This is a genomic window from Megasphaera sp. SW808, assembly GCF_012027795.1.
GTDB lineage: Bacteria > Bacillota > Negativicutes > Veillonellales > Megasphaeraceae > Megasphaera > Megasphaera stantonii.
The window spans coordinates 1-57,671 of record NZ_SJOT01000002.1; the positions used below are offsets into that span (position 1 = coordinate 1).

General features: G+C 52.0%; 55 protein-coding genes and 2 riboswitches (1 of these 57 running past the window's edge). Of the genes, 36 read left to right on the forward strand and 19 right to left on the reverse strand.

Annotation, left to right across the window (positions count from 1 at the left end; translation table 11 throughout):
* Positions 1-58: 58 nt before the first annotated feature.
* Positions 59-1,234, reverse strand: coding sequence for an MFS transporter (locus tag E0L13_RS00825; protein ID WP_168059611.1), 1,176 nt, complete (start codon positions 1,232-1,234; stop codon positions 59-61).
* Positions 1,235-1,366: 132 nt separating this feature from the next.
* On the opposite strand from E0L13_RS00825, the gene E0L13_RS00830 reads away from it, so the two are divergent.
* From E0L13_RS00830 to htpX, 4 genes are all read left to right on the forward strand, one after another.
* Positions 1,367-2,023, forward strand: coding sequence for an SIMPL domain-containing protein (locus tag E0L13_RS00830; RefSeq protein WP_168059612.1), 657 nt, complete (start codon positions 1,367-1,369; stop codon positions 2,021-2,023).
* 176 nt (positions 2,024-2,199) lie between these two features.
* Positions 2,200-2,826 carry a site-2 protease family protein gene (locus E0L13_RS00835; RefSeq protein ID WP_168059613.1) on the forward strand — a complete coding sequence of 209 codons (627 nt, stop codon included), beginning with the start codon at positions 2,200-2,202 and terminating at the stop codon, positions 2,824-2,826.
* Between the two features lie 22 nt (positions 2,827-2,848).
* Entirely contained in the window at positions 2,849-3,400 is a 552-nt protein-coding gene (locus E0L13_RS00840) for a hypothetical protein (RefSeq protein ID WP_206081447.1), read from the forward strand.
* 111 nt (positions 3,401-3,511) lie between these two features.
* Entirely contained in the window at positions 3,512-4,369 is an 858-nt protein-coding gene (htpX, locus tag E0L13_RS00845; protein ID WP_087478834.1) for a zinc metalloprotease HtpX, read from the forward strand.
* A gap of 128 nt (positions 4,370-4,497) precedes the next feature.
* On the opposite strand, the gene E0L13_RS00850 is transcribed toward htpX, so the two are convergent.
* Positions 4,498-5,400 carry a fumarylacetoacetate hydrolase family protein gene (locus E0L13_RS00850; RefSeq protein ID WP_168059614.1) on the reverse strand — a complete coding sequence of 301 codons (903 nt, stop codon included), beginning with the start codon at positions 5,398-5,400 and terminating at the stop codon, positions 4,498-4,500.
* A 256-nt stretch (positions 5,401-5,656) separates the two neighbouring features.
* Here E0L13_RS00850 and E0L13_RS00855 point away from each other — a divergent pair, with 256 nt between their 5' ends.
* The 12 genes from E0L13_RS00855 to thiC all read left to right on the forward strand — a co-directional run bounded on the left by E0L13_RS00855 (position 5,657) and on the right by thiC (position 17,224).
* Positions 5,657-6,022 (forward strand): type II toxin-antitoxin system RelE/ParE family toxin, encoded by a 366-nt coding sequence (locus E0L13_RS00855; protein ID WP_168059615.1) that lies wholly within the window; start codon positions 5,657-5,659, stop codon positions 6,020-6,022.
* Complete coding sequence (locus E0L13_RS00860; RefSeq protein WP_168059616.1) at positions 6,019-6,327, forward strand: helix-turn-helix transcriptional regulator; 309 nt, start codon at positions 6,019-6,021, stop codon at positions 6,325-6,327. The genes E0L13_RS00855 and E0L13_RS00860 overlap by 4 nt, the downstream gene beginning before the upstream one ends.
* Positions 6,328-6,542: 215 nt before the next feature.
* Positions 6,543-8,231, forward strand: a complete 1,689-nt coding sequence (locus tag E0L13_RS00865) for a glutamine--tRNA ligase/YqeY domain fusion protein (protein ID WP_168059618.1) — start codon at positions 6,543-6,545, stop codon at positions 8,229-8,231.
* Between the two features lie 174 nt (positions 8,232-8,405).
* Complete coding sequence (locus tag E0L13_RS00870) at positions 8,406-8,678, forward strand: DUF4321 domain-containing protein (RefSeq protein WP_168059620.1); 273 nt, start codon at positions 8,406-8,408, stop codon at positions 8,676-8,678.
* 14 nt (positions 8,679-8,692) lie between these two features.
* Positions 8,693-9,253, forward strand: a complete 561-nt coding sequence (locus E0L13_RS00875) for a Maf family protein (protein ID WP_087478829.1) — start codon at positions 8,693-8,695, stop codon at positions 9,251-9,253.
* Positions 9,250-9,939: a DNA repair protein RadC gene (gene radC / locus E0L13_RS00880; protein ID WP_206081453.1), complete on the forward strand. Its 690-nt coding sequence runs from the start codon at positions 9,250-9,252 to the stop codon at positions 9,937-9,939. Before E0L13_RS00875 ends, radC begins: the two co-directional genes overlap by 4 nt.
* Before the next feature lie 527 nt (positions 9,940-10,466).
* Positions 10,467-10,913, forward strand: coding sequence for a hypothetical protein (locus E0L13_RS00885; protein ID WP_168059624.1), 447 nt, complete (start codon positions 10,467-10,469; stop codon positions 10,911-10,913).
* Between the two features lie 42 nt (positions 10,914-10,955).
* Entirely contained in the window at positions 10,956-11,327 is a 372-nt protein-coding gene (locus E0L13_RS00890) for a hypothetical protein (RefSeq protein ID WP_168059626.1), read from the forward strand.
* A 901-nt stretch (positions 11,328-12,228) separates the two neighbouring features.
* Entirely contained in the window at positions 12,229-13,308 is a 1,080-nt protein-coding gene (locus E0L13_RS00895) for an autotransporter outer membrane beta-barrel domain-containing protein (RefSeq protein ID WP_168059628.1), read from the forward strand.
* Positions 13,309-13,423: 115 nt separating this feature from the next.
* Complete coding sequence (locus E0L13_RS00900; protein WP_168059630.1) at positions 13,424-14,047, forward strand: sigma-70 family RNA polymerase sigma factor; 624 nt, start codon at positions 13,424-13,426, stop codon at positions 14,045-14,047.
* A 166-nt stretch (positions 14,048-14,213) separates the two neighbouring features.
* Positions 14,214-15,593: an ISLre2 family transposase gene (locus E0L13_RS00905; RefSeq protein ID WP_168059632.1), complete on the forward strand. Its 1,380-nt coding sequence runs from the start codon at positions 14,214-14,216 to the stop codon at positions 15,591-15,593.
* Positions 15,594-15,722: 129 nt separating this feature from the next.
* Positions 15,723-15,830, forward strand: a riboswitch (TPP riboswitch).
* A gap of 92 nt (positions 15,831-15,922) precedes the next feature.
* Positions 15,923-17,224, forward strand: coding sequence for a phosphomethylpyrimidine synthase ThiC (thiC, locus tag E0L13_RS00910; protein ID WP_087477442.1), 1,302 nt, complete (start codon positions 15,923-15,925; stop codon positions 17,222-17,224).
* A gap of 106 nt (positions 17,225-17,330) precedes the next feature.
* Here thiC and ppx read toward each other — a convergent pair whose 3' ends face one another.
* Positions 17,331-18,863 carry an exopolyphosphatase gene (gene ppx, locus E0L13_RS00915; RefSeq protein ID WP_095628879.1) on the reverse strand — a complete coding sequence of 511 codons (1,533 nt, stop codon included), beginning with the start codon at positions 18,861-18,863 and terminating at the stop codon, positions 17,331-17,333.
* Positions 18,864-19,164: 301 nt separating this feature from the next.
* Between ppx and E0L13_RS00920 the strand changes: the two genes are divergently transcribed.
* The 16 genes from E0L13_RS00920 (at position 19,165) to E0L13_RS00995 (ending at position 37,064) form a co-directional block, all read left to right on the forward strand.
* Positions 19,165-20,709: a hypothetical protein gene (locus E0L13_RS00920; RefSeq protein WP_087477440.1), complete on the forward strand. Its 1,545-nt coding sequence runs from the start codon at positions 19,165-19,167 to the stop codon at positions 20,707-20,709.
* Positions 20,710-20,715: 6 nt separating this feature from the next.
* A complete protein-coding gene (gene ppk1, locus E0L13_RS00925; protein WP_168059798.1) occupies positions 20,716-22,815 on the forward strand; it encodes a polyphosphate kinase 1 in 2,100 nt (699 codons plus the stop codon).
* A gap of 372 nt (positions 22,816-23,187) precedes the next feature.
* Positions 23,188-24,165: a G5 domain-containing protein gene (locus tag E0L13_RS00930; RefSeq protein ID WP_168059634.1), complete on the forward strand. Its 978-nt coding sequence runs from the start codon at positions 23,188-23,190 to the stop codon at positions 24,163-24,165.
* 204 nt (positions 24,166-24,369) lie between these two features.
* Positions 24,370-25,119 carry a 30S ribosomal protein S2 gene (gene rpsB / locus E0L13_RS00935; protein WP_087477438.1) on the forward strand — a complete coding sequence of 250 codons (750 nt, stop codon included), beginning with the start codon at positions 24,370-24,372 and terminating at the stop codon, positions 25,117-25,119.
* Between the two features lie 106 nt (positions 25,120-25,225).
* On the forward strand, positions 25,226-25,873 hold the full coding sequence (gene tsf, locus E0L13_RS00940) for a translation elongation factor Ts (protein WP_168059636.1): 648 nt from the start codon (positions 25,226-25,228) through the stop codon (positions 25,871-25,873).
* Positions 25,874-25,965: 92 nt separating this feature from the next.
* On the forward strand, positions 25,966-26,691 hold the full coding sequence (gene pyrH / locus E0L13_RS00945; protein WP_087477436.1) for a UMP kinase: 726 nt from the start codon (positions 25,966-25,968) through the stop codon (positions 26,689-26,691).
* A 52-nt stretch (positions 26,692-26,743) separates the two neighbouring features.
* On the forward strand, positions 26,744-27,304 hold the full coding sequence (frr, locus tag E0L13_RS00950; RefSeq protein ID WP_168059638.1) for a ribosome recycling factor: 561 nt from the start codon (positions 26,744-26,746) through the stop codon (positions 27,302-27,304).
* Positions 27,305-27,369: 65 nt separating this feature from the next.
* Positions 27,370-27,549 (forward strand): hypothetical protein, encoded by a 180-nt coding sequence (locus E0L13_RS00955; protein WP_240924619.1) that lies wholly within the window; start codon positions 27,370-27,372, stop codon positions 27,547-27,549.
* A complete protein-coding gene (locus tag E0L13_RS00960) occupies positions 27,546-28,313 on the forward strand; it encodes an isoprenyl transferase (protein WP_168059642.1) in 768 nt (255 codons plus the stop codon). The genes E0L13_RS00955 and E0L13_RS00960 overlap by 4 nt, the downstream gene beginning before the upstream one ends.
* Positions 28,314-28,331: 18 nt before the next feature.
* Complete coding sequence (locus E0L13_RS00965) at positions 28,332-29,159, forward strand: phosphatidate cytidylyltransferase (RefSeq protein WP_168059644.1); 828 nt, start codon at positions 28,332-28,334, stop codon at positions 29,157-29,159.
* 14 nt (positions 29,160-29,173) lie between these two features.
* On the forward strand, positions 29,174-30,319 hold the full coding sequence (locus E0L13_RS00970; protein ID WP_087477431.1) for a 1-deoxy-D-xylulose-5-phosphate reductoisomerase: 1,146 nt from the start codon (positions 29,174-29,176) through the stop codon (positions 30,317-30,319).
* Positions 30,320-30,334: 15 nt separating this feature from the next.
* Positions 30,335-31,357: an RIP metalloprotease RseP gene (rseP, locus tag E0L13_RS00975; protein ID WP_087477430.1), complete on the forward strand. Its 1,023-nt coding sequence runs from the start codon at positions 30,335-30,337 to the stop codon at positions 31,355-31,357.
* Positions 31,358-31,372: 15 nt separating this feature from the next.
* Positions 31,373-32,440, forward strand: coding sequence for a flavodoxin-dependent (E)-4-hydroxy-3-methylbut-2-enyl-diphosphate synthase (ispG, locus tag E0L13_RS00980; RefSeq protein WP_168059646.1), 1,068 nt, complete (start codon positions 31,373-31,375; stop codon positions 32,438-32,440).
* 4 nt (positions 32,441-32,444) lie between these two features.
* Complete coding sequence (locus E0L13_RS00985) at positions 32,445-34,175, forward strand: proline--tRNA ligase (protein ID WP_087477428.1); 1,731 nt, start codon at positions 32,445-32,447, stop codon at positions 34,173-34,175.
* A 192-nt stretch (positions 34,176-34,367) separates the two neighbouring features.
* Positions 34,368-35,639, forward strand: coding sequence for a hypothetical protein (locus E0L13_RS00990; protein WP_087477427.1), 1,272 nt, complete (start codon positions 34,368-34,370; stop codon positions 35,637-35,639).
* 114 nt (positions 35,640-35,753) lie between these two features.
* The gene (locus E0L13_RS00995) at positions 35,754-37,064 is read left to right on the forward strand and encodes an MFS transporter (RefSeq protein WP_239386295.1); all 1,311 of its coding nucleotides are present in this window, start codon (positions 35,754-35,756) and stop codon (positions 37,062-37,064) included.
* A gap of 116 nt (positions 37,065-37,180) precedes the next feature.
* Here the strand turns inward: E0L13_RS00995 and lexA are convergent, their stop codons facing one another.
* Positions 37,181-37,801: a transcriptional repressor LexA gene (gene lexA, locus E0L13_RS01000; RefSeq protein WP_087477425.1), complete on the reverse strand. Its 621-nt coding sequence runs from the start codon at positions 37,799-37,801 to the stop codon at positions 37,181-37,183.
* A 198-nt stretch (positions 37,802-37,999) separates the two neighbouring features.
* On the opposite strand from lexA, the gene E0L13_RS01005 reads away from it, so the two are divergent.
* Positions 38,000-38,293: a LysM peptidoglycan-binding domain-containing protein gene (locus tag E0L13_RS01005; protein ID WP_087477424.1), complete on the forward strand. Its 294-nt coding sequence runs from the start codon at positions 38,000-38,002 to the stop codon at positions 38,291-38,293.
* A gap of 56 nt (positions 38,294-38,349) precedes the next feature.
* Here the strand turns inward: E0L13_RS01005 and E0L13_RS01010 are convergent, their stop codons facing one another.
* Positions 38,350-39,336 carry a site-specific integrase gene (locus tag E0L13_RS01010; protein ID WP_232818740.1) on the reverse strand — a complete coding sequence of 329 codons (987 nt, stop codon included), beginning with the start codon at positions 39,334-39,336 and terminating at the stop codon, positions 38,350-38,352.
* Positions 39,337-39,637: 301 nt separating this feature from the next.
* Here E0L13_RS01010 and E0L13_RS01015 point away from each other — a divergent pair, with 301 nt between their 5' ends.
* Both E0L13_RS01015 and E0L13_RS01020 read left to right on the forward strand, forming a co-directional pair.
* The gene (locus tag E0L13_RS01015; RefSeq protein ID WP_168059648.1) at positions 39,638-40,876 is read left to right on the forward strand and encodes a [Fe-Fe] hydrogenase large subunit C-terminal domain-containing protein; all 1,239 of its coding nucleotides are present in this window, start codon (positions 39,638-39,640) and stop codon (positions 40,874-40,876) included.
* A gap of 571 nt (positions 40,877-41,447) precedes the next feature.
* Positions 41,448-42,806 carry an S-layer homology domain-containing protein gene (locus tag E0L13_RS01020; protein WP_346766149.1) on the forward strand — a complete coding sequence of 453 codons (1,359 nt, stop codon included), beginning with the start codon at positions 41,448-41,450 and terminating at the stop codon, positions 42,804-42,806.
* An 877-nt stretch (positions 42,807-43,683) separates the two neighbouring features.
* On the opposite strand, the gene E0L13_RS01025 is transcribed toward E0L13_RS01020, so the two are convergent.
* The 8 genes from E0L13_RS01025 to hslO form a co-directional block, all read right to left on the reverse strand.
* A complete protein-coding gene (locus E0L13_RS01025; protein WP_168059650.1) occupies positions 43,684-43,935 on the reverse strand; it encodes a hypothetical protein in 252 nt (83 codons plus the stop codon).
* 424 nt (positions 43,936-44,359) lie between these two features.
* Entirely contained in the window at positions 44,360-45,493 is a 1,134-nt protein-coding gene (locus tag E0L13_RS01030; RefSeq protein ID WP_168059652.1) for a YibE/F family protein, read from the reverse strand.
* Positions 45,494-45,499: 6 nt separating this feature from the next.
* Positions 45,500-46,999 carry a metallophosphoesterase family protein gene (locus tag E0L13_RS01035; RefSeq protein WP_206081449.1) on the reverse strand — a complete coding sequence of 500 codons (1,500 nt, stop codon included), beginning with the start codon at positions 46,997-46,999 and terminating at the stop codon, positions 45,500-45,502.
* A 262-nt stretch (positions 47,000-47,261) separates the two neighbouring features.
* On the reverse strand, positions 47,262-48,545 hold the full coding sequence (locus E0L13_RS01040) for an amidohydrolase (RefSeq protein ID WP_168059656.1): 1,284 nt from the start codon (positions 48,543-48,545) through the stop codon (positions 47,262-47,264).
* A 20-nt stretch (positions 48,546-48,565) separates the two neighbouring features.
* On the reverse strand, positions 48,566-49,807 hold the full coding sequence (locus tag E0L13_RS01045) for an adenosylhomocysteinase (protein WP_087477417.1): 1,242 nt from the start codon (positions 49,805-49,807) through the stop codon (positions 48,566-48,568).
* Between the two features lie 17 nt (positions 49,808-49,824).
* On the reverse strand, positions 49,825-50,880 hold the full coding sequence (mtnA, locus tag E0L13_RS01050; protein ID WP_168059658.1) for an S-methyl-5-thioribose-1-phosphate isomerase: 1,056 nt from the start codon (positions 50,878-50,880) through the stop codon (positions 49,825-49,827).
* 1 nt (position 50,881) lies between these two features.
* Positions 50,882-51,676, reverse strand: coding sequence for an S-methyl-5'-thioadenosine phosphorylase (gene mtnP, locus E0L13_RS01055; RefSeq protein WP_087477415.1), 795 nt, complete (start codon positions 51,674-51,676; stop codon positions 50,882-50,884).
* Positions 51,677-51,680: 4 nt separating this feature from the next.
* Complete coding sequence (gene hslO, locus E0L13_RS01060) at positions 51,681-52,565, reverse strand: Hsp33 family molecular chaperone HslO (protein WP_087477414.1); 885 nt, start codon at positions 52,563-52,565, stop codon at positions 51,681-51,683.
* Positions 52,566-52,754: 189 nt separating this feature from the next.
* Here hslO and E0L13_RS01065 point away from each other — a divergent pair, with 189 nt between their 5' ends.
* Complete coding sequence (locus tag E0L13_RS01065) at positions 52,755-53,189, forward strand: DUF6173 family protein (RefSeq protein ID WP_087477413.1); 435 nt, start codon at positions 52,755-52,757, stop codon at positions 53,187-53,189.
* 67 nt (positions 53,190-53,256) lie between these two features.
* Here E0L13_RS01065 and ribE read toward each other — a convergent pair whose 3' ends face one another.
* From ribE to pknB, 6 genes are all read right to left on the reverse strand, one after another.
* Positions 53,257-53,721 (reverse strand): 6,7-dimethyl-8-ribityllumazine synthase, encoded by a 465-nt coding sequence (gene ribE, locus E0L13_RS01070; RefSeq protein WP_087477412.1) that lies wholly within the window; start codon positions 53,719-53,721, stop codon positions 53,257-53,259.
* Positions 53,722-53,753: 32 nt separating this feature from the next.
* Complete coding sequence (locus E0L13_RS01075) at positions 53,754-54,395, reverse strand: riboflavin synthase (protein ID WP_087477411.1); 642 nt, start codon at positions 54,393-54,395, stop codon at positions 53,754-53,756.
* Complete coding sequence (gene ribD / locus E0L13_RS01080) at positions 54,376-55,512, reverse strand: bifunctional diaminohydroxyphosphoribosylaminopyrimidine deaminase/5-amino-6-(5-phosphoribosylamino)uracil reductase RibD (RefSeq protein WP_168059660.1); 1,137 nt, start codon at positions 55,510-55,512, stop codon at positions 54,376-54,378. The genes E0L13_RS01075 and ribD overlap by 20 nt, the downstream gene beginning before the upstream one ends.
* Before the next feature lie 99 nt (positions 55,513-55,611).
* Positions 55,612-55,748, reverse strand: a riboswitch (FMN riboswitch).
* Between the two features lie 57 nt (positions 55,749-55,805).
* Positions 55,806-56,450 carry a ribulose-phosphate 3-epimerase gene (gene rpe, locus E0L13_RS01085; RefSeq protein ID WP_087477410.1) on the reverse strand — a complete coding sequence of 215 codons (645 nt, stop codon included), beginning with the start codon at positions 56,448-56,450 and terminating at the stop codon, positions 55,806-55,808.
* A 2-nt stretch (positions 56,451-56,452) separates the two neighbouring features.
* Entirely contained in the window at positions 56,453-57,310 is an 858-nt protein-coding gene (gene rsgA / locus E0L13_RS01090) for a ribosome small subunit-dependent GTPase A (protein ID WP_087477409.1), read from the reverse strand.
* A gap of 13 nt (positions 57,311-57,323) precedes the next feature.
* Positions 57,324-57,671, reverse strand: partial view of a Stk1 family PASTA domain-containing Ser/Thr kinase gene (pknB, locus tag E0L13_RS01095; RefSeq protein WP_095628860.1) — the 3' end only. 1,578 nt of this gene lie beyond the right edge of the window; only the last 348 of its 1,926 coding nucleotides appear in the window; the start codon falls outside the window, past its right edge; its stop codon occupies positions 57,324-57,326.

Here is a 57,671-nt window from a genome sequence, read left to right on the forward strand (position 1 = left end):
TGCAGCGACAAGATCTGTCGCCCTATGATGCTATCCTATACATAGAAGGCGGTATTTTTTAGGAGCGGAAGCGCCGGCGGGTATACTCGACGTAATACAGAGCTGCCGTGACCAGTACGACGGCCGGGCAGAGGACGCCGTAGAGCAGGCTGTAGCCGAACCATTGGGCGACGAGACCTAAGGTCATGGCGGCCAGGCCGACGAAGATATCCAGGAACCAAAAGTACGTGGCCGTAGCGGCGCCGGCCCGGCTGGCAGGAACGCTTTGAACGGCCAGCGTCTGGAACACGGGACTGAGAGCGCCGAAGCCGAGACCGAGGATAGCCGCCGACAGGAGAAACCACAGCTTCGTACTGACAAAACCGAAGAGAATAAAGCCGATGATAAATAAGGCGAAGCCGGGATATACGACGTGGCTGGGGCCGACGCGGTCCAGTACGTTTCCCACGACGGGGCGGCTGGCGACGATGACGACGGCAAAGACGGCAAAAAATAATCCTGTGCTTTCGGCCATGTGCAGGGACGCGGCGTACAGGGGAATAAAGGTCAGGATGCCGCCGTAGGCGAAGAATACCAGTCCGCCTAAGAACGACGCCAGAAGAGAGCGCTTTTCGATGAAATGTTCAAAAAAGGGCGTTTTGGAGGCAGATGGTGAAGGCTGCACCGCTTTTGGCGGCAGGGAAATGGCCGAGGCCGCGGCGAGAATCAGAGCGGCCAGGACTGCGAGGGCCAGGAACAAGCCAGATATGCGGAGCGTCTGGTATAACAGCAGCCCGGCCAGCGGCCCGACGACCATCGCCATATTGGTCGTGACGGAAAAATATCCAATGCCTTCGCCGCGCCGCGACGGCGGAATGACTAACACGGCGATAGAAGCAGCCGTCGTCGTAGCCAAAGCGAAGACGATGCCGTGGACGAGGCGCAGGCCGTACAGCGCTTCGACGCAGTCGGCGGCGTTGAAGGCGGCCATGACCAGGAAAAATAAAACCAGGGAGCCTAAGAGGAGGCGTCTCTTCTGCTTTTCGTCTACCAAATATCCGGCGACAGGCCGGAAGACGCTGGTGCCGATCTGAAAAAACGTCATGGCCAGGCCGGCTTCGAGCTCGCTGCCATGAAATTCGTCGATGATACAGAGGGGCAGCGTCGTAATCAGGATATATTGGGTAAACAGCTGGAAAAAATTGACGCCGCCCGTCAGCAAGAACGGTTTAGTCCACAAAGCTTCTTTTGTCATGTCGTCACGTCCCTTTTAGTTATGTTGTTACTTGTAGTGATGACTTTCATTATAACCGGCAGCGGCTTGTTGTCAATTTTTTTCTAAATGAAGTGATATGGAATACTGTATTTAGCATAGGAGGAATGTAACATGACGAGAACTATTACCGTGCGGGGCGTAGGAAAAGCGACGGCGAAAGCCGACTTCGTTACCATCAATATGTCTATGAAGACGAGCGACATGGAATACGATACGGCGATGGATAGGGCGGCGGAAAAGATCGACGGCCTCAGCCGGGCGCTGAAACATGCCGGATTTGGAGCCGACGACCTTAAGACGACGAAGTTCAGGGTCGATACGGCATATGACACGATAAAGGACAGAGACGGCAATTATAAGCGCATATTTGAAGGGTTTGTCGTGCATCACGACGTAAGGCTGCAGTTTGATTTCGAATCGCGCCGCCTGTCGCAGGCTCTTTCAGCTATGGCGGCCTGCATATCCGCTCCGGAAATAGAAATCCGCTTTTCCGTAAAGGACTCGGAGAAATTAAAAGACGACATCCTTCGCTCGGCTGCGGAAAACGCGCGGCGCAGTGCTGAAATCCTGTGCGAGGCGTCGGGGGCGTCCCTGGGCGCTCTGCTGTCGATACATTACAGCTGGGACGAGCTGTCTATCTATTCGTCGACCCGTTTTTCCTACGAAAGCGAATGTCTGAGCAGCGTGAAGAGCGTGAAATCCATCGATATGGAACCGGAAGATATTCATGCCGGCGATTCGGCGACCTTTGTATGGGAAATCTGCTGAGAGGCGATAGAGCCGCATTCAGGCCGCCGGAATGTAAAATTTAGGTAAACGATAAAGGACAACGAGCCGCTGGAGCTGCTTCAGCGGCTCGTTGTCGTTGACTTTTTGCGCATCGTATATTACTATAAAATACATAAATAGTATATTTTACAACAACGTATAATGGAGGAACATACATGTTTGATTTCAACATATTGCATATCGTCGCCGGTATTCCCGGCCTGCTCATCGCTATGGTCATGCACGAATACGCCCATGCGCTCGTGGCCGATTATATGGGCGACGACACGCCGCGCCTGATGGGACGGCTGACGCTGAACCCTATGGCCCATATCGACCCCATCGGGGCGCTCATGCTCCTCGTAGCCCGCTTCGGCTGGGCCAAGCCGGTCATGATCAACCCCAATAATTTCCGCAGCTGGCGGAAGGGGGAGCTGTGCGTAGCCTTTGCCGGTCCGGCGGCCAACCTGATCGTGGCGTTCGTCGCCCTCGTCGCCCAGGTTGTCTTCAGCCGGCTGGATTTATTTACCGGTACGGCCCTGCAGCTTGTCCTGAGCATGATCGTCATATATAATATCAACTTTGCCATCTTCAACTTGCTGCCCCTGCCGCCGCTGGACGGCTCGCGCATCCTCATGTGCTTCCTGCCGTCGGAATGGAACTATCGCCTGGCGAGCCTGGAACGGTACAGCTTTATCATCCTCATTGCCTTGATGATGACGCCGGTCTTCTCGTATATTTTGATTCCCCTGCAGCGGCTCGTATTCAGCGTATTTAGTCTGGTATTGCTCCCTTTTTTATAAAAGAAAGGTAGGTTTTTGAACTATGAAACGGATTTTTTGCGCCCTTGCCTTCGCCTGCTGCCTGGTGTTAGGCTCGATGACGGCATCGGCCTTCGATTACGATCAGTCTGTCGACGAGATTTCCCTCAGCCCGACGACAGCCTATGACACGGTGTACCTGGGCATGTCCCGGGCGGATTTCGACGCTAACTTTTCCGCGCTGCCCGGCTGGACCTTTTATGGAAATACGACGTCCAGGCTGGAACGGGCAGAGCGGTCTGTAACCCGCGACGGCGTGACCGTGCAGGAAGGCCTGGTTATCCTGACGGACGATACGGCAGCCGACAGCAAGGTATTGGCCTTCGACAATTATTTCCGCACGGCCGATAAGAAGACGGCCCGCGACATCTACCGCCGTCTTCGCGCCAGCATTTACGCCGCCATGGACGACTTTCCTGTCAGGCAGAGCGGCCGCATGACGACGTGGGTCCGCGGCGATGTGACTATCGTTGTCTTCGCTAAGGCGGAAAAAGACAAGGACGGCATGTACGCCGTCGTCATCCGCCGGTACAATAATCATGTTTTAAAGGAATAATAAGACAAAAGTCCATGTTCTATTGACATAAAAAAGATTCTCATATATAATAGTAGTACACAATTTTACTTTTTGACTTTTATGTTCCTTGAAGAGTGAGGAGACGTCACCATGAATAGTGTAAAAACAGTGTTTTTGATGACTTTGCTGGCTTGTATTATGATGCTCATCGGCGGAGCCTTCGGCGGCCGCGGTGGCGTGATGATCATGCTGGTCATCGCCTTAGGGATGAATTTCTTTTCCTATTGGTTCAGCGACTCGATTGTCTTAAAAATGTATAAAGCCCAGGAAGTAGGCCAAGGCCATTACCTGTACCATATCGTCGAAGACTTAGCCCGGCGGGCGGAACTTCCCATGCCGAAGGTATACGTCATTCCGACGGACGTGCCCAACGCCTTTGCTACGGGCCGCAATCCTTCTCATGCAGCCGTCGCGGCTACGGAAGGCATCATGGAGATGCTGGACGAAGACGAAATCCGCGGCGTCCTGGCCCATGAAATGTCCCACATCATGCACCGTGATATCCTGATCAGCACGATTGTTGCCTGCTTCGCCAGCGTTATTTCCATGATCGCCAACATCGCCCAGTGGGCGGCTATCTTCGGCGGCGGCCGTGACGAAGACGGCGAAAGCACCAATCCTATCGCCCTGATTGGCACGATTATCATTGCGCCCATTGCGGCGGCGCTGATTCAGTTCGCCATTTCCCGTACGCGCGAATACATGGCCGACGAAGAAGGGGGCCGGATGATCGACGACCCGCTGGCTCTGGCCAGAGCATTGGCTAAAATCGACAACTACGCCCATTACCGGGTCATGCCCGGCGCGACCCAGTCGACGGCTCACATGTGCATCATCAATCCTTTCTCTGGTCTTAAGGGCAATTTGATGAATTTGTTCAGTACCCATCCGTCTACGGAAAACCGCATTGCCCGCTTGGAAGCCCTGGATCGGGAACTGCACGGGTAATACACCTGACAACGACATAAGAATGACGCGAACGTCCCGTTCTCATAGGAGCGGGGCGTTTCGTATGCGAAAACAGCTTCCCTGCCTGCCGGAACCTCTGGCGGAGAGAAGCTGTTTTGCATAGCTGTTTATTTTACTTTATTAGTCAGCGTTCCGATATCGGAAATGGAGATTTCTACGACGTCGCCGGAATGGATGAACTTAGGCGGATTGAAGCCTACGCCTACGCCGGACGGCGTGCCCGTGGCGATGATGTCGCCGGGCAGGAGCGTCGTTCCCTGTGAGATGGTCTGGATGAGCTGGGGAATGGTGAAGATGAATTCGCCTGTCGTCGCGTCCTGACGCACTTCGCCGTTGACCTTGGTGACGACCGTAAAGGTATCGGGCGCGGCGTCCCGCAGGAGCAGGAAGGGTCCCATAGGGCAGAACGTATCCAGGCTCTTGCCGTGAAACCACTGGACATGGTTGGCCTGCAGATCGCGGGCCGTCACATCGTTTAAAATCGTGAAGCCGTATACGTAATCCATGGCTTCGCCCACGGGGATATCAGAGCCTTCCTTGCCGATGATGACGGCCAGCTCGCCTTCATAATCGAGGGCGCTGGTGACGTTTTTATGGGGATCGATGAGGTCGTCAGGGCCGATGACCGATGTCGTGGCTTTAGTAAAAATCAAAGGGTATTTCGGCAGCTCCGGCATAGCCGTCTTGTCGAATTCGGCAATATGGTCGGCATAATTTTTTCCAATGCAGAAGATATTGCGTTCTACGCGGGGAATAGGCGCCATGATGCGAACCGTATCCAGAGGCTGAGCCGCGACGGCGCGGGTCTTTTCATTCTGTTCCAGCGCGTCAGCTAAGGCCAGCAGGCCTTCATTTCCCTGACGGATGAATTCGAGAAGCGTTTCCGGCAGCGGCGTAAAGAAGGCCTCTTCCAGAGCAATAGCGCCGTATACGCCCGTTTCCGTCTCGTCGAGGACGCCCCACTGCACCAGGCCCATATCCTCGTAGGTTACTAATTTTTTTATTAACATGTCTAATCGTCTCCTTTAATTCTTAAAGATATATGTATATTTTATTATATCACATATGTTATAGGCAATATAGCGCAAACGTCTTTTAGCATTTTATAATAAAAAGACGGCAAAGACCTTATTATATAAATATTAATGGATATGTATATAGCTGTGAAACGAGAAAGCCTTTCTAATGCAGATTCAGCAACAGGTCACAGATGGCTTGACAATATGGTAAATATCCCATATTCTAAGAATAGAAAGAGGTGCAGCAATGGCTCAAATAGAAGTTACATATTATGTGAAAGAGAATGGCGATATTCCTGTAAAAGAATTTATCGATTCCCTTGATGTAAAGATGGCGGCTAAGGTTCGCAGGACGATTGCCTTATTTCGAGACAATGGCAGTGAATTGCGTTCGCCATACTCTGAGTATTTGACAGACGGTATTTATGAGTTGAGGACTAAACAAGGCAGTAATATTACTCGAGTATTATATTTTTTTGTTATCGGAAACAAGGCGGTTCTTACAAATGGATTTACAAAAAAGACGCAGAAAACACCGCGCAGAGAAATTGATACGGCAAAGCAATATAGAGAAGATTATATGAAACGAGCGATAGGAGGCGGCGAGCAATGATTGACAAACGCGTGGAATACAGCTTTGAAGACGATTTGAAGGAAAGTCTGAAAAATCCGGAATTTAAAAAGGCCTATGATGAACTTGAGCCGGAGTTCATGTTTATTCAAGCCCTTATTGATGCGCGGCGGGAACAAGGCATGACGCAAAAAGAGCTGGCTAAACGTACGGGTATTGACCAATCTGATATTAGCAAAATCGAGCACGGTAAATTAAATATCTCTTTTAAAACGATGAGAAAATTGGCTCATGGATTGGGAAAGACTGTGCAGATCCAGTTGATTGATGAAAAAGTAAAAGCATAAAAATTTCTTTATCTGATGGATACATCAACTCTTTCATATATACGCCGATAGCGGGACTATCTGGGAAACGCATGTTGCATTTCTGGAGAAGTCCCGCTTTTTTGTAGGGCATGCTCCTGTTTTTTACATATTTCTCCTGCTTTATAAGTAGAAAGGCTCTGTAATTTGTGATAAAATAAAACATCATACATAAGGCATAAAGGGGAGACTCGTTCATGGATAACGAAATCACAAAGAATTTTATTGAAAATATTATCGATGAAGATAACGAAAAAAATACATATGGAAAGCGCATCCATACCCGTTTTCCGCCGGAACCGAACGGATATCTCCACATCGGTCATGCGAAATCGATTTGCTTGAACTTCGGCATCGCCAAAAAGTACGGCGGCATTACGAACCTGCGCTTCGACGATACGAACCCGTCCAAGGAAGACGTAGAATACGTCAATTCCATCAAGGAAGACGTCCAGTGGCTGGGCTTTACCTGGGACGACCGCATGTTCTACGCTTCCGATTATTTCGATACCCTGTACAACTACGCCGTCAAATTAATCAAATTGGGCAAAGCCTACGTCGACGATTTGTCAGGCGATGAAATCCGCGAATACCGCGGCACCTTCAGTACGCCGGGCAAGGAAAGCCCGTACCGCAGCCGCAGCGTCGAAGAAAACCTGAAGCTCTTTGCCGAAATGAAGGAAGGCAAGTACGGCGACGGCGAAAAAGTGCTGCGTGCTAAGATAGACATGGCCAGCCCGAACCTCAACATGCGCGATCCCGTTCTGTACCGCATTGTCCATGCCCATCATCACCGCACAGGTGACAAATGGTGCATTTATCCGATGTACGACTTCGCCCATCCCGTATCGGACGCCATCGAACGGATTACCCATTCGATCTGCACCCTTGAATTTGAAGACCATCGTCCCTTGTACAACTGGGTTCTTGAAGAATGGGACGACCCGGAAGGCCAGAAGCCGCGCCAGATTGAATTCGCCCGCCTGAACGTCACCAATATGATTACGAGCAAGCGCAAGCTGCGTACCCTCGTAGAAAAAGGCATCGTCAGCGGCTGGGACGACCCGCGCATGCCGACCATTTCCGGTATTCGCCGCCGCGGCTACACGCCCGAAGCCATCCGCGATTTCTGCGAACGCATCGGCGTGGCCAAAGCCGACAGCATGGTCGACATATCCCTTCTCGAATACTGTATCCGCGAAGACCTGAAGCTCAAAGCGCCGCGCCTCATGACGGTCATCGATCCCCTGAAGGTCGTCATTACCAACTATCCCGACGGCCAGACGGAAACGATTACGGCAGAAAACAATCAGGAAAACGAAGCCATGGGCACCCGTCAGATTACCTTCAGCAAGACTATCTACATCGAAAAGAACGACTTCATGGAAGAACCGGTCAAGAAGTTCTTCCGTCTGGCTCCGGGCAAGGAAGTCCGCCTGAAATACAGCTATATCATCAAATGCGAAGACGTCGTCAAGGACGAAGACGGCAACATCGTCGAGCTGCACTGCACGTACGACCCGGAAAGCAAGAGCGGCAGCGGCGCCAACGCGAACCGTAAGGTAAAGGGCACGCTCCACTGGGTCAACGCCGAAGACGCCGTCGACGTCGAAACGCGGGTCTACGACTACCTGTTTAAGACCGACGAATCGGACGACGCCGAAGGCGACAAGAAGGATTTCCTGTCCCAGATCAACCCCAATAGCCTGGAAACCTTTGCCAGCAAGGGCGAAGCCGCTCTGGCTTCCTACCATGCCGGCGACAAATTCCAGTTCCTCCGTCAGGGCTACTTCGTCATCGACAAGGACTCGACGCCGGAACGCCTCGTCGTAAACCGCATCGTCGGGCTGCGCGATACGTGGGCTAAGATGCAGAAAAAGCAGTAAGATGAAAGAAAGCTTAAAAGAAGATTAAAATAGCATGAGAAAACGAACCGGTCTTTCCATCGGTCTTAAATTTCGATGAGAATACCGGTTCGTTTTTGTATTTCAGTTGCAGTGCCGCAGGGAACACTGTATAATGAAATCACACCATTACCGGTAGAGGGGGAACTATAAGTTATGAAATCCTTTGGGTCTCATGGCGTGCTGCTTCTCATATTGTTTCTGTTGGCAGGCGGCCTGTTGGGCGGCATTCTTGGAGAAGTTTTATCGGGAATCCAGCTGGGCAACCTCATGCCTATGCTGTCGCAGCATTATGAAATCTTTAATATTCAGAACGTCGATTTAAACTTATATATCATGCAGATTAATTTTGGCATTCGCTTTGCTCCCAACTTGCTGAGCATCCTTGGGATCTTCGTAGCGTTGTTTATCTATCGTCACGTCAGTTAGAGGAGGTTATTCCCGTGTTGATTTTAGCTTCAGGGTCGCCGCGGCGGCGCGAATTACTCACTCAGGCCGGTATTACCTATATGGTAAACCCCAGTACGTATCAGGAAGATTCGCCGAAAAAGAAGGACCCGGAAAAATACGTACAGGCCCAGGCCGTCGGCAAAGCCTGCGACGTCGCTGAAAAATATCCCGGCCAGTGGGTGCTGGGAGCCGATACGATTGTCGTCGCAGACGGCGAAATCTTAGGGAAGCCCCGCAATGCCAAGGAAGCTTCGGCCATGCTCCACCGCCTTTCCAACGGGAAGCACTCCGTATTGACCGGCGTGGCTCTGGTGCGCGATAAGGACGTATACACGAAGGTCGTCGAAACGAAGGTGTGGTTCCGCCGGCTGACGGATGAGGAAATCGAAACCTACGTATCCAGCGGCGATCCCTTGGATAAGGCAGGGGCCTACGGCATTCAGGGACGGGCCGCAGCTTTTGTAGACAAGATCAACGGCTCCTATACGAACGTCGTCGGCCTGCCTTTGTCCCAGGTCTGCCGGATGCTCCACAAGGCCAAGGTAAATGCCTGATGAGCCCGGTCCAGCCTATGGCCTGCTGCGAAAAGCCGCGGGAAAAATTTCTCCAGCAAGGCGCGCAAGCCGTGACGGATCAGGATTTACTGGCTATTTTGCTGCGCACGGGCGTGAAGGGCCATTCCGTCTTGGACGTGTCGCGGTCCCTGCTGCGTTCTCTGCCGGGAGAAAACCTCTATTACCTCAGCGAGGCCAGCGTAGCCGACTTGTGCGCCATCCGCGGCGTAGGAGCCGACAAGGCCGTGACGATCTGCGCGGCCGTCGAGCTGGGACGGCGCATTGCCCGCCAGCGGGTCAAGCAGAACGCTCCCGATTTCAGCACGCCTCAGGCCATTGCCGAATACGTCATGGAAGATATGCGCTTCCTGCCGCAGGAGCAGCTCCGCGCCGTATACTTATCGACGAAAAATCAGCTCATCGCCGTGCGGACGCTGACCATCGGCACGATTAATTCCAGCCTGGCAAAGTCCCGCGAGGTCTTTCGCTTTGCTATTCAGTACAACGCTGCCGCCGTCGTACTGGTACATAACCATCCCAGCGGCGACCCGTCTCCCAGCAGCGACGACATCGCCGTGACCAGGCAAATCGCTCAGGCCGGCCACATCATGGAAATCCCCGTCCTGGATCACATCATCATTGGCGACGGGACCTTTACGAGCCTGTGCGAGATGGGGTATGTGTGACGTACTATGAGATTGATTATATAAAATATGATGATATGAACGGAGCTGCCGTGCAGATGAAGGATAGGGCGGCTCCGTTTTTTTTGTATGGAAATGAGTTGTTAAGACGAATCCCTGCAAGCTTCAATAAATCAAATTTTTTATGGTATTAGCCACTCTTTCAGTTCTAAACGATAAAATAATGAATGTATATTGAAAATAGTCAGGATATTTGTTACACTAGAATTCAAGATTGGAGAGGAGGTGAAAAAATGAGCGCGAAGGAGATGCGGAAGGACGTACGATTCGCAGTACACGGCGCAATGAGAAAATTACATACCGGGGGGGGGGTATAGATATGGTATTGTAAAGCCCTCGAACTGGCATGAAGTACAAGCACAGGGATACGTATATCCTGTTATAGATACATACGAAGGAAGACAGCATACAGAGGAATTCTGCAGGCTGTCTTTTTTGCGTGCTTATTTAACCCCGGTCTGGGTAAACTCATGGCGCGGCAGGGAACAGCCGGCACGTGAAGAGGCGTCATGAAACGGCAGCTGGTGTGTCCGGCCTGCGGCAGAGAATTTACGGCAAGGCGGGTGACGCAGAAATACTGCAGCACGGCCTGCCGGCTGTGGGCCTATCGGCATCGTCCGAACATCCATGCGTCCCTCCCTACTAAGGGGAAGATACTGCGGACGTTCCGCTGTCTGCGCTGTGGCGAGGTCGTCAGCGTGAGAAGCGCAGCAGACAAGCGGACGAAGTTTTGCTCGCCCCACTGCGAACGGCTGTACTGGAAGCATTCCAAGACCAAAGGCGTAAAATCCCAGTCGGTCAGTCGGACATTCCGCTGCCGGCAGTGCGGCAGACTGGTGAAGGTGACAGAGCCGAAGGATCGGCGCATGGCCTTTTGCAGTAATGGCTGCCGGGAACGATGGGTATATGAAAATCGCAGCAAAAGTAGGCAGAAAAATAGGAAACATGAAGTATAAGCAAGATGTATTTATGACAGATATATGCAGGAGGATGTTAGTATGAAACACTTGTCAGATAAAAAACGGTATAGGGTACGGGAGCATTTTTATATAAACAGCAGGTGCTGCGCAAAACTGGCTGCAGTCGCTTTGACAGCAGGGCTGACGCTGGCGGGCGGTTTAACAGTACAAGCAATTAATTTTAATGATCGAAATGGTATTGGGACAATACCTAACGCGCGAAATTATGATGAGATTTACGGCTGGCAAAACGAAAATGAAGCGGCAGAGGGAGGAGATATCGAGGTTAATGGAACCAGCAGTACACAGATAAAGATTTATGGTGGATATAGTAAGTCTGAAGATGCCAATAATAATAAGAGTAACCTATGCCGCAAATCTGAAACAGAGTTATGTTTATGGAGGATATAGTGAGGGAGATGGTGTAACTGTATCTAATAATACCGTGAATGTAGAGAGTCGGTCGGCGAAGGTTGTGTGGTGTTATGGCGGATATCTTGAGAATGGTGCTGGGGAAGTTAGCGGCAATGTAGTTAACGTATACGGCGGTAGTCATGATAGCGTTTTCGGTGGGTGTGGTTATAAATGGGAGGAACATCTTGAAAGTCAATTGATGTTAAATAATACCGTGAATGTAGAAGAAAATGCAACGGTGAGTGATGTGTATGGTGGATATGGCAATAGTAGGAAGGTAGCGGGCACTTTCGGAGATAATGACACCATTGCCGGAAATGTTGTAAATATTGGAGCTGCTGCACATATAACCTCGTGTGCAGCAGGAGGATATACTAAGGGGAATGCTACAGTTAAAAATAATATAGTTAAGATTTCTAGCGGAAGTTATGTCTCAGGTAAGAATGGTAGAGGTGAGATTTATGGAGGACGTGCTGAAAACCAGGGAACCAAGGGAAGTGTATCAGGAAATGAAGTATTAATTTATGAAGATAGTTCTGCTGCTGGAGGAAAATTATCCAAACTTGATATATATGCAGGATATAGTGGGTCCGGAACGGTTAATGACAATACGATAACTCTGCGCGGTAAATTTTCTTTATCTGATAGTGTTAAGCTGTTTGGTTCTAATCAGTCTGCTGAAAAGACTACAGGAAATACGCTTGTTGTTGATGGGTGGTCTGGTTCATTTGATAGTGCGCAGAATTTCAACCTGATTTCTTTTAGAAACACGAAGTGGGCAGCTGACAGCAATGTAATGAATATTAAAGACGGAGTTTTAAAGGCATTAGAACATACGCAGGTTAAATTAGAAAACCTTGTTATCGATAGGAATGCAGTAGTTAATCCTGGCGACCGTATGACTATCATTAAGAGTAATGTAGATACTGGCCTGAGTATGGACAATGTGGAATCGAGTGCCGTTTTTTCTCAGGGCGTAGCGAAGCTGGGGACGGGAGAGCTCAGTTTGACCGATGCGACGAATAACTTGGTATATACTGTAACAGGATTTTCTCGCAACCCGCAGGTAGATGTAATTGCATCGAACCGCGCCGTTGCCGCAGCCTTTGTCAATCAGGGAACGGACCTCGTCAGCGACAGCCTCGATACGCTGAGCCACGACGGCCGCTACGGCACGAAGACCTTTGCCGCAGTCTACGGCAACCGCAGCAAGTACGACGTAAACAGCGACCTGAAGATCAACGGCTGGAGCACCATCGTCGGCGTCGGCAATACGCACAAGGTCAAAGACGGCGACCTGAGCTGGGGCGTGTTCTACGAAAACGGCACGGGCAATTACCGCACGTATAATTCCTTCAACAACGAATTCTTCCGCGGCGACGGCAGTCTGCTGTACAACGGCGGCGGCGCAGCCGTGCGCTACAACCGGGACAACGGCTGGTACTATGAAGGCTCCCTGCGGGCCGGCACGCTGAAATCGGATATGGACAATGCCTTGATGGACGGCGAGGGGAACCATTACGGCTGCAGCAGCGAAAGTAATTACTACGGCGCCCATATCGGCGTAGGCAAGGTGTTCAGCCTGAGCGCTGACCGGGAACTGGACGTATACGGGAAGTTCTTCCATACCTATACGGACGGCGACAGCTTTGACGTAGCAGGCGACCGGTTTGAATTCGACGACATTACGAGCGACCGCCTGCGCATCGGGGCGCGTATCCGCACGAATCCGGAAGAACGGGTCAGCACGTATTACGGCTTGGCTTATGAATACGAATTCAACGGCGACGCTGACATGCGGGCCGCCGGACTGGACGCGCCGACACAGAGCCTGCAGGGTAGTACCTGCATGGCTGAGCTGGGGCTGAAATACCAGCCGTCGGAAACGAGCCCGTGGAACTTTGACCTGAACGTCCGGGGCTATGCGGGAGAACGGGAAGGCGGCAGCTTCCACGCCCAGGTATCGTATTTATTCTAGGGGGATTCGTATCCATACCCTTTGCAGTACCTGAGTTTAATATGACAGAGCCGGGGGATGTCCTTCGGCTCTTTATGTTTTATAGCAGAGTATATTTATCAAGGAGGCGACACCCATGAACAACATCATTCGGCAGTGGATACGGCAGGCGCAGGCAGGCGACGGAGAGGCTGTGTTGGCTATTCTGCAGGTTTTCCGGCCCTTGCTGTACAAATATGCCCGGAAATACCGCTATTGCTACGATTCGCTGGACGAGGCCCTTTCGACGGCCCATCTGGCCGTACTGGAATGTATTTATTCGTTTGATCTGGACGAAGAGGAAGAAGGGCCGGCGGCGCTGCGGCGAGCTGTGCAGACGGCGTTTCGGCGGGAAAGCCGGCATTTCAAGGCCTATTGGCAGGCTGTCGAACGGATGCTGTTCCCGCAGGAGGAGAGGGCAGAGCTCGCCCTTTTCCGCCATTCAGTCTGTGCATTTGATACGGCTGTACAGCGTATAGAGCTGCAGGATGAGCTGGCGCCCTATCTGCAGTGTCTGACCGAAGAGGAACGTCACTTCTTGTATTTGCGGTACGTAAAGGATTATACCTATGAGACGATCGGCGCGCTTCACGGCTTGTCGAAGCCGCAGGCCTGCAAAATCGTCGGGCAGGCCGTAGATAAGCTCAAGGCCAAGGTGCGGGCCGACTGCCTGTGGCCGGCTGTGCAGCAGCCCGGCGGGCGAAGAAACAGGATTCATTAAATAGATATGCCGGAAACCTTGAGCCGTATCGAAACGGGGCATGGCAAGTTAGTGTAAAATAATTGTGGGAAAACTTTACTGCACAAAAGTGAAGAACATATAAAAAGAGAAGGAACTTCTTTGGTATAATGAAATCACCACAATCTCATGCAAAGGAGTCCTTCTCATGAACATTATACAACAGATTCTTTCTCTCAGTACAGACTTTTTTAATACAAACATGGAATCGTTAGTAACGGGCCAGGCGTCCCTGACCGACGTGACGCTGGCTGTACAAGAGTTTGTGCAGAACCTGGGGCGGGAGGTGTTGTCGGCAATGTTAGAACAGGCCGATGAAGCCATCTATGAAACGGTGAAGCCGCAGCGTACCTATCAGATCAAAGAAACAGCCCGTCCGCGCACTTTGGTAACCACGTTTGGAGAAATCACCTTTCACCGCCGGTATTACCGACAGAAAGACACGGGCCGCTACACCTATCTGCTGGACGAATGGTGCCAACTGCCGGCGTACAGCCGGATCGAGGCTTCCTGTCAGGCCCGGATGGCAGAACATGCCAAGGATATGAGTTATGCGAAAGCAGCCCAAGTATCCACTCCGGTCCCGGTAAGCAAACAGAGCGTGCGGAACGTCTTATGCCGGTTGGGGACGATCCCCAATACGGCGGCTCCCCTGCCGGAACGGAGGCCGAAGGTATCCGAACTGTTCATCGAAGCCGACGAAGACCATGTGGCTATGCAGCAGGGAAACAGCCGGCAGCTGCGGCTGGCCTATGTATATGAAGGGAAAGTAGCGGAGGGAAAAAAACGGAGAACACTGACAGCCAAACGGGTGTTTACGGGATATGGGATGCCTTGGAAGGAAATCAAGGAATATATCCAAACCGTATACGACAGTCCAGAGATTACGATTCTGGGAGACGGGGCGGCGTGGATACAGAGCGCGACGGCGTACTTGGAAAAGAGCCGATGCGTCACGGACGGATTTCATGTTGTCAAATACTTGCGGCAGATAGCGGGGACGGAAACGATCCAACCTCTGTATGACGCCTTGCTGGCCAATGACCGGGAGCAATTCTGCTGGGAAGCTGAACAGAAGATACGGCACCGTCCGTATCGGAGAAAGGCGATTCGAAGAGGTCAGCAATATATCCTGAACCATTGGGAAGGGATTCGGGACTGGCTGCAGAACCGGGAGACATTCGCCAGCAGTACGGAAGGGCATGTCAGTCATATCCTGTCGGCCCGGCTGAGCTCACGTGGAATGGGCTGGAGCAAAGACGGGGCGGAACGGATTGCCCGATTGCGGACGCTGGCAGAAAACGGCGGCGACGTGTGGCGCTATGCCTTAGATTGCCTGACGAAGAAACCCTCCGATACAGTACCAGACCTGAATGAACAGGAATTGACGAGGCAATGCCGACGCCGGCGGCTGCCGTACTGCGTGTATGATGCAGAGCACAGCTGCCGTATGCCGGGGAGCGAAGGCGCATTACACGGAAGATGGATGAAAGATATCCAAAACAGTGGATATCACCATATACATTAGATACTAAAAGGCTGGATTTACATGCCAAGATATTTCTGTCAAATATATACCCACAACAACTTGACACTGTCCCATGGCAATTTATATTTGCATTCCCTGTGCAAGTATATTATAATAAGACGAGATAACTAAAAAAGCTAGGGGCGCCGCAAGGCTGAGAAAGCGTTTGGATTCGCGCTTGTCCCTTATGTACCTGATTCGGATAATGCCGACGTAGGGAAGCTTTACGGGATTATAAAGCTCACCTGCGGAGGTGAGCTTTTTTATTTACCTGTTTCTATTATTCTTTTCTATATTTAGGTTAAACTCATTAGCAGGAGGTACGTTTTATGACTTACACAACACAGATGGACGCAGCCCGCAAAGGCATTGTCACGCCGCAGATGAAAATCGTTGCGGAAAAAGAAAAAATGCCTATGGAAAAGCTCATGAAGCTCGTAGCCGAAGGCAAGGTCGCTATCCCGGCCAATAAGCTTCACACCAGCCTTTCGCCGGAAGCTGTCGGCCAGGACTGCCGAACGAAAATCAACGTCAACCTCGGCGTATCGCCGGAACATAACGACCATGAATTGGAACTGCAGAAGGTGCAGAACGCCATCAACATGAAGGCCGAAGCTATCATGGACTTGAGCAACTTCGGCAAGACCCGCGAATTCCGCCGCAAGCTCGTCGATATGTCTACGGCTATGATCGGCACCGTTCCCATGTACGACGCTGTCGGCATGCTGGAAAAGGACTTGAAGGATATTACGGTAGACGAATTCTTCTCCGTCGTCGAACAGCACGCAGAAGACGGCGTAGACTTCATGACCATCCACTGCGGCATGAACCGCAAGACGGCTGAACGTATCAAGAAGAACCCCCGCCTGACCAATATCGTATCCCGCGGCGGCTCGCTGCTGTTTGCCTGGATGGAAATGAACAATCAGGAAAACCCCTTCTATGAATACTATGATCGTCTCCTCGACATCTGTGAAAAATACGACGTTACCCTGAGCTTGGGCGACGCCTGCCGTCCCGGCTGCACCCACGACGCGACGGACGCAGCCCAGATCGAAGAACTCATTACCCTCGGCGAATTGACGAAACGGGCTTGGGAACACAACGTCCAGGTCATGATCGAAGGCCCGGGCCACATGGTCCTGACGGAAATCGCCGCCAACATGAAGATTGAAAAACGCCTGTGCCACGGCGCGCCCTTCTACGTATTGGGCCCCATCGTCACGGATATCGCTCCGGGCTATGACCACATTACGAGCGCTATCGGCGGGGCCATTGCTGGTGCATCCGGAGCCGACTTCCTGTGCTATGTTACGCCGGCCGAACACCTTCGCCTGCCCGACGTAAACGACGTTAAGGAAGGCATCATCGCCGCCCGCATCGCTGCGCACGCCGCCGACCTGGCCAAGGGCATCCCCGGCGCGCAGGAATGGGACGACGCTATGAGCAAGGCCCGCGTGGAAGTAGATTTTGAAACGATGATTTCCTTGTCCATCGACCCGGAAAAGGCTCGCCGTTACTATGAATCGAGCAAGCCCGAATGCGAAGGCACCTGCACGATGTGCGGCAAGATGTGCCCGGCTCGGACGATGAAGAAAATCCTCGCCGGCGAAGACGTATCGATCCGCTAACTTAAAAAATACCTGATATACGGACATAAAAAAGACACTTTCTGACGACATACCGTTGGAAAGTGTCTTTCTTTATATGTTTAAAATGAATGGTTTTCCTGCAGGCTCACTTCCAGACGAGGAGCAGGGAGATGCCGAATTCTTTTTTGAATTGCTTGGTCAGCTGGTTCATTTCGTAGTCCGCTGCGTTGTAGGCTACGCCGGGAGCCGTCGTGATGACGGCGACGGCGACGTTTTCCGCAGTGGTGACGTGAATATCCTGGACGACTTGCTCGTACGTAATGTCCGATGCTTCGGCCAAGGCCAGGAAGGTGGAGAGCTTGCGGACCATCGCCCAGTCTTCTGCCGTGACCATGTTGGCGTAGCGGTAGGCCCGCAGGGTCTTGCGGCTGATGCCGTGGTGGAAGCCGGCGATGAAGCTGACGATGAGCTGCTCGCGCTGCGTCAGGCCGTACAGGGGCGCGTGGCCGATCATGAAGGCCGAATGGCGGGCGTGATCGTAGAAATTGATGATTTTGCCTACGTCGTGAAGCTGGGCCGCCGTCGTGAGGTACAGCCGTTCCCGCTCGCCGTAGCCGTGCAGGTCTTTCAGCTGGTCGAAGAGAAGGCCTGCCGTATGGGTGACCTGCTGGCAGTGGGATTCGTTGACGATGCCGCCTAGGGTGCCGACGAAGTTGCGGATGCTGAATTTCAGGATATCGTCGAAGCGAGGCGCAGGCAGGTGGAAGTAAGAGGTATAGTATTCAAAGAACAGCCCTTCACGCAGGCCGCAGCCGCTGACGACCAGTTCCGGGCTGCCTGCCGTATCGAACAGTGTCTTAATGACGGCGGCGCCGGCGACGATGAGGTCGGCCCGTTCGCTCGACAGGCCGGGGATCTTCTTGCGGTTGGCGCTGGTCCGCGTCGTAATTTCCGTATACAGGGCGTCGAAGTGCTCTGCCGGCAGGATGTAGTTATGCACCTTCGTCAGCTCGTAATTCGTTGTCCGCTGATCCATCTTGGCAAAAGTACGGGCCGTGCCGCCAATGCCGACGAGGGGGAGGCGCAGATTTTTAATCCAGTCGGCAGCGAGGAGCTTTTTCCGTACGAATTTCAGGCAGTCCTGCAGGGCGATTGCATCTACGTTGCCCTGGAGATTGAATTTTTCCGTAACCGTTACGGCGCCGATGGGGATGGAAACGGAATGAACTGGTTCGCCTTCTTGTACCAGAGTCAGCTCGACGCTGGCGCCGCCCAGGTCGAACAGGAGAAAGTCCTTCATGGCGATGGTGTTGATGACACCCAAATAGCCGAGATAGGCTTCCCGTTCGCCTGTAATGACAGTCATGGCTACGCCCGTTTCCGCGTAAATCCGCTTCAGGAACTCGTCGCCGTTCGAGGCGTTGCGCACGGCGGCGGTGGCGACGGCGATGCAGTTTTGGATTTCCATAACCTCCATGATGTGCTTATATACCTTTAAGCATTTCATGGCCCGTTCCATGCCGGCGTCGCTCAGTTCGCCCGTCTGGGTAAGGCCTTGTCCGAGGCGTATGGATTCTTTTTCCTGATACAGGAAGGAATACGATTTGTTGTCGTTTATCTGGAGGACGACAAACCGGATGGAGTTGGAGCCCATATCGATGATGGCTAATTTTTCCATTGTATACCTCTTTTCTTTGTAATCCATAATCTTCTGTTATTATACTACATCTTGCCGAGACGATGAAACGATTTTGCAAAATTTGCCGTTAAAACGAAATGGAAATAATTCGTATGACTAAAGAAAATGGGGAGGATTCTTCCGTATTTTTTGCAGAGCCGCCTATTATACAAGCTTTTTTCATTTTTTACACAAATTATACAAAAAGATCGCCACCATCGCCGGTATTTCATGTATAATATATGAAGAGACGGCGGGGAGAGAGTCTTCGCGTCATCAGCAAGGAAGGCGAGGAACTACTATGGAATATCAGGCCAAGCGGCAATTTGGCATCATACATATCGGCACGGTCAATATGACCTTGAAAATCATCGCGTATTCGTCGCTGGACGATATGGAGGTCATTGAAAATGTATCGCGGGAAGTCCAGTACGGCGGGGAAGTCTTTACGCGCCATCACGTCAGCTTCCAGTCTCTCAACGAAATCTGCACGATTTTAAATAAATTCAAGCAGCTCCTGCGGGACTACGACGTCACGGACGTGCGCGTCTTGTCGACGACGGCTATCCGCGAAGCCGACAACCTGCTCAATGTCATCGATCAAATTTATTTCCGCACGGGCTTCCGCGTCACTGTCGTGCGCATGGCCAAGGAAATTTACTATAAATTCTTCGGCTTGTATTATCACGTGCTGAAGGGGAAATTCAACTTTGCCGACAAGGCCGTCCTCCTGCTGGATATTACGTCCGGCGGCGTAGGGCTGACCTGCTGGAAATCGGACGAGCTCCTGTTTCAGCAAAACGTCCACATCGGCTCGCTGCGCATTTTGGAAAACTTCACGCCTAAGCAGCGGGAAGAGCTGACCTTTCCGACGGCAGCCCGCGAATACATCTACGGCGCCTTGTCCCCCCTGTGGGCCAGCGTGCGCCATCACGATATTAAATACATCGTCCTGTCGGGCCGGGCGGCAACGCTCATCGGCAAGCTTATGCATAAGGAAGAAACGAACGGCGTCCGCCTCATCAAGGCCGACGAGCTGCGCCAGTTCGTCAATTCCTTCCACGGCATTACGCCCTTTAAGCTCATGCAGCGCTGCAAGCTTTCGGAAAATCTGGCCAACGTCATCATGCCGACGCTGCTCCTGTATTACGAGCTCCTGCGCATCATCGACGTCGACCTGCTGGTCATGATGAGCACGACCTTTACGGAGGGCTATTCCATGCATTACGTAGCCGAGCAGACCGATAATTCTTACGTAGCCCATCAGCGGGGGCTGCTGCTCAACTTGACGCGCCGCATTGCCGGCAAGTATTGGTACGCGCCGGAACATGCCGCCTGCGTAGGCGAGTTCTGCGGTATTTTGTTCAACGCCGTGTATAAGGAAATCGGCTTGAAATTCTCGTGCGGCTACTTGCTGCAGCTGGCGTCGATCCTTCATGAAACGGGCAAATACGTCAACATCCGCAAGCACAATCTCTGCACGTATCACCTTATCATGGAAACGGACTTATTCGGCATTACAGACGAAGAAAAGGAAGTGCTGGCCAACATTGCCTATTACGCCGACGGCGGCGTGATACAGGATTCGTCGGACATGTACGACGTCCTGTCGCCGGAGCAGAAGATTACGGCGGCCAAGCTCGCGGCGATTTTCAGCCTGGCCGACTCCCTCGACAAGAGCCATTTAGGAAAGATAAAGCGCATACAGGCCGAATTGGTCGGCAACGAACTCATCGTCCGCTACCATTCCGATTTGGATATTTCCCTGGAACGGTGGACGTTCATGAAGACGGCCGTCAATTTCGCCGAAGTCTTCGGCATTTCGCCTAAATTACTGAAAGGATAAGTGACTATTTTGAAGTATACAGAACCAGAAAATTATTTAAACCGGGAATGTACGTGGATCAAGTTTAACGAACGGGTTCTGCGGGAAGCCATCGTGCCGTCCAATCCCTTGCTGGAACAGCTGAATTTCGTAGCTATTGCCGCGTCAAATCTGGACGAATTCTTTATGATCCGCGTGGCCGGCGTCAAACACCTCATCGAAAGCGGCGTCAAGCACATCGACATTGCCGGCATGACGCCGCAAGAGCAGTTTGAAGCCATCCAGTCTATGGTACACACGCTGGTGGACCAGCAGTACGAATATTATTCGGTCATTCAGGACAAGCTGCAGCAGGAAGGCCTTCATTTTGTCAGCGTCGACGAGCTGAATGAAGAGCAGCGCATCTGGCTGGACAGCTATTTCGAGCGGGAAATTTACCCCGTCGTCACGCCTATGGCCGTCGACTCGAGCCATCCCTTTCCCTTCCTCGCCAGCCTGAATCTGAATCTGGCCGTCCTGCTGCGCAAGAAACAGGGCGATACGTCGGTAAAGACGGCCATTTTGCCCGTGCCGTCGCCGATCATTCCCCGCATCATCAAGGTGCCCGTAGCTGCCGGCGACGCGAAGCAGTTCCTCTTTCTGGAGGACATCCTCGGCGCCTATGCCAACCGTTTCTTCCTGGGCTGCGATATCCTCGAAGCCGTGCCGTTCCGCATAACCCGCGACGCCGACCTAGATATTGACGACGAAGCGGAAGATTTGCTCGTAGAAGTGGAAAAATCCCTGAAAAAACGCCGCAAGGGCGCAGCCGTCCGCTTGGAACTGGCCCAGTCGGCGAGCCGTATGGTCCGGGAATTCCTGCGCGGCGAGCTGCAGCTGGAAGACAAGGACTTGTATATGATACCCGGCCCCTTGGACTGCAAGGTATTTTTCTCCTTTACGGGAATCGAGGGGTATGATCATCTCCGTTATCCTGCCGCGTCGCCTCAGCCGTCGTATGAATTGGAAGAACTTGGCGCACCTGATATGTGGACGGCCATTGCTAAGCAGGATATTATGGTACATCATCCGTACGAAACCTTTGATACGGTAGAGAACTTTATCAAATTAGCTGCTACAGACCCGAACGTGCTGGCTATCAAGCAGACCTTATATCGTGTCAGCAGCCGTTCTCCTATCATCGCCGCTTTGGCGGAAGCTGCGGAAAACGGCAAACAGGTCACGGTTCTCATGGAAGTTAAGGCCCGGTTTGACGAAGAAAACAACATCTTCATGGCCCGCAAGCTGGAAAAGGCTGGCTGCCACGTCATCTACGGCATCATGGGCTTGAAAACCCATTCGAAAATCACCCTGGTAGTCCGCCGTGAAGAAGAGGGCATCCGCCGTTACGTCCATTTGGCGACGGGCAACTACAACGGCAAGACAGCCCGCATTTACACGGACGTAGGCATCCTGACGGCTAATACGCTCATCGGCGTTGACGCCTCAGCATTTTTCAATCTCCTGTCGGGATATTCCGACCCGCCGCAGTGGAATAAACTGGCCGTCGCGCCGCTGAATCTGCGCGAACGGATTTATGAAAAGATAGAACAGGAAACGGCCTGGGCTAAAAAGGGCAAGAAAGCCCTCATCGTCGCCAAGATGAATTCCCTCCTCGACAAGGAGGTCATCGCTAAATTGTACGAAGCATCAGCTGCCGGCGTCAAAATCCATCTCATCGTCCGCGGGATCTGCGTCCTGCGGCCGGGCCTGCCGGGAATCAGCGAAAACATCGAGGTTCACAGCATCGTCGGCCGGTTTCTCGAACACAGCCGTTTATTCTACTTCTATAATAACGGGGACGAAGACGTATTCATCTCGTCGGCCGACTGGATGCCCCGTAACCTGAACGAACGGGTAGAGCTGATGATCCCCGTTGAATACGGTCCACATAAGGAACGCATCAAGGGAATCCTGTCGCTGTACTTTAACGATAACGTCAAGGCCTACGCCATGAATTCCGACGGCACGTACCGCTACATTGCCGACGAACGGCCGGCTGATGCAGCGCCGATTCACGCTCAGATGATGCTCCAGCATGAAGCTGAAGAAAAACATAAAAAGCATAAGAAGAACAAGCGTCGTTAAGCGACGTGACCTCGGCGTCCTCTCCGCAGGGAGAGGACGTTTTTTGTGCTTTCATGGAGCAGAAAACCGATATAAAAGAGACGGTATATAAGAAAAGTGGGGGATAGAATATATTTTGTAAGAAAAACAGGATTTTTTCACCACAAAAATATACTTTTTTGAAAAAATTTTACTTTAATGTGGGAAACCATGTAAAGCTCTCTCAAAATCGCCCTTATCACGCAGTATAAACAGCCTTTTCGCAGGCCCTTTAATGTTGACAATCGTGCTGAAGATATGATATTTATCTCATTTTTGCCATTATTGTTAACCTGTAAAAATTGACAGGGTAACAGGCCTTTGATAGAATGATTTCCAGTTAGGAGGGATTTGATGAACAAACGATATCAAGGGCCCATTACTCGCATGTATGCAACCTTAGTCGCTTTATTAATCATAGTTTCCTTAGCTGGATTTATTGACAAAGGAAAATCCGTCACGATCCAGACAGACGGCGCAACTCGTTCCGTATATACCCACGCCGTCAATGCTGACGCGCTGATGCGCGAAAATAATATTGCGCTCGGGCCATATGATGAAATTGAAATGTCAACATCCGAATTGTTAGAAGGAACTGCCGTTACGGTTCGCCGGGCCGTTCCCGTCATATTGGAACATAAAGGCAAACAACAGACTGTTATGTCGGCCAAAAAGACCGTACAGGAAGTTGCCGAACAATATGGATACGACGCGGAGAATTATCGTCCTTACGGCGATACGTCCGCACCGGTCGTTCCTAATATGACGATACGAATTGGGAATATTTCCCGTAAGGCAATCACGGAAGATGAAGTCGTTCCCTTTGCCATTGAAAGCATCCCTGATGAAAACCTGAGCCAGGGCCAGGAAGAAATCGTCCAGGAAGGGATGAACGGACGCAAGAAGGTCACCGTCCATATCATCAGTCTCGACGGCCAGGTCGTCGGGAAGGAAGTCGTTTCCACGACGCTGGTGACGGAAATGCAGCCCCTGATCCGCCGCGTAGGCACACAGGAAACCGTAACGCTCAACACGGGAGACGTATCCAAGTATAAGGAAGTCTTTACGATGGAAGCGACGGCGTACCTGCCGTCGGACGGCAACGGCGCGGGCATTACCAAGATGGGTACCGTCGCCCGTTACGGCGTCGTCGCCGTAGATCCCAACGTCATTCCTTTGGGAACACGGGTATATATTCCGGGATACGGCGTAGCCGTTGCCGAAGATACGGGCGGAGATATTTTAGGAAACCGCATCGACTTGTGCATGGAGGATTATAATTCCTGCATAGTTTTCGGACGACGCACCGTGCCGGTATATATTTTGGAATAGAGGCTCAGCCGCTCCGGGCAGTACATGCAGGAGCGGCTTTTTTTGCGCAAAAACGGCTTGTGCACTCGAAGACAATGTGATATAATAGCAAAGGTTTAAGTACTATGCTTAAAAATACGCACGCTTGGTGAGCCTGCAGCTGTGCTGCTCGGCAGTGACGGCAGGCGATGACCGGGCGGAGGAACAACAGGAGGAGTAACAATTATGGCAGTAGTATCTATGAAACAATTATTAGAAGCAGGCGTTCATTTCGGCCACCAGACTCGCCGCTGGAACCCTAAAATGGCTCGTTTCATCTTCACGGAACGCAACGGCATCTACATCATCGACTTGCAGAAAACCGTAAAGAAAATGGACGAAGCTTACAATTTCGTACGCGACCTGGCTGCTGAAGGCGGTAAAATTCTTTTCGTCGGCACGAAAAAGCAGGCTCAGGAATCCATTAAAAATGAAGCTGAACGCTGCAATCAGTTCTATGTAAACGAACGCTGGCTCGGCGGCATGCTGACCAACTTCCAGACGATTGAAAAACGCGTAAAGCGCTTGAAGACGTTGGAAAAACAGGCTGAAGACGGCACGTTTGACGTATTGCCGAAGAAGGAAGTTACCATTTTGAAACACGAAATGGAAAAACTCCAGAAATACCTCGGCGGTATCAAAGACATGAAGAAGCTTCCGGACGCTCTCTTCGTCATCGACCCGAAAAAAGAAGAAATCGCCGTATCGGAAGCCCGTAAACTGAACATCCCCATCATCGCTACGGTTGACACGAACTGCGATCCCGACCTCATCGACTACCCGATTCCGGCAAATGACGACGCTATCCGCGCCGTAAAACTGCTGACCGGCAAGATCGCCGACGCTGTTTTGGAAGGCAACCAGGGCGAACAGGTTGAAGAAGGCGCCGCTGAAGAAGCAGCTGTTGAAACGGAAGCTGTCGCTGAAGAAAACTAAGACATCGGCCCTTTGAGAACTACATGGCTCATTATATAAAGGTAAGGAGTGCTTCATTCCTTACCTTTATTCAAACTGTATATTACATTTAGGAGGAATATCTAAGATGGCTATTACAGCAAGCATGGTAAAAGATTTAAGAACAAAAACTGGCGCTGGCATGATGGACTGCAAAAAAGCGCTCGCAGCTACGGATGGAGATATGGATAAAGCAATCGACTTCCTTCGCGAAAAAGGCTTGGCAGCTGCTGCTAAAAAAGCAGACCGCATCGCAGCCGAAGGCTTGGTTTACTCCTATATCCACGGCAACGGCCGTATCGGCGTTCTCGTAGAAATCAACTGCGAAACGGACTTCGTAGCCCAGACGGACAACTTCAAAGACCTCTGCAAAGACATTGCAATGCAGATCGCTGCAGCTAACCCGGCATACCTCAAGAGAGAAGACGTTCCGGAAGATGTTCTTGAACATGAAAAAGAAGTTCTCCGCCAGCAGGCTCTGAACGAAGGCAAACCGGAAAAAATCGTCGAAAAGATGATCGTCGGCCGTATCGAAAAATTCTACAAAGAAAACTGCTTGCTTGACCAGGAATTCATCAAAGATTCCGACAAGACGATTCAGCAGGTTATTACTGAAAATATCGCTAAGATCGGTGAAAAAATCGACATCCGCCGTTATACCCGCTACGAATTGGGCGAAGGCCTCCAGAAGCGCAACGACGATTTCGTTTCCGAAGTTATGGCACAAGCTAAATAAGACTGCATATAAGAGAACACCATTTTCGTGTTCTCTTATTTTCTAATGTGACTTTATACGGCGCGGCAGCGCCGGGAGCAGGAGGCCTTGGTATGGAAACGAAAAAATATAATCGCATTGTATTGAAATTGAGCGGCGAAGCGTTGGCGGGAGCCCAGGGATACGGCATCGACCCGGAAACGGTCGAAACGATTGCCAAGCAGGTCGTAGAAGTAAATAAGCTGGGCATTCAGGTAGCTATCGTCGTAGGCGGCGGCAATATCTGGCGCGGCCTGTCGGGCAGCGCAAAGGGCATGGATCGCGTATCAGCCGATTACATGGGCATGCTGGCAACGGTCATGAACGCCCTGGCGCTGCAGGACGCTATGGAAAAGAACGGCGTAGCGACGCGCGTACAGACGGCTATCAACATGCAGCAGGTTGCAGAACCGTACATCCGCCGCCGGGCGATTCGCCACATGGAAAAAGGCCGCGTCGTCATCTTCGGCGCCGGCACGGGCAATCCCTATTTCTCTACGGATACGACGGCAGCGCTGCGGGCTGCAGAAATCGAAGCCGACGCAATCCTCATGGCGAAAAACGGCGTAGACGGCGTATATGACAGCGACCCGAAACTCAATCCCGACGCGAAGATGTTCCGCCGCTTGTCTTACATGGATGTCATCAATAAAGAACTCAAGGTCATGGACGCAACGGCTACAACGCTGTGCATGAACAATAACATTCCCATCGTCGTCTTCAACATCGACGTCGAAGGCAATATTATTGCCGCTGCCAGCGGAAAAGATTTGGGAACATTAGTCGACAAAGAAGGCTAAAAGCTGTATTATATACATATATACCATTATTACGATTAAGGAAGTGAATAGTATGGACGTAAAAACCTTATTAACGCAGAACGAAGAAAAGATGGATAAGACCATAGAAGCGCTGAAGCGCGATTTGGCATCGATTCGCACCGGCCGGGCCAGCACGACGCTCCTGGACCGTATCAGCGTTGATTACTACGGTACGCCTACGCCGATTAAACAGGTCGCAAACGTATCCGCCCCGGAACCGCGCCTCATTACGATTATTCCTTGGGAACGGAAAATGCTCGGCGATATCGAACGGGCTATTTTGAAATCCGATCTGGGCTTAAACCCGAACAACGACGGCACGATGATCCGCCTGGAAATTCCCCAGCTGACGGAAGAACGCCGTAAAGAATTGAGCAAAAAAGTCAGCAAGGATGCTGAAGACTCCAAGGTCGTCATCCGCAATATCCGCCGCGATGCGAACGACGCCATCAAAAAGATGGAAAAGAAGAAGGAAATTACGGAAGACGACAGCAAGGAAGCCCAGGAAAATATCCAAAAGCTGACGGACAAGAAAATTAAGCTGATCGACGAAATCAAAGCGAAAAAAGAAAAAGAAGTCATGGAAGTATAATGGATATACGAAATTTTATTGGCATGCCGTTACGGTATGCCATATCTGTATTACAGGAAAAAAATGTGCCATATGAGGTAGAGCACACGACGGCGCGAAGCCGCTTTTTTCCCCGCGATGAAGAAGATCCCTACGTCGTCCGGGCCCGTGAACGGGACGGCGTCGTATATCTTCTGGTCAACGCGAATTTGAAGAAAAGCGAAAGCGTAACTCGCATGCTGCAAGGTGGAGAAGTGCAAGAATGATTAACTTTTTAGGAAAAAAGAAGAAGGAAGAACAGCATACAGGAATAGAACTGCTCGATACGAACAATATTCCCCGCCACGTCGCCATCATCATGGACGGCAACGGCCGCTGGGCTAAACGGCGGAGTATGCCGCGCAGCTACGGCCATCGGGCCGGCGCGGACACGCTGAAGAAAATCGTCGCCGCCGCCGGGGAATTGGGAATCAAGGTGCTGACGGTATACGCTTTTTCGACGGAAAACTGGAAACGGCCCGACGAGGAAGTTTCCTATATTATGAAGCTCATGAAGGAATACCTGAGCAAAAACCTTCTGGAATTGAACGAGCATAATGTGCGCCTGCACTTTATCGGCGATTTGAGCCGCCTTTCCCCGTCCCTCCGTCAGGCCTTTGACGAAGCGGAACAGAACATGGCTGGGAACACGGGCTTGATTTTGAACGTCGCCGTCAATTACGGCGGCCGCCTGGAACTGACCCAAGCCATGCAGAAGCTGGCGTCCGACGTCAAGGCTGGCCGGCTGGAGCCGGAGGATATTACGGAAGACTCCCTGGCTTCGTATTTGTATACGGCGCCGGAAAACGACGTGGACCTGCTCATCCGGCCCGGCGCGGACAAACGGGTCAGCAATTTCCTGTTGTGGCAGATGGCTTACGCCGAATTCTGGTATACCGATTTGTGCTGGCCTGATTTTACAAAAGAGACGCTCATAGAGGCGATTCTCGCCTTTCAGGGCAGAGAACGCCGCTTTGGCGGTTTGAAATAAGGTAGGTAAACGAAACATATGTTGGCAAAACGAATTATAACCGGCGTCATAGGCGGCGCCCTGACGATAGGGATTATCTATGAAGGGGACTGGCTGTTTTTTTTCATGATGATCCTGCTGGCTATTTTGGGATGGCATGAGTATTGTAATTTAGTCCGCAAACTGGGCGCGAATCTGTCGGAACGGATGGGAGCGGGATGGATCGTCTGCTTTTTTGCCGCCTATTGGTTCGGCAGCGTAAAGGTGATGATGCTGCTGGCCGTAGCCGCCATGCTGTGGCTGCTGCTGCAGACCGTCTTATTTCATGGGAAGATAAAGCCTGTAGACAGCGCCTATACGCTGTACGGCCTGCTGTACGTAAGCGGAGGCTTTTTAGCTATGCTGGCGCTGCGAAACGGGCAGATTGCATCGTATATGACCGACGCTTTTTCGTCCGTCATGCTGGAGCCGGCGCGCTTTTTCATGTTTCTCCTGATTTTTTCCACGTGGGCCAGCGATACCTTTGCCTTTGCCGTAGGAAAGGTTAAGGGAAAAAATAAATTGTGCCCGTCCATCAGCCCCGGCAAAACGCAGGAAGGGGCTTTGGGAGGCTTTATCGGCACCGTCGTCACGGCTCTCGTCTTTTCGCTTATTTTCCAGTTTTCCCTCATCCACGCCTTAGCTATCGGCATCATCGTCGCCGTGGCGGCTCCTCTCGGCGACTTGGTAGAATCGATACTGAAACGAGTCTGCCAGGTAAAGGATTCGGGGACGCTGATTCCGGGGCACGGCGGCGTGCTGGATCGCTTTGACAGCCTGCTGTTCGCCGCTCCGGCCGTATATGTATATCTCACGCTCATCGCCTGAGAGGAGGCCCTGCATTGAAGAAAATTATCATCCTCGGCAGTACGGGGTCGATCGGCACCCAGGCCGTCGACGTCATTGAAGCTCATCCGCAGCTGTTTACCCTCGCCGCCGTTGCCGCTCATTCGAACTGGGAGCTGGCAGCTCGCCAGATTCAGGCCCACGGCGCAGCCTTTGCCTGCATGACCGACGAGCCGGCAGCCGAAAAGCTGCGGCAGGAAGTAGGCGAAAGGTGCACGGTTTTTTCCGGGCCTGAAGGTCTGCTCAAACTCATTGACGAATGCGAAGCCGATATGGTGCTGACGTCCTTAGTCGGGGCTGCCGGCATTGAGCCGACGCTCCATGCCATCGAGAAGGGGCTGGATATTGCCCTGGCCAACAAGGAAACCCTCGTGGCGGCAGGCGAGCTGGTCATGGCCGAGGCTGCGCGCCGCGGCGTCCGCATCCTGCCCGTCGACAGCGAGCACGGCGCGATTTTCCAATGTCTGGAAGGACGCAGCGGCAGTGAAGTCGACAAGCTGCTGATTACGGCCTCAGGCGGCCCCCATTTTCACCGGCCATTGGAAGAATTCCCGTCTATTACGGTAGAGCAGTGCCTCAAGCATCCGACGTGGAATATGGGCGGCAAGATTACGATTGACTCGGCGACGATGTTCAATAAGGGCCTGGAAGTCATCGAAGCGCACTGGCTGTTCGATATGCCCTACGACCGCATCGAAGTCGTCGTCCAGCCCCAGAGCATCATCCACTCGATGATACAATTTACGGACGGCTCCGTCCTGGCTCAGCTGGGAATGCCCGATATGAGGCTGCCGATTCAATATGCCTTTACCTATCCGCAGCGCTATCCCGTGCGCGGAGCTAAGGCTATTGACTGGAAAACGTTGGGCAGCCTGGAATTCTTCGCGCCGGATCCTGAAAAATTTCCCTCCCTGCCCCTGGCCTATGAAGCAGGGAAGGCGGGAGGCACGATGCCCTGCGTGCTGAACGGGGCGAACGAAGTCGCCGTATACGCCTTTTTGCGGCGGGAAATTTCTTTTACACGCATATTTGACGTCGTACGCACCGTCATGGAACGCCATACGGTATGCCGCGACGTTTCCTTAGACGCGATTCGCAGCGCCGACGCCTGGGCCCGTCGCTGCGCGGCGTCTTTACTGTAGAAAGGTGTTGGGACATTGGGTATTACCATTGCAGCGACTGTATTTGTATTCAGTCTCATCGTATTTGTCCATGAATTTGGACATTTCATTACAGCAAAATTAACGGGCATGCAGGTCGACGAATTTGCCATCGGCTTTGGCCCCAAGATTTACAGCTGCACCTATGGTTCGACGCTGTATTCCCTGCGGGCCGTGCCCTTGGGCGGATTTAACCGCATCGCCGGCATGACCGAAGACGAGCCGCTGAACGAACGGTCGTTTTTGAATAAGCCCGTTCCGTCCCGGCTGCTGGTCATTGCCGCCGGCGGCATCATGAACTTTCTGCTGGCGATTCTCATCTTGTGGGGCGTTACCTTTGCCGTAGGCACGATGACCGTATCGCCTCAGGCCGTCGTCGGCTCGGTCATTGAAAACTCCGCAGCCAGCCAGGCTGACATGCAGGAGGGCGACCGCATCGTATCTATCGGCGGCACGGCTATTACGCAGTGGAGCGATATTTCTCAGGCCGTAGCCGAACACAGCCGAGCCGTCGTCACCGTCGTCGTCGAACGGGACGGCAAGGAGCTGAGCCTGGACATGATCCCTCAGGTAGACAGCCAGTCGCAGCGCGCTACCCTCGGCATCATGCCGGTCATAACGAAGCAGTCCCATGGATTTTTTGAATCGGCCGGCATGGCCGTTCAGCGGACGGGGCAGCTTTGCCAGCTCATGCTCGTCGGCATCTATGAAATGATTACCGGCGAAACGAAGGCTGACCTGGCCGGACCCATCGGCGTAGCCCAGCTGGCTGGGCAGGTAGCGTCCGTAGGCTTTGTAAACCTTCTCGTCTTTACGGCCTTCCTGAGCATCAACCTGGGCATTTTAAATCTGCTGCCCATTCCGCTGTTAGACGGCGGATATATTATCCTGCTGATTTTAGAAGGAATTTCTGGCCGGCGCATGCCTAAAAAGGCGCTGCAGTACATCCAGGCGACAGGCATGGTAATTCTGGGAGCGCTGTTCTTATTCGCCATGTTCCAGGACATCAGCCGTTTTTAGAAAGGCCGGATTACTATGAAACGAAGACATTCACTTCCCGTAACTGTCGGGAATCTTACGATAGGGGGCGAGGCTCCCATTTCGGTACAGACGATGTCGACGATTACTCCTGCCGATGAGGAGCGGGCCGTCGCCGACGTGCGCCGTCTGGCCTCTTACGGCGCGGAAATCGTGCGGTTTGCCGTTCCCGATATGGCTGCCGCTAAGGGCTTGAAGGCCGTAACCGCCGCGTCTCCCGTGCCGATCGTCGCCGATATCCACTTTGACTATCGGCTGGCTTTGGAGGCCGTAGACAGCGGCATCCATGCCCTGCGCATCAATCCCGGCAATATCGGCGCCGATGAAAACGTCGTAAAGGTGGTGGAAAAGGTGCGTTCGCGCCAGATTCCCATCCGTATCGGCATCAACGCCGGCTCGCTGCCGGAAGACCTGCTGGAAGCGAACGGCGGCCATCCTACGGCCGAAGCCATGGTGGAAGGGGCCTTGCGCCATATCCGTATCCTGGAACGGCTGGATTACCGCAATATGGTCATTTCCCTGAAGGCGTCCGACGTACCGCTGATGATCGAAGCCTACACGGCCCTGGCCGAAAAGGTTCCTTACGCCCTGCATTTAGGCGTGACGGAAGCCGGCCTGGTCCGTGAGGGCAGCATTAAGTCGGCCATCGGCATCGGCCATCTCTTGTACAACGGCATCGGCGATACGATCCGCGTGTCACTGACGGGCGATCCGGCGGAAGAAATCGCGGCCGGGCAGACGATTCTCACAGCCCTGGGCCTCAGGACCTTCGGACCGACGCTGATTTCTTGCCCGACCTGCGGCCGTACGCAAGTCGATTTAATCGGCCTGGCTCAGGAAGTACAGGAAGCCTTATCCGGTATCACAGCGCCGATTAAGGTCGCCGTCATGGGCTGCGTCGTCAACGGTCCCGGCGAAGCGCGGGAAGCCGATTTCGGCATCGCCGGCGGCAAGGGAATGGGCATCGTCTTTTCCCACGGCAAGGTGTTGAAGAGCGTGCCTGAAAATCAGCTCGTACCGGCTTTGCTGGAAGAAATACATAAATCTATTACAAAGGAGTCTTAAGTCTATGTTAGCATCAAAATTATATAGTCCTACGCTGCGGGAGATTCCGGCAGACGCTGAGATTGCCAGCCATCAATATATGCTGAAAGCGGGCATGCTGCGGAAAAACGGCAGCGGCTTGTACAGCTTCCTGCCCTTGGGCCGCCGCGTGACGCTGAAGGTAGAACAGATCGTCCGCGAAGAAATGGACGCTACAGGCGCCCAGGAAATCATGATGCCCATCATGCAGCCTGCCGAAATCTGGCATGAATCGGGCCGGTGGAGCGCTTACGGTCCGGAAATGTTCAAGCTGCAGGACCGCCATGACAACGGCTACTGCCTCGGGCCGACCCATGAAGAATTGATTACGACGCTTCTCCGCAACGAACTGCGTTCGTATAAGCAGATGCCCCTGATCCTTTGGCAGATGCAGAATAAATACCGCGACGAAATCCGTCCCCGCTTCGGCCTCATGCGTAGCCGCGAATTCGTCATGAAGGACGCCTATTCTTTCGATGTTGACGAAGAAGGCCTCCATAAGACCTATCAGATTATGTATGACGCGTACGACCGCGTATTTACGCGCTGCGGCTTGAATTTTAAGCCCGTAGAAGCAGACAGCGGCCAAATCGGCGGCAGCCATACCCATGAATTCATGGCCCTGGCCGCAGCCGGCGAAGCCGAAGTCGTCTCCTGCTCGAAGTGCCAGTATGCCGCCGATATTGAAAAGGCCGTCCCAAATACGCTGGACATGGCGGCTGAAGACGCAGCCGACGTAGAGCTCATCGAAACGCCGAACTGCTCGACCATCGAAGATCTGGCCAACTTCCTGCAAATTCCCGTAGAAAAGACGATTAAAGCCGTAGCCTTCGACGTAGATGGAAAAACGGTCCTCTGCATGGTTCGCGGCGACCATGAAGTAAACGACGTAGCCGTACAGAATCTTGTCGGCGGCAATACGATTGAACCGGCGACAGACGAAGAACTGAAGGCTCACGGCCTCCAGCCCGGCTATATGAGCCCCATGGGCGCAGATACGCCGGATAATGAAAGCTTTTACGTCATCGTAGACCCGACGGCAATGAACGTGCCGAACGGCGTGACCGGCGCCAACAAGCACGGCTATCATTATAAGAACGTCAATCCCAAACGGGATTTCCAAAACGTCACGGTTGCTACGATCCGCCTCATGACTAAAGACGACGTCTGCCCGCACTGCGGCGCGCCTATCGACATCGTCCGGGGCATTGAAGTCGGCCAGGTATTTGAACTGGGCACGAAATACTCCGAAGCCCTGAATGCGACTTTCCTCGACCAGAACGGCAAGGCCAAGCCCTATGTCATGGGCTGCTACGGCATCGGCGTAACCCGGACGATTGCCGCGGCTATCGAACAGTTCCACGACGACAAGGGCATCATGTGGCCCGTAGCCATCGCGCCGTACGAAGTCGTCGTCGTACCCGTCAGCAGCAAGGACGAAGAACAGATGAAGATTGCCGAAGGGCTGTATACGCAGCTGAAAGGCATGGGCGTCGACGTCCTGTTTGACGACAGGAACGAACGGGCCGGCGTAAAATTCAACGACGCCGACCTCATTGGATATCCCGTCCGCATCACCGTAGGCAAGAAGAGCGCCGCCGATCAGACCGTAGAAATTAAGGTGCGCCGTACGGGCCATGAAGAAGTCGCCGCCATCGCCGACAGCGCCGCCCGCGTGCAAGCTATTTTAAACGAACTCCGCGCTAACAATATGTAATACCTGTACATACTAAGAGACGATAAACGGATACTACCGCATATCGTCTCTTTTCTGTTGCCTCTTGACAAATGCAAAATGATAAGGCCAATCCAATTTAATATAACTTTAATGCCTTTCTTGTCAAAGTTTAATCATTATTCGTCATACTATAGATAAGAATAACCTTTCATCGACAAGGAGGCGACAAGCATGAACAAGATAGAACGGCAGGAACAACAGCTGATGCAGCACATCCGGCAGAAGCGCTGGAATGAGTGCTTGCAGCTGGCGGAGCAGCTGCGTAAAGAAAGCGGAGAGAAACGTCTGCTTCAGCTGGCAGAACAGGCCTACTGCGCCGTATTGGCAGATCCGGCCCGTCGGGACGACAGATGCGCGCTCCAAGGATTGGCCTCGTTATACTATCGGGATTATATGGTACGATTTACGAGCCGGCCTTTCGGCGCCTTGCCCTATGACAAACAAGAGTGCTTTCAGAAGGCCAGGGATACGTTGGAACTCTTGCTGGAAAAGGGGCGGCAGCCGGAGCAGCTGTACCGCTATGCGCAGATATTATACAGAAACGCCAAAGATGGACAAGGACAAGGCGATTTTGCCGCTCTCTGCCGGCAAAAGGAGCAAGCCTATAGGGTGTATGACGAAACGGTATCCTTGCTGGAAAAATGGGGCCCAGCCGATAAAGGGCTGTACTGCCGCGCCTGCTACGGCTTGTCCCGCTGCGGCCTGGAATCGTTTTCCCTTAACTCCTTCGTACTGGAAGAGCTGATGCTCGTATTTTCCGTACCGAGCAGCGTATACGGCAGCCGCGGCGGCCATCTGGCCCGGCTTCGCCGCATCTATGACTGCTTGGAACGGGTGCTGGAAATAGAAGGCTTGCCGCGCCATATCGAAGACATGGCCGCCGTCATACAGGCCAAGCAGGCCTACGAGAAATCGTGGGATATATACTACCTCTTAGGTAAGCTGTTCGACTGCGCCGGCCAATTTTCCCTCTGCCATAACAAAGAAAGCGCCCGTCGCCTGGCAGAACGTTATTACAGCTATGCCTGTGAAATAGACGCAGCCCGACGCCGGGCTCAGCAACGGGTCCCCGGCTTTCAGCACATGTATACGGCATTGCTGACCTTTTATCAGCGTCATCGCCGGGAAGACCAGTTTTACGCCGCATGGGAGCAATACCATCCGCTCGTCGGTTTTTCCGCCGAGTTTCACTTTTTATCGCAGGCTCGCTGGCTCATCATCCGCAAGGAATATGAGGCAGCCCGGCATTACCTGGCGGCGCAGCTGCAGGAGAGGCAGTGGAGTCATAGCGTTGTACGGCGAGCTGTCGTCCTGCAGGACATGGTTCAGGTAGCCATCAGCGGCAGTACAACCGGATTACAGGGGATATATAAGCCGTTTCAGATGCAGCAGCTAGATAAAATCAGCCGGCAGGAACCGTATATGTCTCTGTGCAGGGGATAAAAACTTACGCGTTGCGGCAAACCTATGCTATAATAAAAAAAAACGACAGCAAAGGATCGATGATAGCATATGGTTCCTCATCTTTCATATGAAAACCGCATTTTAGCAATTGTCATGATTGTTTCTTTTATCAATCCCTTTACGAGCAGCGCCTTGAATTTAGCCCTGCCGGATATCGGCCTGACGTATAAGGTAACAGAATCCCACTTGGGATGGGTTATCGAAGTATTTCTCATCGCCTCGACGATATGCATCATGCCGATCGGCAAGCTAGCCGATAAGTTCGGCAAGCGGCGCGTATTTCTCTGGGGCGCATCTATCTTCATGATATCATCCTTAGGCGTTTCCCTTATTTCGTCCATTTACGGCCTCATCGCCCTGCGCGTGCTGCAGGGCATAGGCAGCGCTTGTATCTTCGCTACGAGCTTCGCTATCATCACGCTGGTCTATCCGCCGGAGCGTCGTGGAAAAGCCATGGGCTTTACGGTCAGCGCCGTATACTGCGGCTTGTCCCTGGGGCCAGTCATCGGCGGCTTCCTGAATTACTACTGCGGCTGGAAGAGCATTTTCTACTTTATCGCCTTTTTCTGCGCCGTCGCCGTCCTTTCGACGATAGCCTTCATGAAAGAGGAGTGGATTGCCGACGCCAAGGGAAAATTCGATACGGCAGGAGCGATTGCCTATTCCATCGCCTTGGTTCTCATGATGTTCGGCCTGTCGGAAATCCTGAATTTAGGATATGCCAAATACGTCCTGTTAGGCGGCATGGCGCTGTTCGCCCTGTTTCTCTGCTGGGAAAAAAGGCAGACCAATCCCATCATACCCATACAGCTGTTTCTCCGCAACAGGACCTTTTCCTGTTCATCCTTTGCGGCGATGCTGAACTACAGTGCGACCTTTGCCATAAGCTTTCTGCTGTCCATGTATCTGCAGCGTATTTTGGGCTTTACGTCCCGCGACGCCGGATTGGTACTGCTACTTCAGCCCATACTGATGGCCGTCCTGTCGCCGGTCACGGGTTCGCTGTCCGACCATGTATCGGCCGCCTTGTTGTCTTCGGCCGGCATGGGCTGCATTGCCGTCGGGCTGGCATTCTTGGCTTATGACGTGCCCTTGCAGTCCGTGTGGGTTCTGCTGGCCTGCCTGATTATCATCGGCATCGGTTTTTCCCTGTTCACCGCGCCCAACAACAACGCTATCATGGAATCGGTTCCGAAAGAATACGTCGGTATGGCCTCTTCTATGATCGGCACGGTACGGCTCGTCGGCCAGGTCCTCAGCGTGGCCATCGTTACGCTGGTCATGTCGCGGACCGGGGAGGGCGGAGAAGCTATGCTGACCGATAATATTCAACTCGCCTTTATCATTTTTACGATTCTCTGCATCGTCGGAATACTTCCGTCGATGGTCCGCAGCAAAAAATAAGAATATCAGGACAAAATACATCCCCGCTTTACGACAGAAGATTTCTGCTGTAAAGCGGGGATGTAATTTTTTAGGATATTAAAAGTGAGTATGTAATCAGGAAAAAAACGCCTTCCCTAGTATTTACGGAATAAGCCCGTTACTTTTCCCAAAATCGTGCAGTTCTGCGTATAAATTGGCGCATAGTCGTCGTTTTCCGGCTGCAGGCGAATGGCGTCGGCTTCGCGGAAATACCGCTTGACCGTAGCTTCATCGTCCAAAAGGGCTACGACGATTTCGCCGTTTTCTGCCGTGTGCTGCTGGCGTACGACAAGAATATCGCCTTCAAAAATGCCGGCGTTTTTCATGCTGTCGCCCTTTACCGTCAATAAGAAGCAATCTTCGTCGCTGCCGATAAATTCTGCGGAAAAGGGGTATACGTCTTCTACGCATTCTTCTGCCAAAACCGGCGCGCCGGCCCGAACCTGGCCTACGAGCGGCAGGGGGATGATCTTTTTAGAACGCCAGGAGCCTTCGTCGAGAAGCTCGATCGTCCGGTTCTTGGAAGGGTCGCGGCGAATAAAGCCCTGTTCTTCCAAGCGGTTTAAATACCCGTGGACCGTAGACGTAGAACTCAATCCGACTTCCTTGCAGATTTCCCGTACCGACGGGGGATAGCCAAATTTATGCACGCATTCCCGAATATATTCCAAAATTTGTTTTTGACGCGTCGTCAGCATTTTATCATTCATCAGCATGGTTTCATCACTCCAGAGTAGTTTGTCTATATTATACCGTAATTCAAACGTTTGTTCAAGCCCGTTTCAACAGAATGATTTAGAACGATTGTTCCATAATTATCTTGACAAGAACAACTGTTTGGCGATATAATATAACCATCGACGAACGAACGTTTGTAAAAACATTTGTTTTTGCATGCATAGGAGTGACGCCATATGAAAAAGAAAAAGAATATTAGACAGCGCCTGTTTGGCTATATATTGCTTCTCGGACTGCTGGCCATCGCCAGCACTCAGCTGGGCTGGGTATATCGCGGAGAAACAGAATATACGCCGGTTCGCGTGGAGAAAGGCGATACCGTGTGGGAAATCGCTTCTCGCAGTACGAACGACGAAACGGATATTCGCTACGTCGTCAGCGATATTATGGAAACGAACCATTTATCAGATACGCAGGATATCTATCCCGGACAAATTCTCAACGTCCCCGTTCCGTCTGGAGACGACTGAGGCCAAGGAATACATACAAAAGAGCGGCTTTATTCGCCGCTCTTTTGTATGTATGGTCACTTAGTTTCCGTTATCTTGAAAATGGGATTGTCGATGAGCCGGTCTGCTTCGTCAATATACCGCCGCACGATAGCCTGCGATTTATGACGGGTTTGTCTCATGATTTGCCGTTCGTCGACCTGGTGCTGGGCTGCCGACGTGGCAAAACCGTGCCGCAGGCTGTGAGCTCCGTAATCCTTCGGGTCCATGCCCATGAGTCCGACATAATGCTTGACGATGAGAGCGATGGTTTTATCGGAGATCTTCGTCTTGCGGATTGTATGATTGCGCGTAAAGCCCCGGAATACGGGACCCGACGAGATGCCGCTGAGCTTCAGCCAATGCTTTAAAGCACGTACGGCGCAGATTTCTTCATCCTGTACCAGGGGAATGGCGATCATCTGGCCGCGGTCAAACTGGTCGGTCTTGGATTTGCGCAGTGTAAGCAGGAGCCCAAGGCGGGTAAACTGCAAGTCGTCTACTTCCAGATTGGCGATTTCTGAGCGGCGCATAGCTCCGTAAAATCCGATAAGCAAGATGGCCTTATCGCGGGCCTGCTGCAATTCATCTCCTTCGAGATAGGTCAGCATTTCCTTGATATCGTCAAATAAAATCGGCAGCTTGCCGCGCTGTATCGTACCTTTCATGCGCTTGATACCGCGCAGGGCGTTTCGGACGATAGGGAATCGGCAGGGATTATCCTTTATGCCGGCGGCATCGAAATTTTCCGTCAGGGCGCTGATACGCCGGGCGACTGTATTGGCCTTGGCATTGTCGGCTAAATCGTTGATGTAGTTGACGATCGTCTCCGGCTGGGCAGGGAAGGACGACAGCTGATGATATTCGCACCAATCGCAGAAATCATTCCAGTCCGACTCATAGGCGTCGATCGTATTGTCGGCCCGCGCCGTGTAAATGCTTTGCCGCGCTTTATCGGTCAGCTTATCATTATTGGCGATGATGTCGGCCCGGCCAATGTAGAAATGCTTCAATTCTTTTTTCAAAGCCGCAGTCCTCCTTTGCATGAAATATACAGGTTCATGATAACCTTATCATGAAATAATAGAAAAGTCAAACATATGAACGGCGGCCCGAAGGGCTTCTTCCGTAAACATTTGTTTGGACGATGTATTTCTTTCTAGCCGAACAAACATTTTGTATCATGTTCATACGAATAGAGCTATCATGGCGACGCCGGAATATATACGAAGAAAATATAAAAAACAGATGCCAATATCAATAAAATTTGCTATGATATACATAAAAATAGATTATGCTTGACTGTGAGCTATAAGGAGGTTGACTATGCAGACGTTAGAAGAACTATACTGGCACTTGCTGAAACAAGGGGCCGACGGCAAACCCTTAGCAGTCGGCGGCGATGCAGACCCGAAACTGATCGGTTGCCTGATCCATCCTGAGGACAAGCCGCTGATTTGGCGCGTGAAGCCTTGTCTCTGTCCGCCAGACAGCCCAAGGGATTGTCAGACCGCCTGCGAGTGGGACGCTGTAGCGCTCGGAGACGAGGGCGTTGTGATTGACGATGAAAAATGTGTAGGCTGTCAGGCTTGCGTCGACGCCTGCAAATTAGATGCGCTGAAAACAAGTAAAGAAATCATCCCTGTCGTTCAAGAACTGCGCGAATATGACGGACCGGTCTATGCGCTGGTTGCGCCGGCCATATCGGGCCAATTCGGAAAGGATGTAACGATGGGCAAGCTGCGCACCGCTTTAAAATGCCTTGGGTTCACGGGAATGCTGGAAGTGGCCGTGTTTGCCGATATCCTGACGTTAAAAGAAGCGCTGGAATTTGACAAAAATATCCGCGACGAAACCCAATTCCAGCTGACGAGCTGCTGCTGTCCTATGTGGATTGCCATGATAAAAAAATTATATCATCAGCTGCTTCCTAACGTTCCCGGCTCAGTGTCGCCTATGATTGCCGGCGGCCGCACGGTTAAAAGGCTGCATCCGACGGCGAAAACCGTCTTTATCGGCCCCTGCCTAGCTAAAAAGGCAGAAAAGAAAGAGTCAGATTTAGTTGGCGCTATTGATTACGTACTGACCTATCAGGAATTGTCCGATTTATTTTCCGTTTCCAACATAGATCTGGTGTCTTTGCCGGAAGATAAGGTTCCTCATGCATCTGAAGCGGGAATCGGATACGCCTATGCCGGCGGCGTATCGGAAGCCGTTTCCCGAATGGTAGGGCAACTAAATCCGCACCGCAGCGTGACCATTCAGACCCGTCGCGCCGATGGCGTGCCGGAATGTAAAGCCATGATCAACGATATTCTGGCAGGAAACCACGGCGGCAATTTCTTCGAAGGAATGGGCTGTAAGGGCGGCTGTGTCGGCGGCCCGCGAGCTATTATTTCTAAAGAAGAAGGCAAAAAGCAGGTCCAGGCTTATGGAAAGGAAGCTCTGTATAAAACGCCGGCAGAGAATCCTTATGTCATCGAGCTGCTGAAGGAATTGGGCTTTTCAACAGTCGAAGAATTTTTAGAGAACAGTCGCCTGTATGATCGGGATATGGATACGTAATGACACATAGCGGTTATTGAATAGGGCTGACTAAAAAAACATACGCATAAACGACCCTTTTTCGCTGGAATCAGCAGAAAAGGGTCGTTTGTTTTATGCCATCACCTAATAATATATAATTATATATTATTAAATAATTGAGTAAGTACAAGGATGAATTGTCAGATATCGACGCAGGAAATAGAATTGGGTTTCTCGCTATTCTTAAATACTTTATAAATATCTCGAAAATACATCATAATTATTTTGAAATATCTTTATTTTTACTAGAAAATAATTAACAAATAACACATAATATAATTATTTGTTATAACTATATAAGTTTAATAAATTACAAAGCAAGCCTTTATTGACATTAGAATATATTATACTGTACAATGAACATCAAGTTGAGGTGCGGCATCGAAACCAGTGCCGCAGGCACAACGAAATAAGATAGACTATGTGAATTTCTCAACGCAGCAAAAGAGAGGAAACTAGGGAGACTCGCCAAATGCTCTTTGAGAAAATAGACTATCTGCCTGTAACAAAGCAAGATGTTTTCTATTTTATTCAAGAAGAGAGGTAGTTAATGATGAAAGCAAAAGTATTAGCAGCATTAGCAGCAACGATGGCTGTAGGCGCAACGTGTGCATTTGCAGCCAACCCGTTTGTAGACGTACCGACCGACAGCTGGGCCTACAAATCCGTTGTAGAACTGGCCGACTCGGGCATTGTTCAGGGCGTAGACGGCAAATATTTCGAAGGCAACCGCAACATTACTCGTTACGAAGCTGCTGAAATGGTAGCTAAAGCCATGGCTCACATGGACCGCGCTACGGTAGAACAGCGCGCCCTGATCAACAAATTAGCTGACGAATATGCTGACGAATTGAACAATCTCGGTGTCCGCGTATCGAACTTAGAAAATAAAGTCGGCAATATTAAGTTTACTGGCGACGCTCGTCTTCGTTACCGTTATCAGAACGACAATAAATCTAAAGAAGACGACAACTCCTGGGATTACCGTATTCGCCTCCGCGGCACGGCCCAGGTTAACGACCGCGTAACGGCTACGGTCGGCCTCAGCACAGACAATCAGAACTTTGGCTCTAACGGTCAGGCTCATGACGGAAGCAACGATGTATTTGCCGACATCATCAATGTAGACTACGCCTTCGGTTCCAACTGGAAAGTCAGCGCCGGCCGTACTTCTGCATACATTCTCGGCGGCCCCCGTTCTTATGGCTATCAGTACGGCGATGTATTCGACCGCGCTCAGCTGCAGTTTAACAACGGCAAATTTGCTGTAACAGGCGGCTATGGTAAATTTAAAGAAGGAGATGTCACCGCAGGAACGATAGGTCATTTTGTAAAAGATGACAGTGGTGCTGCTAAATGGGAAGATGGCATTGATGGCGTAAAAACCGGCTTTGGTGAAATTGAAGCTTTCTTTGGAAATAACTCTGCCGCAGGCGTATACTATAATGCCTTCAACAGCACGGGCGACGCAAAACACAATGCTGGTTTTGTGGGCGACGACCTTTGGGGTGCATATGCCAGCGTAAACTTCGGCTCCAAATGGAATGTCCTCGCTAACTATGAAAACGTAAACTTCATCAACGGCGAAGAAAATATTAATGGCGATGACAATGCCAACGTATGGATTGGCCGCGTTACATACGGCAAAACCAGCATGGCTACTCCGAAGTCCTGGGATCTCTGGGTTGAATACCTCGATGCTGAAGACGGCGCGTTCTTAGGCGGCTCCACGAACAGCTGGCGTTTTGGTCAGATGGATAATATCAAATCCTGGGGTGCCGGCATCGACTACGTATTCGCTAAAAACGCTATGTTCAGCGTTATGCAGTCCTTTGGCAGCCAGACGAAAGATGGTCCTGATACCGATCCGGAAGAACAGACACGGGCACAGTTCGTATTTACTTTCTAATTGCTGAACAACAAAAAAATCACCTGATTACAAAAGACCGAAGCGTTTCTCTCATGAGAAGGCTTCGGTCTTTACTTATGAAATTATCAGCTGGACCTATTAAATTGGCCTTTCAAAAAAGCGTTTTTAAGCGTAAAAACGGCAAAGCCATATATAAAACCATATAGAAGGTTTAAAACGGGGCTTAAAAGCCAAAATATGAAGATAGTCTGCGGAAAACTGCAAAGAAAATTTTGCAGAAGTACAAATCAGCACTGGTATGATAGAAATATCATAACCAGCTAAAAGCTTTAATCTGCCGCGCAGCATTCTGCATATATACGATTTGCAATACAACACAACTTGTTTATATACCAGCTAATGAAAGAATGACAGTAAATGTGGGGCGCTGCATATGTATAAAGCCAGAGGCCGGATCAAACAAGCTAATAATCTGCCAAAGGAGCCGTAAATCACCAGATTTTTCTCTTTTTATTTAGTTCCGATAATTTAACGTTATCGGAACTAAATATATCCCCCGACACAGCCATCAGGACACCGATGGCTGTGTCGGGTATCAGCAATAAATTTATGCAAAATACACGACGCAATACTCAGGGATAATCACCCTTCCTAATTTTTTACATCTCAATGCCGTGCGCATTTCGGCTATGATGCCTAGTTGTCAGGAACGTTATACAGCGTACACACAGCAGTCAGAATATATTATGATTTAGTATGAGTTCTATGCGGATTTACATGTATATCTGTATATTTTACTAAAACTCGTCAGCAATTTCGTAAAGCTGCAATAGATATCAATAAGCCCAACAAATTATATCCGAATCGATATTACAGCCAGTTGTGGATATTTAATTTATAAATTGAGAATAACAATCTATTTATTTGCCTTGCCAATCGTTTCCCGAATCGCCATTCTGACGGCTTCTGCCGGAGACAAGTCCTGATCCTCGCAGTAAGCGATAAATTGCTTATATTGCTTATCCGTTAAATAGGTAGAAATTCGATGGCGTTTCTTTTTCTCATCATCTTTTTTGGCAGCGCCTCTTTTCTTTTTTTGTGGTACTTCCTTTTCTTCGGGAAAAAAGTCAATGATCCTTTTTCTTTTTGGAACCTCTTCAAATTGCATATCCCATTTCTCCTCCTCTATTTTTTAGTCTAAATAAACGTAAATAAACATAAATTAATGCAGTTTAGATTAAATAAGCCTCTAAAATAAACGATTTCTCCCCTCTTTATATATACTGCATCCCTAGACAAAAGTCAACGGATTTTACGAGGCGCAGTCTGTCCTTGGGCCGGAAATACATATATATTCTTTTGCTTTGACCAACCTCTTCCTGATCTGCCGCCTTGCCCATATTTTAAAAAGCGTTGCTATATATGTTATTCCCTGTTTGTCGTAAGGAAAGACATGCGGCTTTAGGATGGTTATTGCGAATTATTTGCAGTGTATATACTGCATTGCATACAGAAAGACCCCGTTTCAATAAGGCTAGAAATCACCTTGTAAAACGAGGTCTTTTGCATGTTTGTATGTAGAATACTGCTTGTTACAGATGTTTCTTGTCATCGCCCTTGCGCCAGGTAAAGGCGCTCAGAGCCGCTGCAATAGGCACGGTAAATATAACGCCGAAGCTGGCTGAGAAGCCCTTCATAATTTCGATGCCGATCGAGTTGGAGTTGATGAGCTGCAAGTACGGCAAATCGTACACGTAATCTAATACCCATGTTCCCAAGGAACCGCCGAAAAACGCTAGGATGAGCGTCGTTGACATGGTGCCCATGACGTCGCGTCCTACGTTCATTCCCGCTTGAAACAGGGCCTTGCGGCTGATTTGAGGATTATGCTTTTCGATTTCTGCGCAGGCCGACGTTACGTCCATGGCAATATCCATGACGGCTCCTAAGCTGGCGAATAAGATGCCGGCAAAGAGAATCTGGCCAATGTCGATCATCGTATTCTGAGCGACAAACATGAGGCTTTCAATATTCGATACGTTGTAGCCGGACAGATTGACGGCCTGGCCAAAGATAATAGCTGAAATGCCGGCAGTCAGAATGCCTCCCAGCGTCGCTAAAAAGGCTGTGACGCTCTTTTTCGACCAGCCGTTGATGAGGTACATCGTCGCCGCCAGGACGATGCCTGACGTGAGGATTGAAGCTGCAACGGGCCCTGTGCCCCGCAAGATCATGGGGAAAAAGAGAAATACAAAGCAGATAAAGGTAAATACTAAGGCGACGGCTGATTTGACGCCCTTTTTTCCGCCGACGACGCTCAGTAAAATCAGGAAGGCTGCAATGTACAGGTAAATCGGCAGGGAACGGTCGATGTTATATACCGTGTGCAGATCGAGCTGGCCGATCGTACTGGATATGACGACGACTTCCATCCCCGGTTCGCAGACCGTGCCAAAGAGAAGACCGTTCGGGCAATTTGCCTGAACGGTTTTCCCGGCATGGACGCCGCTTTCAATGCGCAGCAACACGATTTGGTCGCCGACGCGGCTTCCATTTTCCTGCACGTTATCCTGAATGATTTCTATGACCTGAGCCTTTTCAAAGGTACGGCCGTCTGTGTTGACCATCTGCGGTTTATCGACCTGATTGTACGATTGAAGGAAGTATCCTCCGGCGACGATACAGACGATGACGAGGAGCAAACGAAACCATTTAGAATGTATCATCTGTGCTTAGTCCTTTATGATGCTGTACGAGCTGTCGATGGGTGTTCCTGTTTCAGCGTCATAGGTATTGATGGTAAAGCTGTTATTTGTAATGCGGATAACCGAATAGGTCGGACGCCATGTCTGGCTGCGGGCGGCGATGTAATCCTGCTGCTGCGGAATGAGTTCGTAGAACTTGGAGCCTGTCGCAGAGTTGGACGACATGTAGAATACGCCATTCGGGTTGCGGAGTACGCCCTGGCTCATGTCGGCGATGGTATAGCACATGTTCTGGGATACATAATTGTTTTTAAATTCCTGATTTTTCAGGGCTGCATCCAGCAGGTTATGCTTCTGGCCGCACTGACCGGCTACTTTGAACTGATCAAAGGTTGCATGATCCTTGCCGTCGCTGCTCAGCTGGTATGTGCGGGCGTAGGTATGGTCATGGCCCTGAAGGACGACGTCAATCTTGTTGGCGTCGAAAATCGGCGTGAGCTGCGTGCGGAGCAGGATACCGTCCGAATCGGAATGGTCTTTGCCGCTGCCGTAAATATCCTGGTGCATGACGACGATGCGCCATTTCGTATCCGGATGGGCTTTGATGGCCTTTTCGATCAAGGCCTGATGGTCGGCGGCGTTGTAGTTATTGGCGTTGATGACGATGAACAGCGCGCTGCCGTAGGTATAGTAGTAACCGTAGCCGGCTTTAGTCGAATTCATTTCTTCCGTAAAGGGATTTGGGACGTTGAAGTGATTCTGATAGCCCGACGTCATGCAGTCATGGTTGCCGATGCTCGTAGCGGCAGGCAGGCTGCGCAGCGCGGCAGGAGACAGGTAGCCTGCATATTGATATTCCTGCATCTGAATCTTAGCGGCGCTCTGGTCTTCTGCCGGTTCGTTAATCTGGTCGCCAGGCGATACGAGGAAGTTGATTTCCGGATGCTGAGCCAAGGCGTAATTCAAGGTTTTTGCCCAGTTATACGAGTCGTTCCGGGCTGCGATGTCGCCATTCTGTTTTGCCGTTCCTTCTGATGGAATCTGGCCGGACGACGCGCCGATCTGCGGGTCTCCGACGTACATGATTGTGAAATCATCGGGATTGCCCGTCTTTATCTGGTGGGCTTCCTGCCATTTGCCATTGAGTTTTACCTGGTACCAGTATGTCGTTTCCGGCTTCAGATCTTTTACCGTAACCTTGTTGGTGTAATAGGGTACGCCGCTGATTACCGTACCATCCTGGCATGAGCCGTCGAAGGTTACGGCGTGTTTCATTGCCTGGTTATCGGCGATGCGGACCTGCGCGCGGTCGGCTTTTTCCTTGGAGTACCAGCCGAAATTCAGCTGAGAGGCGTCTGCGCCGGGAGCGATGGATACTTGTTCGTAATTGGTCTTAATGGCATCCCAATTGTCTTTCCACTGCTGCCAATCCGTATTTTCTGAAACGGTCGTTCTCGTCGTCACTTGCGGCGTAAGGGACGCATCGTTCCAATGCTCGGTCGCAGCAAATACGCCGAAAGAAGCCATACATAATACTGCTGCCACATACGCAGCAGCAACTTTCTTACTCTTTTTGACATGAAATGGACACATAATTGCAACATCTCCTATTGAGCTATAAACTAGCAAAGGTATACTAACTGCTTTTACTTTAGGCCTTTTGTGTAAAGAAATGCAGGTGATCATGTGAAATATATGTAAAAAACTACTGCGCCCTATCCCCTCTATCACCGGATGCATGCAAAAACGGCCGCTCCCCCTCTCAGGGAACGGCCGTCTTGATGACAGATTATGATAAGGCAGAAAAGAGCTTTTCTTTGGTCCGCTCTGCTTCCGCTTTGATTTTTTCAATGTCCAGTGTCGTAAATTCCTTGCCTTTCAGCAACACCTTACCGTTTACCATGACCGTATCGACGTCGAAGCTGTTGGCTGAGTATGCCAGCAAGGACATGGAATCGTTTTTCGGATACCAATGGAGCCCTTCTCTGTCGACAAGGGTAATATCGGCTTTATACCCTGTTTCTAATTTGCCGATATCCGTATATCCGAGGCATGCTGCGCCGGCTTCGGTCATCATGTTGACGGCCGATTCAGCCGGGACGACTAAGGGGTCCAGCGTATGGGCCTTATGGATAAATGCGGCCAAATGCATTTCTTCCATAATGTCCAGGTTGTTGTTGCTCGATGCTCCGTCCGTGCCAAGTCCTACGACGATGCCTTTTCTCAGCATGTCCTGTACGGGAGCGATGCCGCTGGCCAGCTTTAAGTTGCTGCCCGGATTGTGAGCGACGCGGACGCCCTTCTTGGCCATAATATCCATGTCGGCGTCGTCGACCCACACGCAGTGAGCCGCCAAACAGCCGCAGTCAAACAATCCCAGTTCGTCCATCAAGGCGATAGGCGATTTGCCGTACTGTTTGACAATATTGTCTACTTCGCCCTTCGTTTCGCACAAATGCGTGTGCACTTCCGCCCCCAATTCGCCGGCGGCTTCGACGACCTGGCGGATGTAGTCGGGCGGGCACGTATAAGGGGCGTGGGGGCCGAACATGACCGTAATGCGTCCGTCCGCCTTTCCATGCCACGTCTTGTAAAATTCCTTATTTTCCTGCAGCGCCTGCTGGGCGTTGGGCGTCACGCCCGTCAAGCCGCGGCTCAGGGCGGCCCGGATGCCTGAGGCTTCTACGGCTCTGGCTACGTCGTCCATGAAGAAATACATGTCGGCGAAGCTCGTCGTGCCGCAGCGGATCATTTCGGCGATGCCTAGCATCGTCTGGGCGTATACGACGTCGCTGTCCAGCTTGTCCTCTGCCGGCCAGATCTTCTTTTCCAGCCAGTCCATAAGCTGCATGTCGTCGGCATAGCTGCGGAATACCGTCATGGCGATGTGCGTATGCGTATTGACGAAACCAGGCAGGGCCAGCATGGAACGGCCTTCGAGGACTTCATCGTAATCCCCTGCCTGGGGCGACGTCGGAAATCCCGTAATGACGCTGTCCGTCACTTCAATGTTCTGATGCTCTGTAATGACGTGGTCTTTGTATAAGGCCACGTCTTTGATCAACGTTTTCATCGGCTGTCCTCCCTGCCCAATCAGTCCAGATTTAAGTATTTGCGCTGTTCTTCCGTCAAGGTGTCAATGCTGTAGCCCATGGAACGCAGCTTGATCTTAGCGATTTCCATGTCGATATCGCGGGGCAGGACGTATACGTGATTTCCCAGTTCAGCGTGATGTTCCAGAATATATTTAGCTGCCAATGCCTGTACGGCGAAGGATAAATCCATGATTTCCGCCGGATGGCCGTCGCCGGCAGCGAGGTTTACCAGGCGGCCTTCAGCCAGCAGGTTGATAATGCGGCCATCAGGCAGCTCATAGCCTTCGATATTATGACGGGCTTCAAAATGGCGTACAGCCAATGCTTCCAGTTCGGGACGGTTGATTTCTACGTCGAAATGACCGGCGTTGGCCAAGATGACGCCGTCCTTCATATTTTTCATGTGTTCGCCGCGGATGACGTCCTTGTCCCCTGTCAGGGTGACGAAGATATCGCCTACCTTGGCGGCTTCAGCCATCGGCAGCACTTCAAAGCCGTCGAATACGGCTTCGATAGCCTTGATGGGGTCTACTTCCGTAACGATGACGTGAGCGCCCAGGCCCTTAGCCCGCATAGCGCAGCCGCGGCCGCACCAACCGTAGCCGGCGATGACGACTTTCTTGCCGACGACGGTGAGGTTCGTCGTGCGCATGATGCCGTCCCACGTGGACTGGCCTGTGCCGTAGCGGTTATCGAAAAGGTATTTGCAGTACGAATCGTTTGCCGCAATCATGGGGAATTTCAGCTGGCCCGCTTTATCGAGGCCATGAAGGCGGTTAACGCCTGTCGTCGTTTCTTCCGTGCCGCCGAGGAGGTTTTCCAGGGCGTCGGTCCGCGTCGTATGGAGCAGATGAACCTGATCGCCGCCGTCGTCGATGATGATATCCGGATGATGGTCCAGAGATTTGTTGAGGAAATTGAAATATTCTTCCTCTGTCGCGCCATACCAGGCATAGACTGTCAGGCCGTCTTCTACGAGAGCTGCGGCGACGTCGTCCTGCGTCGACAAGGGATTGCTTCCCGTGACGATGACGTTGGCGCCGGCCCGGTGCAGGACTTCGGCCAAGTACGCCGTTTTAGCTTCCAAATGGACGCTGACGCAGACCGTCTTGCCTTTAAAGGTCTGTTCTTTAGCTAATTCGTCGCCGATAGCGTTCAGCGCCGGCATGTAGTGGTCAACCCAGCTGATTTTTTCATGACCGCTCTTAGCTAATTTGATGTCGCGAATAATAGATTCCATACGATAAGACTTCCTTTCTATATATTGAAAAATGCATGAACCTGCGCAGTGTCAGGCTTGCGGATAACCCCTTTTTCCGTAAAAATAGCCGCGATATTCTCGTGAGGCGTTACGTCGAAGGCCGGATTAAAGACGGCGGCTTCCGGCAGCGCCGTCGGTACTCCCTGAATGGAACGCACTTCGTCATGATTTCGCTCCTCAATGGGAATTTGTTCCCCCTTGTCCAGGGACAGGTCGAAGGTCGAAATCGGGGCGGCGACGTAAAAGGGAACGCCGTGTTCCTTCGCCAAAATCGACACGCCGTAGGTGCCGATTTTGTTGGCTGTGTCGCCGTTGGCTGTAATGCGGTCGGCCCCGACGATGACGGCGTCGACGCCCTTCGTCTTCATGACCCAGGCGGCCATGTTGTCCGTAATGAGCGTCACGGGAATGTCGTCGGCCATGAGCTCCGATACGGTGAGGCGCGCTCCCTGCAGGAGGGGCCGCGTTTCATCGGCATAAACCATGCGGATCAGCCCCCGTTTGTGAAGAGAGCGGATGACGCCCAGAGCCGTGCCGACGCCGGCCGTAGCCAGCGCCCCGGCATTGCAGTGCGTCAATATCGTCAGAGGCTTGCCTGCCGCGGCTAACTCTTCAGCGCCGTATTCCGACATGGCCGTGTTGATTGCCACATCTTCGGCCTGCATGGATTTCGCTTTGTCTTCCAGCAGCTGGAGAATAGACGAGACCGGTTGTTCCTCTGCTCCATACGCCGCGGCTTTCATCGTTTCCAGGGCCCAGTGCAGGTTGACAGCCGTAGGCCGGGCTTCGTCGAGGCAGCGGCAGCATTCGGAGAAATCGGCAAGGAACTCCGAAGTCGACTCATAGTCGCGCGTATCGGCCAGCATGCGGGCCGCCAGGACCGAGCCGTAAGCCGCGGCTACGCCGATAGCCGGCGCGCCCCGTACGGCGAGGATGGAAATGGCGTCGTATACGTCCTGCCATTTTGTACAGGTAATATAGGATTCTTCCAGGGGAAGCTTCGTTTGATCCAGCAGGACCAGCTGGCCGTTCTGCCAGCGCAGCGTATCCATATTACACCGTAAAGCCGCCGTATTCCTGCAGGGCGTGGCGGCACAGGCAATCGTCGTCGCCGTACAGTTCGACGGCTTTCATGATCAGGGTACGCAGGCGGAGGGAGTTTTCCGCCATGCAGTCTACGACTTCCGAATGAGTCAGGGCGGACGGAGAAATGCCGGCGGCGAAGTTCGTAACCATGGAAACCGTAGCGTAGCAGATTTCAGCTTCCCGGGCTAGGCAGACTTCCGGTACGTTGGTCATGCCGACGAGGTCGCCGCCCAGCGTTTCGTACATCTTGATTTCCGCCGGCGTCTCAAACCGCGGTCCTTCCGTGCATACGTAGGTGCCGCCGTTGTGCAGGGCGTATCCTCCCAGTTCGTCAGCCGCTGCCATGAGAGTACGGCGCAGGGTCGGGCAGTACGGCTCGGTCATATCGACGTGGACGACGCCGTTTTCCCCGCCGTCAAAGAAAGACGTATGGCGCGACTTCGTAAAATCGAGGAACTGGTCGGGCAGGACAAATTCGTTCGGCTTAAAGTCGCGGTTCAGGGATCCGACGGCCGTCGTCGAAATAACGGCTGTAACGCCTAACCGCTTTAAGCCCAGCATGTTGCCCCGGTAGTTGATCAGATGAGGCGGTATGGAATGGGTTTTACCATGACGGGGAAGGAAAATCAGTTCTTTTCCCTCATATGTGCCGCGGACATAATGGATCGTGCCGTAAAAGGTGTCCATGTGATGCTCTTTGGCGTTTTTCAGCATCTTGATATCGCAGACGCCCGTACCGCCGATGATGGCAATTAAGCCCATACTATCACTCCTTATGTGCGTTTTCGAATAAAGTAACTAATTCGTCGTGGCTGATGACGTATTTTTCGCCGCAGTAATGGCAGGTCATCTCTACCTGCGGATCCTGCAGCAGTTCCTCCTTATCCTGAGCTCTCAGGGACAGGAGGACGTTTTCAATGCGCTGGCGCGAGCACGTGCACTGCCACCAGGCAGGCTTGCGGAATAATTCCTTAAAATGCATGCCGCTTAAAATAATGTCGATCAGCCCTTCTCCATCGGGATGATTCTTCAAATACGTCGTAATCGGCCCGATCTGCGTAATGTTGGCCTCGACCCGCGCTAAGTCTTCTTCTTTCGCCCCTGGCAGAGCCTGGACGAGAAAGCCGCCTGACGCGGCAATCGTATAGTCCCGGTCGACGAGGACGCCTAAGCTGATCGTCGAGGGAATCTGCTCCGACGTGTATAAGTAATAGGCCAAATCTTCGGCAATTTCGCCGGATACGAGGTCGGCCTGGCTCGTATAGGTCATCTGCTCCGGCGTAAAGCGCGTTACCGTCAGCTGGCCGTGCTGGCCTACAGCGGCTCCTACATCTAATTTTCCGTTTGCTTTGAGGGGCAAATCCACTGCGGGATTGTCGATATAGCCCCGTACTTTATTGGAATCGAAGGCGTCGACGTGAACGGCTCCTAATGGGCCGTCGCCGGCAAATTTAAGGGAAACGCCTTCATGATTTTTATAGTCTCCGGCCAGGAGGAGCGCTCCCGTCATGGCCCGGCCCAAGGCGGCGCAGGCCACAGGCGACAAATGATGCCGCTGCCGCGCCGTTTCTGTTATGCGGCGCGTCTGGGCGATAGAAACGCGAATTAACTCGTCTGATGTATAATGGACAATCTGGTCTTCAATATGCATCCTGTTCTGATATCCTTTCTACATAAAATCTGAATCTAATTATACTACACCTGCGAGTATTTTTCACTACTAATTTGGCAGGTCGGAAAAACTGTGCTGCCCGCTGCCGGACTCTTTCGCCGTACCGGCAGGATTTCTCCCTTCCGCATGGAATTATGTATATAAGAAACGGAAAAAGGGGGCATTACTATGGCAGACGAAAAGAAGGAATATACGGCGGCAGACGGCCGGGATATCCTGATCATTCCGCCGTCGGCGCCGCTGGATACAGCAGAAGATGAAGATCCGGAAACGCCCTACCTGGCTTCGGATATGTACCGGCGCATCGTCGCGCTCATCAACAATTTTGAATCGGACATGCCCGACGATATGCAGGCCGGCGGCCGCCTCGTATCGGCCGGCAACATTACCTTCAGCATTCAGGACGTAGGCTTTTGGGACCCGAATATGATCGTCTTCTACGGCGAACTATCTGACGGCTCTCACGTCGAATTGGTTCAGCACTTGTCTCAGCTGAACCTGCTTCTCGTCGCCGTCAAGCGGACCGACGATACGGACAAGCCGCGGCGGATCATCGGCTTTACGACGAAAGACGAGCCCGATACGGAGCCTGCGGCAGAATAACTGCATACGGCGTATAAAAGAGGCTGGTGCGCGAAGAAATTCTTCGGCATCAGCCTCTTGCGTTTTCTTACAGTTCTTTTATGAGGTTGACCATTTCGATAGCCGCTGTCGCTACGTCGAAGCCCTTGTTGCCCGCTTTCGTGCCGGCCCGTTCGATAGCCTGTTCGATATTTTCCGTCGTAATGACGCCGAACATGATAGGCACGCCTGTCTTCAGGGACGCCTGAGCAATGCCCTTGGCTGCTTCATTGCAGACCAGGTCGTAGTGGCTCGTCGCGCCGCGGATGACTGCGCCGAGGCAGATGACGGCGTCGTATTTGCCCGATTCGGCCATTTTCTGGGCGATGAGGGGAATTTCAAAGGAGCCGGGAACCCAGGCCGTCGTGATGTCGTCGTCGCTTACGCCGTGACGATGGAGGGCGTCGTATGCGCCGCCGAGGAGCTTGCTGCAGATAAATTCGTTGAAACGCGCTACGACGATACCAAACTTAGAACCAGAACCAATTAATTGACCTTCTTTGATGTGTGCCATAGTAGAACACTCTCCTATTCTGAAATAGTATTTTAAAATCCATTTTCCAACAGCGTTTCCATTGTGATGCCGGAACGTTTGCCCGTATGGGCTGTTGTAAAGCTATGGACATATTTCCCAATTACGTCGGTTTCCAAATTGACGACGGCGCCGGGATGCTTGTCGATAAGCGTCGTATTGGCCATCGTATGGGGAATGATGGATACGGAAAATTGGCTGTTGCCTACGGAAACGACGGTCAGGCTGATGCCGTCGATGGCGATAGAGCCCTTTTCGACGATGAACGGCTCCATGTCCTTGGGAATGGAAATCGTAATGACCCGGGCGATGCCGTCGGCGGCGATGCGAGCGATATGGCCGACGCCGTCGATATGGCCGCTGACGATGTGGCCGCCCAGCCTGCCGCCGACCTGCATAGCCCGTTCCAAATTGACCTTCGAGCCGCTCTTGATGTCGCTCAGGGACGAACGGCGCATCGTTTCGTGCATGACGTCGGCCGTGAAGGACGAATCCGTCATGGAGGTCACCGTCAGGCAGACGCCGTTGACGGCGATGCTGTCGCCGAGCTGCGTCCCTTCCAGTACCTTACGGGCCTGAATCGTCAGCTTTATCGAGTCGGGACGGCGGTCCATCTGGCCGACGGTGCCCAATTCCTCAATGATGCCAGTGAACATAAGCTCCCTCCCTGTTCGCATTATACGCTGTAATCAAAATATTGCCGTCGTGCAGCTCGACCGAATCGTAAGCCAGGGGCAGGCACTCGTCGAGGGAATCGACGCCATGGCCGCCGACAGACGACAGGGCCTGTTCGCCGCCGATGACTTTGTCGCCGATAAAGGCGTATATCTTATCGACGAGCTTGTGGTCGAAGAAGGTCCCCTGAATTTTGCTGCCCCCTTCGACGAGGATGCTCTGCAGGCCCTGCTTGTACAGCAAGTCCAGAGCTGCCGGCAAATCGATGTGACGATCCCGGTTCAGCGGAGCCAGCAGGACAGTGACGCCCATGTTTTTCAATTCTCTCATCTTTTCTACCGGGCAGAGGGACGTCGTCACGACGATGGTCGGCGACGTCTTATCCGTCAGGACGAGGGAATTTAGGGGAATGTGGCCCTGCGAATCCATGATGATGCGTACTGGCTGGTGAGGCTCGTCATGGGCTTCGCGGCGGATGCGGCAGGTCAGCAGCGGATTGTCAAGCTTGACCGTATTGATGCCGACGAGGATGCCGTCGTAGATAGAGCGCAGGTAGTGGCCGTAATTGCGGGCCCATTGATTCGTAATCCACTGGGATTTTCCCGTCCGCGAGGCGATGCAGCCGTCGAGGCTCTGCGCTATTTTGACGGCGATAAACGGCTTCTGCACCATCATGTTTTTAATGAATACTTCGTTCAGCTGAGCGGCTTCCTTGGAAAGCAGCCCGATTTCGACAGGTATGCCGGCCTGCCGGAGAATGGCCGCGCCCTTTCCCGCTACGAGGGGGTTAGGATCCAGCATGGCGATGACGACCTTGCCGACTCCCTTTTCCACGAGCGTGCGGGCGCAGGGCGGCGTCCGCCCGTAATGCGCGCAGGGTTCCAGCGTAACGTATACCGTCGCGCCCTTTGCCTTGTCGCCGGCTTCGCGCAGGGCCCATACTTCCGCATGGGGCGTGCCGGCCTGGCGATGGTAGCCCGTGCCGACGATTTCACCGTCTTTTACGATGACGCAGCCGACGGCCGGATTCGGCGTTGTATACCCTAAGGCCAGCTTTGCCAGCTCCAGGGCTTTTCTCATATAATCTACCGGTTCCAAATCTGTCATTCCTTTCCTGATAGATTTTGTTATAAAAAATAAAAAGGCTACGGGTATGGAAACCCAATAGCCTTTTGCGCACAACAAAAATAAACGAAACGTCGTCTTTTCCCATCCAGACTATACTGTCGGTACCGAAATCGCATCGGTTCAGCCCCGCTTACGCCAGGCTAGCGGACTATACCGCCGGTCAGGAATTGAAAGCTGCCCTTTCTCACCTTGCCCCAAAGACTATTATTCATATCCACCTATGATTTTAGCACATAAGGGATAGAAATACAAGTACAGACTTCTTACCGCAGCGCGGCGATGGCCGCTGCCCGGTCTGCCGCTCCAAATACGGCGCTTCCCGCAACGAGGAAGGTAGCGCCGGCTTCCTTGACCGCCTGTACTGTATCGGCGTTGACGCCGCCGTCTACTTCTACGACGGCTTCCGTGTTGCCGACGGAATCGAGCAGCGCCCTGGCTTCACGGATTTTATCCAGCGAATACGGAATGAATTTCTGGCCGCCGAAACCGGGATTGACGCTCATGATGAGGATCATATCGAGCTGCGCCGCCACGCAGGATAAAGACGATACGGGCGTAGCCGGATTCAAGGCAACGCCGCACTTCATGCCGGCGCTGCGGATATGCTGCAGCGTGCTGTCCAGGTGAGGACACGCTTCCTGATGGACTGTAACGTACTGCACGCCGGCTTTTGCCAGGCCGTCTACGTATACGTCGGGATGTTCGACCATCAAATGGGCGTCGAAGGGAATGGAAACGTGCTTCCGCAAGGCGGCGATGATCGGCACGCCGAACGTCAGGTTCGGCACGAAATGGCCGTCCATCATATCGAGATGGATGCAGTCTGCTCCCTTTGATTCTACGTCTTTAATTTCTTCAGCCAGCCGGGAAAAATCGGCGGACAAAATAGAAGGACAAATGTGTATCATACCTATCGGTTCCTTTCGAGAATAGAATTGACGATTTTGCAGTACGTTTCATACCGTTCTTTCTGTATCTTGCCTTCGGCAACGGCATCCTTTACGGGGCAGTCCGGCTCCGACAAGTGGAGGCATGACGAAAAGCGGCAGCGTCCGCCGTAAGGCGTCATGTCAGGAAATAAGGCGAAGACCTCCCCTTTGTCGAGATGTTCGAATTCCAGCGAACTGAATCCCGGCGTATCGATGACATACGTATCGCCTTCCAGCTGCATGATTTCCGAGTGCCTCGTCGTATGGCGGCCCCGCTTTATTTTTTCGCTGACTGAGCCGACAGACAGGTCCCGCCCTAAAATCTGAGACAGCAGGCTCGACTTCCCGACGCCGGACGGCCCGGCAAATACGGTCATCTTATGAGGAAGCAAAGCCTTGATGGAGTCCAGCCCTTCGCCGGTAACGGCAGACACAAGATAGACATCATAGCCGCAGGTTTCATAAAAGGCTTTATAAGCTTCCGCTGTTTCACGGTCTAAATCGCACTTGTTAAAGCACAGCTTCGGATGAACGCCGCCGTATTCGCAGGTCATGAGCAGCTTGTCGACGAGAAACTGATTGGGGTCCGGCGATTGCGCCGCCATGATGACAAACATCTGATCGATGTTAGCCACGGCCGGGCGGCGGAGGCTGTTCCGCCGCGGCAGCTGCTTTTCGACAACGCCCTTTCCGCCGCCTAATTCCGTAATTTCCAGCTCATCTCCGACGAGTATCTTCGCCTTGACCTTTCCCCGGCGACGGCATTCGACGAGCTGTCCGGCGCCGATATCTACGTAGTAATATCCGTTGTAATTTTTTATAACGCGGCCTGTAGTCATGATCCTCCTTCAATTAAATGTACTGATCCTGTACTAACGAATTGTTGATATATACCTTGACGCGGGTCTTGCCTACGCCGCTGATATTTTTAGTAATGCTGTCGCCGCCGGACTGGTTCTTGTCATAGACGACACGGGTGCCGTTGTCGTCCGTCACGACGATCTGCACGTGCTGACTCGACGCGCCGGAAGGAACGCTGATATTCACCGTGCCGTAATGAGGCGTGCCGGCCGGTTCCTGATTATTGGCGCTGCCGTCGGGAACAGCCGCCGCTGCGCCGTATTCGACAGTCAAATCGACGACGTTGCCGCTGCGCGGACTTTGTTTGACAACCTTAGCCAGGGCGTTGTCCTTGGACGC

Excerpts from the sequence above, each read along its gene's own strand:
- E0L13_RS00825 (WP_168059611.1), bottom strand. The coding sequence starts at position 1,234 with ATGACAAAAGAAGCTTTGTGGACTAAACCGTTCTTGCTGACGGGCGGC.
- pyrH (WP_087477436.1), top strand. The coding sequence starts at position 25,966 with ATGGAAACGAAAAAATATAATCGCATTGTATTGAAATTGAGCGGCGAA.
- E0L13_RS00860 (WP_168059616.1), top strand. The coding sequence starts at position 6,019 with ATGATTGACAAACGCGTGGAATACAGCTTTGAAGACGATTTGAAGGAA.
- E0L13_RS01045 (WP_087477417.1), bottom strand. The coding sequence starts at position 49,807 with ATGGAATCTATTATTCGCGACATCAAATTAGCTAAGAGCGGTCATGAA.
- E0L13_RS00895 (WP_168059628.1), top strand. The coding sequence starts at position 12,229 with ATGACTATCATTAAGAGTAATGTAGATACTGGCCTGAGTATGGACAAT.
- E0L13_RS00990 (WP_087477427.1), top strand. The coding sequence starts at position 34,368 with ATGAACAAGATAGAACGGCAGGAACAACAGCTGATGCAGCACATCCGG.
- E0L13_RS00840 (WP_206081447.1), top strand. The coding sequence starts at position 2,849 with ATGAAACGGATTTTTTGCGCCCTTGCCTTCGCCTGCTGCCTGGTGTTA.
- E0L13_RS00835 (WP_168059613.1), top strand. The coding sequence starts at position 2,200 with ATGTTTGATTTCAACATATTGCATATCGTCGCCGGTATTCCCGGCCTG.
- E0L13_RS00985 (WP_087477428.1), top strand. The coding sequence starts at position 32,445 with ATGTTAGCATCAAAATTATATAGTCCTACGCTGCGGGAGATTCCGGCA.
- E0L13_RS00885 (WP_168059624.1), top strand. The coding sequence starts at position 10,467 with ATGAAACGGCAGCTGGTGTGTCCGGCCTGCGGCAGAGAATTTACGGCA.
- E0L13_RS00870 (WP_168059620.1), top strand. The coding sequence starts at position 8,406 with ATGAAATCCTTTGGGTCTCATGGCGTGCTGCTTCTCATATTGTTTCTG.
- ispG (WP_168059646.1), top strand. The coding sequence starts at position 31,373 with ATGAAACGAAGACATTCACTTCCCGTAACTGTCGGGAATCTTACGATA.
- E0L13_RS00855 (WP_168059615.1), top strand. The coding sequence starts at position 5,657 with ATGGCTCAAATAGAAGTTACATATTATGTGAAAGAGAATGGCGATATT.
- E0L13_RS00905 (WP_168059632.1), top strand. The coding sequence starts at position 14,214 with ATGAACATTATACAACAGATTCTTTCTCTCAGTACAGACTTTTTTAAT.
- tsf (WP_168059636.1), top strand. The coding sequence starts at position 25,226 with ATGGCTATTACAGCAAGCATGGTAAAAGATTTAAGAACAAAAACTGGC.
- ribE (WP_087477412.1), bottom strand. The coding sequence starts at position 53,721 with ATGGCACACATCAAAGAAGGTCAATTAATTGGTTCTGGTTCTAAGTTT.
- E0L13_RS00995 (WP_239386295.1), top strand. The coding sequence starts at position 35,754 with ATGATTGTTTCTTTTATCAATCCCTTTACGAGCAGCGCCTTGAATTTA.
- E0L13_RS01020 (WP_346766149.1), top strand. The coding sequence starts at position 41,448 with ATGATGAAAGCAAAAGTATTAGCAGCATTAGCAGCAACGATGGCTGTA.
- ppx (WP_095628879.1), bottom strand. The coding sequence starts at position 18,863 with ATGGAAAAATTAGCCATCATCGATATGGGCTCCAACTCCATCCGGTTT.
- E0L13_RS00920 (WP_087477440.1), top strand. The coding sequence starts at position 19,165 with ATGGAATATCAGGCCAAGCGGCAATTTGGCATCATACATATCGGCACG.
- E0L13_RS01075 (WP_087477411.1), bottom strand. The coding sequence starts at position 54,395 with ATGTTCACTGGCATCATTGAGGAATTGGGCACCGTCGGCCAGATGGAC.
- frr (WP_168059638.1), top strand. The coding sequence starts at position 26,744 with ATGGACGTAAAAACCTTATTAACGCAGAACGAAGAAAAGATGGATAAG.
- mtnP (WP_087477415.1), bottom strand. The coding sequence starts at position 51,676 with ATGGGCTTAATTGCCATCATCGGCGGTACGGGCGTCTGCGATATCAAG.
- E0L13_RS01040 (WP_168059656.1), bottom strand. The coding sequence starts at position 48,545 with ATGAAAACGTTGATCAAAGACGTGGCCTTATACAAAGACCACGTCATT.
- E0L13_RS01015 (WP_168059648.1), top strand. The coding sequence starts at position 39,638 with ATGCAGACGTTAGAAGAACTATACTGGCACTTGCTGAAACAAGGGGCC.
- rsgA (WP_087477409.1), bottom strand. The coding sequence starts at position 57,310 with ATGACTACAGGCCGCGTTATAAAAAATTACAACGGATATTACTACGTA.
- E0L13_RS00830 (WP_168059612.1), top strand. The coding sequence starts at position 1,367 with ATGACGAGAACTATTACCGTGCGGGGCGTAGGAAAAGCGACGGCGAAA.
- rpsB (WP_087477438.1), top strand. The coding sequence starts at position 24,370 with ATGGCAGTAGTATCTATGAAACAATTATTAGAAGCAGGCGTTCATTTC.
- E0L13_RS01035 (WP_206081449.1), bottom strand. The coding sequence starts at position 46,999 with ATGGCTTCTTTCGGCGTATTTGCTGCGACCGAGCATTGGAACGATGCG.
- lexA (WP_087477425.1), bottom strand. The coding sequence starts at position 37,801 with ATGCTGATGAATGATAAAATGCTGACGACGCGTCAAAAACAAATTTTG.
- E0L13_RS00900 (WP_168059630.1), top strand. The coding sequence starts at position 13,424 with ATGAACAACATCATTCGGCAGTGGATACGGCAGGCGCAGGCAGGCGAC.
- mtnA (WP_168059658.1), bottom strand. The coding sequence starts at position 50,880 with ATGGATACGCTGCGCTGGCAGAACGGCCAGCTGGTCCTGCTGGATCAA.
- E0L13_RS01065 (WP_087477413.1), top strand. The coding sequence starts at position 52,755 with ATGGCAGACGAAAAGAAGGAATATACGGCGGCAGACGGCCGGGATATC.
- rpe (WP_087477410.1), bottom strand. The coding sequence starts at position 56,450 with ATGATACACATTTGTCCTTCTATTTTGTCCGCCGATTTTTCCCGGCTG.
- E0L13_RS00965 (WP_168059644.1), top strand. The coding sequence starts at position 28,332 with ATGTTGGCAAAACGAATTATAACCGGCGTCATAGGCGGCGCCCTGACG.
- E0L13_RS00960 (WP_168059642.1), top strand. The coding sequence starts at position 27,546 with ATGATTAACTTTTTAGGAAAAAAGAAGAAGGAAGAACAGCATACAGGA.
- E0L13_RS01025 (WP_168059650.1), bottom strand. The coding sequence starts at position 43,935 with ATGCAATTTGAAGAGGTTCCAAAAAGAAAAAGGATCATTGACTTTTTT.
- E0L13_RS00930 (WP_168059634.1), top strand. The coding sequence starts at position 23,188 with ATGAACAAACGATATCAAGGGCCCATTACTCGCATGTATGCAACCTTA.
- E0L13_RS00890 (WP_168059626.1), top strand. The coding sequence starts at position 10,956 with ATGAAACACTTGTCAGATAAAAAACGGTATAGGGTACGGGAGCATTTT.
- hslO (WP_087477414.1), bottom strand. The coding sequence starts at position 52,565 with ATGCATATTGAAGACCAGATTGTCCATTATACATCAGACGAGTTAATT.
- thiC (WP_087477442.1), top strand. The coding sequence starts at position 15,923 with ATGACTTACACAACACAGATGGACGCAGCCCGCAAAGGCATTGTCACG.
- E0L13_RS01030 (WP_168059652.1), bottom strand. The coding sequence starts at position 45,493 with ATGATACATTCTAAATGGTTTCGTTTGCTCCTCGTCATCGTCTGTATC.
- E0L13_RS00850 (WP_168059614.1), bottom strand. The coding sequence starts at position 5,400 with ATGTTAATAAAAAAATTAGTAACCTACGAGGATATGGGCCTGGTGCAG.
- E0L13_RS01005 (WP_087477424.1), top strand. The coding sequence starts at position 38,000 with ATGAAAAAGAAAAAGAATATTAGACAGCGCCTGTTTGGCTATATATTG.
- htpX (WP_087478834.1), top strand. The coding sequence starts at position 3,512 with ATGAATAGTGTAAAAACAGTGTTTTTGATGACTTTGCTGGCTTGTATT.
- E0L13_RS00865 (WP_168059618.1), top strand. The coding sequence starts at position 6,543 with ATGGATAACGAAATCACAAAGAATTTTATTGAAAATATTATCGATGAA.